Source organism: Ancylomarina euxina, assembly GCF_003863355.1.
Taxonomy (GTDB): domain Bacteria; phylum Bacteroidota; class Bacteroidia; order Bacteroidales; family Marinifilaceae; genus Ancylomarina; species Ancylomarina euxinus.
The window spans coordinates 230,686-288,356 of record NZ_QQWG01000001.1 but is presented as its reverse complement, the minus strand read 5'-3'; the positions used below and the strand labels follow the sequence as shown (position 1 = coordinate 288,356).

Here is a 57,671-nt window from a genome sequence, read left to right as displayed (position 1 = left end):
AAGAAAGAAGCATGTACAAATTCTGAAAGCTGAGCTTTAGTCTTTCCAAAGATCATATAATTTTCAAAAATAATCATATAGTTAGAAGGAGCTCCTTTAAACATACGACCAAATATCTTCTCAAATAAAAAATCATCTGGCATTCTAAACACATCAAACTCTGTTGCACCATCAAGTTTTATACTTGTTGAATAGTATGATAAACTGCGTTTTGTTCTTTCAGCATAAGAAGACAGCATACTCACCAACTTTTCTTTGGCAGCACTTGCCGATTTTGTTCGAATAATAGAAAATTGCTTATCTGTCTGATTATCGAGATAAACTAGAGCAATCTCCTTATGAATTATAGAATAGAACAAGGTCTCAAAATCAACTCCAGTCTTATCCTTCAATATTCTTAATCCTGCTAAATAATTCTCTAAGCCATCATTCCCTTCAAGAAATTTACGATATGCATTCTTGTGTTGGATAGGATCATTTAGCCCCATAATAGCCACCAAACCTGAATTGCCTGGCAAAACAGATTCCATCTCCATCTTAACCCCATCTTGTTTCATAAAAACATTCAGATAATTATTTTCTTCTTGATTCGAGTATGTAAACCCATTCAAAAGAACTAGATGGTCCCGAAAACTTAGATCTAACTCAACCCAATTTCCCAGATGGGAATAATGACGTATATGCGATTTAATTTCCTTTGTAAATAGAGAGGCAAATTGTTTTTGACAGTGCTTAAGATTAAAATAAATGTTCGCGTCTACATTTTTGCCTTTCGTTTTGAAAACCTGATTAAAGCCATTCGATTCACTTATGGAACCAGACACGTCGAGTTGTCTTACAGAATTCTCAAGGTAAATCATAGATGAACTGACCAACATCAACCCCTTTGAGAAACAAAAATGCAAAAACTGCTTACTTGAATCCTTTAGAGAAAGTGTATATAAATTAGTTCCATTGTATTTTCTACTAATCGGTTCTTTTTGAGAATTCAACTTATCTTGAATAAAGGATTGAATTCTTTTTTCTTCAAGATAACTGCGAACAGGTAGCACATAAAGATATTCAACTTGGTTCTTTCCCATAATCTGACTCGCAATAGTCAAGGAGCGGTCCAAGTCGAGTTCTGATTCCGAAGAAGACGCATTGATCAGACTCGAAAAATTCTTCAGATTCTTATCGATACCATTAAGGGTATTAAACTCACACAATTCCTTCCACACACCTTGATTCTTTTCAAGTTTGGAAATCAAATCTTCCAAATTATCAAAATGAATCATGATTTCAGAAGAAGCAGGAATAGCCAGAAAGTGATCGCTAGTCGTATATTCTTTCTGTTTTTGCATATAGAAATAGGCCATTGCGAGTATTCCTACAAAAAATATGGCTAATAAGGGAATCAAACTTTTTTTTAACATACAAGCAGTTTTTCTCTAGCAGATTTTGAACAACAGAAACAAAATTAACATTTTATACTTAAACTACATGATACCTTTTAGCTTGCTTTTAGTTAAAAAACAGATGTTTCTAACCTCCTATTTTTAATTTGATGATCTGTTATATCTTTGCAAAAGAATAAAGAAGCATCAATATCGATTTCAGCAGGTCTAAATTAGCCATTTACACCAGATTTGTATTGAGTAGTTTAAGTCAATTGGGCTTGTTATTAAATTAGGTTATAAAGTGAAGATAGGAAATTTAGATTTAGGGTATCAGCCATTATTACTGGCACCCATGGAAGACGTGAGTACCCCCCCTTTTCGTTTGTTGTGTAAGCAATACGGAGCCGATTTAATGTATACCGAATTCGTTTCTTCTGAAGCACTTATTCGTTTAGTAAATCGAACCATGAAAAAAATGACAATCGTGGAAGAAGAACGTCCTCTAGCCATCCAAATTTATGGAAAAGAGGTTAATGCCATGACTGAAGCAGCTAAAATTGCGGAACAAGCGAATCCTGATTTTATAGATATCAACTTCGGTTGTCCTGTTAAAAAGGTCGCAACCAAGGGCTCGGGAGCGGGAATGCTCCTTAATATCCCTTTAATGATGGAAATTACAGAAGCTGTTGTAAAAGCGGTAAATGTGCCTGTGACAGTAAAAACCCGACTGGGTTGGGATGAAGACTCAAAAATCATTGTTAACCTGGCCGAGCAATTACAAGATACTGGGATCCAAGCATTAACTATTCATGGCCGGACACGCTGCCAAATGTACACGGGGGAAGCCGATTGGGATTTAATAGGCAAGGTGAAAAATAACCCGCGTATGAACATTCCTATAATTGGGAATGGAGATATCACAAATCCGATAAAAGCCAAAGAAGCCTTTGATAAATATGGGGTAGATGCCATAATGATTGGAAGAGGTGCCATTGGGAAACCCTGGATATTCCGCGATATAAAGCACTACCTAAAAACAGGTGAGCTATTACCTCCAGCAACTGTATCTCAGCAGGTCGAAATGCTAAAACAACAGATAAATGGTGCTATAGACTGGATTGATGAAAAAAGAGGAATTTTACACATGCGTCGTCATATGGCAGGGATGTTTAAAGGACTAACCCATTTTAAGCAAACCCGTATACAGATGCTTCGTTCAGGAAACTATGAAGAACTGATGCTAATACTTGATAGCATTTCTGATCAATGGGGAGATAGCATTTCTGAAGATTAGATATATTCCAGATCTGACGGAATGAAAAAAAGCTGGTTTAGTCAAAAGACTTACCAGCTTTTTTTATATCACGTAATCATTAAACTCTACTTCATCAACTTTGGTAATTCATTCACAAAGTAAGCAGGATTAGTAATCTTATATTCTTCACTACGCTTAGTCCAGGTCATTGTTGCCTTTGTTATGATACTCGATTGTAATAAAGCTATCTGCTCCGGGCTTAACTCCAATTGAGATTTATAGGTTGAGAAACCGTACTTTTCATACTCCTTAGGTTCAAATTCTTCTGTATAAATCAGATCTACGACCTTTCCTCCCATCAATTCCAGGCTAATTTTACTCCCTTCTTTAATATATCCAAAATATGCAAAGGCCTCAGCTGTCATAACTTTCCAATCAATTAACAAGCTCACTTTTCCAGATTGAGAAACCAAACTTAAATCAGCATTGATAATATTTTTAAGCTTGAAATATTTCAAAAGTTTCGCGCTTGGTCCATTGATAAAATTAAGTTTTTGAGTTTCAGTATCTTTTAGTTCAATCTTTGTATCAATTACTTTTGCCTCTTCTACGACTTCTTTTATGGCTGATTGATCTTTAGCACCAGGTTTGTCATCCACATATTTCCAAGTGCCATTATCAAATAAAACAACTACTCTACCTGAGTTTGTTTTCGCAATTTGTTGTGCTTCTAAAGACATACTAACACCAACAAAGAATAAAATAAATAGAAAGATTCGAGTCATAGTGTTTAAATTTTAGTTCTGATTATGTTTCTCAGGCATAACCATTTTAATAAACGCTAAGGTACAGTTTTTTTGCGCTGAAAATTTTCATAATTTGAGAAGATTAAGCAATAAAATGCATTAACCTACATTTAAAAACTTACGGGTAAGGTATCGAACAGGTAAACGAGAAGCCAAATAACCAATAATAACGACGGTTACAAAAACGATTAGCACATCAATAAATACGATTTTTACTGGATATTGAGAAAAAATGAAACTATCAGGTCCACCTATCTTAATAAAGCCATATTTAGCTTGCAACAAGCAAACTACAATCCCAATTATGGTACCAATTAAAGCTCCCAATAAGGAAATTAACCAACCTTCGATTAAAAAGATTCGTTGAATCAGTTTTTTATTTGCACCAATACTTCTAAGTGTCTCAATATCATTTTGCTTATCGATAATAAGCATACTCAACGATCCTATAATATTGAACGAAGCGATAACAAGAATAAAGGCCAAAATAAAAAAGATTGCCGTCTTCTCGGTTTCCATCATTTTAAAAAGAACATCGTGTTGTTGAAAACGATTTTTTACCACGTAATCATCACCTAAGAGACTTTGAATGTAGGCTTGTACCTCATCTGATTCTTCAATATTCTTGAGCTTAATTTCAACAGCACTAACAGCTTCTTCTCTATCGAATAAACGACGAGCGAAAGCCATTGGTACCAGCACATAATTCGAGTCAAAATCTTCCTGAATGGTAAAGACACCCTTAGGGTAAAGAATGTCAGCATTAAAGGCATCCATAGGATTATGCCCGATTTTTGCCGTACGACGAGGAACATAAAATTTAATGGGATCAATAAAATTCAGACCTATACCCAAATTGCCAGCTACAACATATCCAAGTACAGCATATTCATTATTCTTCTCTTTTAAAATAAATTTTCCATCTGACATCATGGTATCAATACCCGTCATCAATGCAAAATCTTCGCTCACCCCTTTTACAATGGCTGGACGCTGACGATTACCATATTGCAAAAGAGCATTATCCTCTAAGGCTTCAGCATAAAACAAAACCTTATCCATCTTTTTTATTTGAGCAAACTCCGATGAATTGGGAATAAAAGTCTTTCCAGCTACAGGTATAATTTTAAGATCAGGATCAAAACTCCCAAACAGATCCCCAATCAACATATTGAGGCCATTAAAAGCAGATAATACAATAATTAAAGCCATGGTACCCAAACTCACACCAATCACTGATATCATAGAAATGATATTGATTACATTCTGTTTCTTTTTAGAAACAAGGTAGCGCTTGGCTATGTAGAAAGGTAAATTCAAATACTCAGCTTAAAGTTTGATAATCTCAAAATCTGGGAACAATCGCTTTATTTTTTCAAAAGTGAATCAATATTTGCAATATAATCAAGCGAATCATCAACGAAGAAAGTTAATGCAGGCACAACTCTCAACTGTTTTCCTACACGATTCCCTAGTAAACGACGCATGTTTTTAGTTTGAATCTTCACTTCTTTCAAAACAGCTTCGGCCTGATCTGAGGGGAAAATACTTAAATAAACTCTTGCTAATCCTAAATCAGGACTAATTCTTACGCGGGTAACTGAAATCATCTTTCCCTGAAAAAGATTACGTGATTCCATTTGAAAAATCTCGCTTAAATCTTTTTGCAACAATCTTGATATCTTACTCTGTCTGGTTGATTCCATTATATATGATTTTCTTTGTTTCTAATTTATCTTGGCAAAGATAGGGATTAATCTATAATAGATAGTATTCCTTTAATATTGAACGATTTTATTTAAATAAATTTCAGTAAGACCCCTAAAAACTAAATCTAGTCTAACATGAATATCTTTGTTTTTGGACAAAAAGTCAACTTTTTAACAAAATAAATTTCTTATATTTAAACTTATAATTTACCTGTTATCCTCTAACGATAAGTTTATATATGGCTCTTATTAATTCCATTGTTTCCTGGTTCAACACCAAACGACTTTCTGAAATTGATTTCACGAAAGAGCATCCTATTGATACACAACATGAAGTTTTAACTAAACTTTTAAGTCACGCCAAAAATACAGAGTGGGGACAGAAATACGATTTCCAATCGATTAACACATTAAGTGATTTCAAGAAACGTCTTCCTGTCCAAACTTATGAAGATATTGAGCCCTACGTTGATAGATTGCGCAAAGGAGAACAAAATATATTGTGGCCTAGCGAAATAAAATGGTTTGCTAAATCATCAGGCACAACCAATTCTAAGAGTAAGTTTATCCCTGTGAGTAAAGAAGCCATGGAAGACTGTCATTTTAGAGGTGGGAAAGATATCCTGACACTTTATACATCACTTTTCCCTGATACAGGGTTACTTAAAGGCAAAGGTCTCACTTTAGGAGGATCTCATCAAATTAATAACCTTAGCAATGAATCTTACTATGGTGATTTATCTGCAATTTTAATCCAAAACCTACCCTTCTGGGCTGATTTTATACGCACACCAGATTCATCTATCGTCCTTCTGGAAGAATGGGAAGAGAAACTCGATAAAATGACTCAGGCGACTCTAAATGAAAATGTCACCAGTCTATCAGGCGTTCCATCCTGGTATTTAGTTCTGCTTAAACATGTATTAAAAGTGAGTGGAAAACAAAACATTCACGAAATTTGGCCGAATCTAGAATTATTCGTTCATGGTGGTGTTTGTTTCGATCCATATCGTAATCAGTTTAACTCACTCCTATTGCCAGAAAAGATGAATTATATGGAAACTTATAATGCATCAGAGGGATTCTTCGGTATTCAAAACGATCTTAATGATAAATCCATGTTACTGATGCTCGATTATGGTATTTACTATGAATTTATTCCTCTAGAGAATGTTAATGATGAGAATCCGAGAGTTTTAAGTCTTGAGGAGGTTGAATTATATACAAACTATGCCATTATCATCACAACAAATGCGGGTTTATGGCGCTATCAAATTGGCGATACCGTCCAATTCACATCCCTTAAGCCTTATAAATTTAAAATATCAGGAAGAACGAAGCTTTTTATAAATGCTTTTGGCGAAGAAATTATTATTGACAATGCTGAAAAAGCGATGCAAATGGCTTGTAATAAAACCAATGCCATTCTAAAAGACTATATGGCCGCACCCATTTTTATGGATGATAACAGAAAAGGTGCACACCAGTGGTTAATCGAATTTGAAAAGGCCCCAGCAAGCATCGACGAATTCAATTACCTTCTTGACAATGCATTAATGAGTCAAAACTCCGACTATGAAGCTAAGCGTTATAAGAACATAACTCTAGATAAACCTATCATCACAATAGCTCGACCAGGATTATTCTACGATTGGTTAAAGAAAAAAGGTAAATTAGGTGGCCAAAATAAAGTCCCTCGTTTAGCCAATAATCGAGATTTGATTGATGAAGTTTTAAGCATGAATCAAATTTAAAATTCATCCGATGAAGTTTATAATTATCATATTGAGTTTAGTTAGCTCACTTAATATTTGTGCTCAAAAAAATCATAGACTTTTAGAAGTTGATCATCTTGGCTCTATCTATACAATTGATGGAAATGAGCTAAAGAAATTCTCATCAGAAAAGGTACTTATTTCGAATTATTCAGATGCCCTATTAGGGGATATTACGTCTATAGATGTGTCCAATCCTCTCCGTCTTCTTCTATTTTATAAGGAATTCAACCAGCTTTTATATCTAGATCAGACATTGACTCCAATTTCAGATCCTATTGATTTATACACTTACTCTGATAACGAAACACAACTTTGCTGTGAAGCATCTTCTGGTGGCTTTTGGATATTCAATAAAGATGACAATCAAGCTTTTCGAATTTCAAAGCAGGGTGAAATCTTAAATAAAAGCAGTCTTTTGTCACCATATATAAAGGATATTTCTCCTTCAAAAATGAGTGATTTTCATGATAAACTGTATTTCCTAATCCCTTCGAAAGGACTCTTAATTTTAAATAAATTTGGTCAATTTTTTCAGCAAATCCCATTAATCGGGATAAGCGATTTTTGCTTTACGAATCAGGACCTACTTTATCTCAAAAATAAGACCTGGTTTGCATATAAGCCACAGGCCAAAACTGATTCCATAGTTTTTGAAATGCAGAGTCCGAATAGTAGACAGAGTAAAATACAAGCCAACAGAGTTTATATCTTTTATGGAGATCAAATCTCTATAAAAAAGCTAAAGCATTGATATCAAGACCATCCAGATTCAAGCCAAAAACAACAAGTTGCATTCCTGAAAATTATTCTTAATTTTAGTTGATTTTTTTAAGAATAAAAATAAACATAATAATGCATATTGCTGTTGCAGGAAATATTGGGGCTGGCAAAACAACTTTAGCCGGTTTACTTTCGAAACATTACGGTTGGGAAGCTCACTTTGAGGATGTTGATGAAAACCCATATCTAAACGATTTTTACGAAGATATGCAGCGTTGGTCATTTCCTCTGCAGATTCACTTTCTAAATTCTCGTTTCAATCAGGTTTTAGCTCTCCGTCAATCTGGGAAGAAAATTATTCAGGATAGAACTATCTACGAAGATGCTCATATTTTTGCACCTAGCTTACATGGCATGAACTTAATGCCAGGGAGAGATTTTAAGAATTACATTGCTCTTTTTGAGGTGATGAGTGACCTAATTCAAGCTCCCGATTTATTGATTTATCTACGAGCTTCTATCCCTACCCTGGTAGGTCATATTCAAGCCAGAGGCCGTGATTATGAGGAGACTATTCGTCTAGATTATCTGAAAAACCTAAACGAGCGCTACGAAGCTTGGATTGAAGGTTATGACAAAGGAAAATTATTGATTATTGATGTTGATAATATAGATTTCTTAGGAAATCCCAAGGATTTATCTGAAGTTATCACAAATATCGATGCCAATCTACATGGGCTTTTCACGGAAAATTTAGTTTAAAACATTCTTTTGCATCTAAATCATGCAAAATCCATCCCGATCCAATCGGGTTTACAATCAGAAAATAATATCGCTATGCATATCGCTATTGCAGGAAATATAGGCTCAGGAAAAACAACACTTACCGAACTACTTGCCAAACAATATGGCTGGGAAGCTCACTTCGAAGATGTTGATGAAAACCCATACTTAAATGACTTTTACGATGATATGCAACGTTGGTCATTCAATCTTCAAATTTATTTCCTGAAAAGTCGATTTTCTCAGATCATGGATATTCGAAAATCGGGTAAAAATATCATTCAGGATAGAACCATCTATGAAGATGCTCAAATTTTTGCGCCCAACCTATTCGATATGGGCTTAATGACTGAACGTGATTTTAATAACTACTGCAAGCTCTTCAAGCTAATGAGTTCGATGATTCAAGCTCCAGATTTATTAATCTATTTACGCTCTTCAGTTCCAACGCTTGTCAATAATATTCAAAAAAGAGGTAGAGAATATGAAGAGACTATTCGCTTGGATTATCTAAAAAACTTAAATAATCGTTACGAAAATTGGATTAAGAGCTATAACAGAGGGAAATTATTGATAGTTGATGCAGATAATATAGATTTCCTTAAGAATCCCAATGACCTTAACTCGATAATAGACCAAGTTGAAGCACAAATTCATGGCCTATTTTAAAAAATAGAAACATTCACAAATAATAAAAGCTCCAAGATCTCTCATTAGAAGTTCTTGGAGCTTTTATATTATACTAAGTCAAGCCTGATTAAAAACCATTTAAATCTTCGAATACTGAAAGTGATTTCAACTTAGAAAACCCATGACTATGCAAAGCATAAAAATTCAAGATGGCTCTAAGCAATATTTTCAGATCCTCTGTGGATATATTAATATCATTGATATAACTTAGTTGTGTTTGTAAAAGCAAATGCAACAAGTCACTTATATGGCAATTCAAACAATGGGCATGTCTACTTTCCAAACCTACAAAAACAGCATTGTCCAAATCGAAAAACAGATTCTCTTCAGACCAATTATCGTGTGGATAAAAACCTAAGAATCGTGTTAAGTTTAATAAAAAATTAAGATGATAGGCTTTAGGTATATCATCGACTTGAATCAGATAGGAAATATGATCACTTAAAAAGCTAAATAACTGAACGTCTCCTTCCTCCTCTTTTAAAACTTTAGAAAGGACTTCTGCTAAAAATAAAACAAGATGATTTTTATGTGTTTCGAAATTCAGATGAGGACTTGACTCTGAAAACTGAACCTCCTTGATCATTTGTAGATTCTTCCCGTCTCGATGAGACACATTCATATCTAAAAGAAAAAGGGATTGAAAGAGATTCGACTTGGTTCTCGACTTCTTCGATCTTCCCCCCTTGATCATATAACTTTGCCTACCGAATTTTTCAGTATATGCATGAACAATAAAACTCGTCTCACCATACTTTACCGAACCTAAAATAATCGCTTTAGTTTTATGAATCATATTGTGAAAATTAATCTCAAACAATAAAAAGCAAAAGAAAATGAAATTTCAGTCAGACGATAATATTTGAATCAACACTCCACATAAGATCGAATAAACATCTAAATTACAACAAACTACAATAATTAGCAACAACCACACTGTAATCTCATCTTTCTAATAAAAAACAGTCTTTAAAAGGAATCTACTTAAGTAAAAATTCAACTAATTTACGCACTGCATTTCCCCTATGACTAATCTTATTTTTTTCAGATAAAGACATTTCCGCAAAAGAGATATCATAGGAGTTAGGCTGAAATATTGGATCGTAACCAAAGCCATCTTTGCCTTTTTCTTCGTACAAAATATCTCCGCTTACGATACCCTCAAACTGAGTTTCTTCTCCATCAATAATCAAGGCAATAACAGTTCTAAATCGAGCTGATCTTTCACTCTTCCCATCAAGGTTTTGCAAAACTTTTTTCATATTATCTTCTGACGAACGTGAACTTCCTGCATAACGCGCCGAATAAACACCTGGCTCATTATTCAATGCCGTAACTTCCAATCCTGTATCATCAGCAAAACAATTCAAGCCAAATTTCTCATAAATATAATGAGCCTTTTGACTTGCATTTTCTTCTAATGTCTCATGGTCTTCTGGAATTTCATCTTGACAATTAATGTCGGCTAGGCTTAACACTTGGAATTCATTTCCAAGCATATTTTGAATCTCAGAAAGTTTATGGTGATTGTTGGTTGCAAATACGAGTTTCATCAGTAAGTGTTTTTAATATTTATAAGCTTTAAATCTCATTTCAAAGATAATGGCATTATAAATATAATCATCAAAAGTTCTTGCTTTTAAAAGGACTTAGCAAAACCAACTCCTACTTGCTTACCATTATAATAGGGAAGTATTGTAACAGAATTATTAGTTTTTTTGTTCTTAAATATTTTTTGACTCAGCCATGGGTTGATACAATAAGCAAGTTTAGTGCTTAAGATTCCAACTCCTGCACCAGCCATAATATCGGTAAACCAATGCTTATTATTACGAATTCGAAACAAGCCCGAACTGGTGGCTACAGCATACCCTGCAATTCCATACCATGAACTTACATCTTTATATTCCTGCCTCAAATATTCTGCTGTCATAAATGCTGTTGCTGTGTGACCCGATGGAAAAGAATTCTTAGAACTCCCATCAGGGCGTTCAATTTTAAATGAGTACTTCATCCCATTCACAGCAATTCCCATAATCAGATAAGCCGAAGCTAATATCACAGTTCTATCGCTTAAATTGTGTTTCCCTTTAACTCCAAATGCATTTAGACCATAAACTGCAACTGCTGGTGCATATTGACCATAATTATCAATAGTTAGAGAATGATTAAAATATTTAGTGGTTTTTCTTTTAATATGAAAATTAAAATCTTGCAATATTTCACTTTCATTGCCAACAATGCCGTAACCAATCAAAATTGAAGGAACAACAATGTGTTTAAATTTTAGCTGAAACCTATGATCATCACTTATCGAATCATTAGAATATGATAACGCAAATGTCTTGAAGGATAAAAACAAGAAGAGTAAAATGATGATTTTAGTAAATTTCATTACATGGATATTGAAAAATGACAATAAATAAACTTGGTTTTGATTATTCCACTATTATGAGATAGCAACAAAAATAAATCCCAATTCTAAAGAATAGGGATTCACAAGCATCATATTTTCATTATTTATTTAAAAGGAATATATTTCCACATAGTACGTGTTGGTGTTATACACATTACTGGAATTTTTTCATTATTGGCTATTAAATAATGGCTCTTGGGAGTGGTAAAGAAACTTCTATAGTCTAATTCTTTTTTAGTTAAATTCAGGATCAAATCGACTCCCCGTTTACGTGAAAAACTAACGATAGAATTATTGAAATCGAAAACACTAAAGCATTCACTCTCGAAACTAATCTTTTCCTTATTCAGGAAATTCTTTGCAAAGGCAACATTCCTGAAAATTTTCTTATTCTGTCCAAATTCTTCAAATTCTGGGTAAACCAAGTAAACTTTAAGCTCAATAAATCGAGCCAAGAATGCAATCCATCTTAATAATAATTTACTCTCTTTTCTTTGGTCAATTGGACAAATAAGTGAAAAAGTGCTTCTTGTTCGCTTTGGTCTCTGAACCACAACGGATGGAATGACCGCTCCTGACAGAACATTTAGAATCGGTGTTCCAATATATTTCTGGATACCTTTAAAACCATCTATCCCAACAAAAATCATAGCTGCTTGATTCTCGTCAGCAGCCTCTTTTAGACCTGAATGAAAACTTCCCACTTTTACAATAGTCCGCACCCGCTTGCCCTTTCTGGCTAAAATATCAGCTGCAATTTTATCGAGTTTGACTTTAGTTTCATATACTAGAGATTCTCTCTTGACAATATATATTAAACAAACATCAAGCTTACTTTTAGATGAATAAAACAAAGCATGATCCAAAGCATACTCAGAAACACCATTAAAATCCCATGGCACAAATATTGTCTTCCCGTTTTCTATCATCTCTTGTATTTTGATAATTTCACTTGAATATTGTCTTACTTAACCATTCTTTTGTAAGAAGTACGTGTTCAAAACAGCCTTAATTTTAACAAAACTTGTTAAAATATTGGACCTTTTTCCAGAACTGACACAAAAGTTGATCAGCATAAATCTAACAAAACAAAAGTGAATATCAAAAATATCATTTAATCTTATTGATTAAATAAACCGCAGTAATTCTCTCACAAATAAAGTATATAGATATGTAACTAAAACAAGAGGATTATGATATTCATATCATAATCCTCTGCTATTTAAAAGCAATCTTATTTATAAGCTCCATATATCCATAAGTCTTTACGAGGATTTACACACAATACTGGAATCTTCTCCTTATTTGCAATTAAGTATTGAATTTTTGAAGCAGAAAACAAATATTGAACCTTGGGTTGACGATTGGTTATGGTTAAAATCAAATCGGCATGTTTTTTCTTTGCATATTGGACAATGGCATTATTGAACCGTTTAGAACTCAACTTCACCTCTTCATATTTCACCCTACAATCACCCAAATAATGTTTAGAGAAATTCACATTCGCTTTAGTCCTGAGAATTCTTGTTTGAGTTTTATATTCAGGATAAACCAATGATATTTTAGCTCCCAAAACTTGAGCAAGATATGCAACCCAATACAAAACCTCTTTACTCTCTTTCCTTGAGTCGATAGGACACACTACAGAGAATTGGGTATGCTTTTCACGAGGAGCTTGTACAATCACAAAAGGAATAGCAGAATCCATTATTATCCTTAACACATGACTGCCTATGTAATTTTGGATCCCCTGAACGCCATGCGTCCCTATAAAAATAACTGCAGCTGAAATTTCTTTGGCAGCAGAGCTCAACCCTTCGGACACATTTCCATGACGAACCATCATTTCGATATGCTTCCCTCTGCTTTGATAAACTTGATCAACGACCTTTTGCAATTCAACTGACACTATATCTGTATCAGATTTTCGTTTGATGATATGCACCAAACAAATCTTCATATTGGTTTGATATGAGTAAAACAAAGCATGATCTAAAGCAAGCTTTGAATATTCCGAAAAATCCCAACCAACAACTATCGCTTTCCCTCTCTCTTTCATCTCCGTAGGATTTAATGTCTCATTACTTTTAAAACCTAAATAAAGATGCCAAACAAAAGCCCTCTTCAAACTTCTTTAAAACTTATAAATCAATCTGTTCAAAAACCCTCATTCCCACTCCTTAAGCTCTGATATATAATTTACTAAGACTATCTCAATTCCCAAGTAACATTTTGACGACGGATTTATGATTTAGTTCAAATTCTTCTATCAAACCATGACAAATTATCTATTGATTACACATTTGCTCTACACTGATCAACTGGTCACCTCTCTTCGATCCAAAAGAAGCAGAAAAGAACCATGAACTATAATTTTGATGAATCTTCAATTCTATTATTCAAAACTCATTAGCAGGCCAATAATTAAGCTTTTGAAAAAAATCTTTCTAATTTTGTCTTTCAAGCTAAAAAAAACAGAATCCATGCCTAAAAAATTCCTCATCATTCGCTTTTCTTCCATTGGCGATATCATTCAATGTATGACTGTTGTTGATGGTATCAAAAACCATTATCCAGACGCTGAAATCCATTGGATTGCCAGAAAAGACATGTCATCCTTTCTAGCTATGGACAATCGCATCACTAAAATTTGGGGGTTCGATAGAAAAGCTGGTTTTAAGGGGCTTTGGAAACAAGCCAAAGAATTGAAGAAAGAGAAATTCGACTATACATTCGATGCTCATAGCAATATTCGCTCTATCGTTTTAAAAACTGTCTTGGTTCCAAGATGGAAGCGTTGGTTTGGTATTGGTCCAAACTACACCCTTCGTAGTAAAGACAGAATCAAACGTATTCTTTTGTTCAAATTTAGAATCGATAAATACCCAATGCCATTCAGAGGAATGCTTTCTTTCAGAAAGCCTCTTCAAAAATGGGGGATTACAGATTTTTCCATCAACAAAACAGATTGGTATTTTCCAGAAGATCTCAAAAAGAAAATTGACTCAAACATTCTTAATTTCAAGAATGAAGATGATTTAAAACTAATCACCCTTGTCCCTTCTGCGGCTTGGCCGATGAAACGCTGGCCAGTTGGGCATTGGCAAAAACTTATCTTAAACCTACCTGAGTACAAATTTATGATATTGGCAGGGCCAGATGATTTATTCTGTAAAGAGATTGAAGATACAGCTCCTAATCGAATTTTGAACCTAATGGGTAAAACCAATCTTTTGGAATCCTGTTATTTAGTCCAAAAATCACAGTTGGTTATTTCTGGGGATACTGGTTTTCTTCATGCAGCTGATAAGTTTGGTATAAAAGCCCTATCCTTAATGGGACCTACAGCCTTTGGTTTTACAAGTGGTGAACAGATTAAAACATTAGAAGTTGATCTAAAGTGTCGCCCCTGTACGAAAGATGGATCAGGAAAATGCTCTCAAAATGTGTATCAAAAGTGCATGGTAGATATTTCTCCAGAATGGGTAGCCAAAGAAGCTTTAGAAATGATTTAAATACAAGTTCAGAGAAAGAGACGTTAAGCAATTGACGTCTTTTTTATTTATACCTATGAAATAACAAGACATAAAAAAAGCTCCGAATAAAAATTCGAAGCTTAAATATTGGTTGTCCCGTAAGGACTCGAACCTTAAATGCCTGGACCAAAACCAGGTGTGTTACCATTACACCACGGGACAATTCCACTGCTCAATTTCCTTAGAGCACTGCAAATGTAAACATTTTTTTCATTGTGCAAATAAAAAAAATATTTTTTTCGAAGCTTAAGGATCTAGGTGCCTAAAAATGACTATTTTCAAGCCTTAAATATTTTTACAAACAAATCATACTGTCAGCTAAACTCGGCAAATGGGAAACAATTCCATGGAAAATATGCCATCTTTGTTTGTCTTAATTCAAAAAACAATAAAAAGAACTCATCGTTCCAATAAATTTTTAATAAAATATGTCCAGAAACAATAAACTATCGAATACAGATTATAGTCGATATAACATTATTCTAGGCTGGTTGGCTTTTGCTATTGCAGCCATTACCTACGCTTTAACCATGGAACCTTCTGCCAGTTTATGGGATTGTGGTGAATTTATTACAACAGCATATGGCTTAGAAGTTGGGCACCCTCCTGGAGCTCCTCTTTTTATGATCTTAGCGCGTTTCTTTTCATTATTCGCTCCCGATCCTTCATACGTGGCTCTCATGGTCAACCTGATGTCTGCTCTTGCTTCGGCATTCACCATCATGTTTTTGTTCTGGACCATCACCCATCTTGCCAAAAAGCTTTTTATAAAAGATGGGGAGATTAGTTTAGCTAATGGACTTGCCGTTTTTGGAGCTGGTATGGTTGGTGCACTCGCTTATACTTTTTCTGATACTTTTTGGTTTTCTGCTGTCGAAGGCGAAGTTTATGCGCTATCCTCACTGTTTACTGCAGTCGTTTTCTGGGCTATTCTAAAATGGGAAAATGTTGCTGATCAGAAATATGCCAATCGATGGATTATCCTGATTGCCTATCTGATGGGACTTTCAATTGGGGTACACCTTCTAAACCTTTTAGCTATTCCGGCAATCATATTTGTTTACTATTTCAAAAAATATGAAACAACCAGAAATGGTGTTCTTGCAGCTTTGGGAATCTCTTTAGTCATTTTAGGTGCTATCATGTATGGGATCATTCCTGGAGTCATAAAAATGGCTTCATGGTTCGAGTTAGCCTTCGTCAATGGAATAGGAGCTCCTTTCAATACAGGTGTTCTAATTTATGGCATTGCCATGATCGCTCTTGTTGTATGGACCATTAACTATTCAATTAAGCACAATAAAGTCATATTAAATACCATTGTCACTTCATTTGTTGTGATCATGATTGGGTATTCTTCATTTGCCATGATCGTTATCCGTTCTTCGGCTAACCCTCCAATGGATGAGAATAACCCAGACAATGTTTTTGCCCTATTATCTTATTTGAATCGTGAGCAATATGGCGATAGGCCACTTGTGTTTGGAGAATACTATAATGCCCCAGTCAACGATGTGAAATACACAACTCCTGTCTATATTCAGAAGGGTGATAAATATGTGATTGCTTCTCGCAAGCCTGCTTACGAATTTGATTCTCGATTTAAAACGATTTTCCCTCGTATGTATAGCTCGAATGCCGGCCATATAAGTGATTACGAATATTGGGGAGGTATCTCAAAAAACAATCCGATCACAGTTGATAATGGGAATGGTCCTGAAACCATATACAAACCAAGTTTCGGGAATAACCTTAGCTTCTTTTTCCGCTATCAGTTCAATCACATGTATTGGCGTTATTTCATGTGGAATTTTGCTGGCCGTCAAAACGATATTCAAAATCATGGTGGAATTCGACATGGTAACTGGATATCAGGTATTCAATTTTTAGATGAAATGCGACTGGGGAATCAGGATAAATTATATTCAGAACTGAAAAATAAAAAATCTAGAAATACCTTATTCTTTCTTCCTTTCATTTTAGGTTTAATTGGTATTTTCTTTCAACTAAATGCCGGCAAAGAAGGCAAAAAGGATTTCTGGGTTGTTATGCTACTCTTCCTACTGACCGGATTAGCTATTGTGGTTTATCTAAATCAATCCCCACATCAGCCGCGTGAGCGTGACTACGCTTATGCTGGATCGTTCTATGCCTTTGCCATTTGGATTGGTTTTGGTGTATTGGGTCTTTATAACTTCCTGCAAAAGAAAATGCCAGCACTGGCATCTGCAGGTATGGTTACTCTTATTTGTCTTGTTGCAGTTCCGGGCCTTATGGCTCAACAAAACTGGGACGATCACGACAGAGGTGGACGTTATGCTACCTTAGCATACGCCGAGAACTATTTAAACTCGTGCGCTCCTAATGCAATTCTATTCACTTATGGGGATAACGACACCTTCCCTCTTTGGTATGCACAAGAAGTTGAAGGCATCCGTCGTGACATTCGTATTGTCAACATCAGCTTATTAGCTGGAGATTGGTACATCAATCAAATGCGGAGAAAGGCTTATGATTCTGATCCTGTCCCTATGAGTCTAAGTGCTGAAAAGGTAGAACCAGGTGTTCGAGATCAAATTCCTGTAATGGATCGTTTGGAAAAAGCTGAAGAACTCGCTAAACTAATAGAGTTTGTTGGTAGTGACAATAAGCGTACTCGCCTTGAAACTCAATCGGGTAAAATGATGGATTATTTCCCAGGGAAAAATATCTATTTACCTGTTGATACAGATAAGGTACTTAAAAATGGTACCGTTCAAAAAGAAGATGCTGACCTTATAGTTGATCGATTAGAATGGACATTGAAAACCAACTACCTCTATAAAAATAGCATGATGATTCTTGATATCATCGCATCGAATGAATGGGAACGGCCTATCTACTTCTCAATTGGAATGGGACCTGAAAACTATTTAGGTCTTGAAAAATATTTCCAGTTGGAAGGAGCAACATATCGTTTGGTTCCAATAGAAGCTGAAAATTCTTATGGAGAGTATGGTCGTATCAACACAGATCTTCTTTACGATAACATGATGAATAAGTTTGAATATGGTCGTATCAAAGAACCAGATGTGTATATGGATCAATTCCACATCATCACATGCGGTATCATGTCATTCCGTTCGAATCATGTGCGTTTAGCAGCTCAGTTAAATGATGAAAACAAACCCGAAAAAGCAGCTAAGGTTTTGGATAGATGCATGGAAGAACTCCCAATCGAAAAACTTCCTATCGACTATTCATTGGTTGGTTTTATTCAAGAATATTACCGTGCAGGTGCTACTGAGAAAGCGAATGAATTGCTTCTGCAGATTGCCGAAAACTCATATGAAAAGATGGAATACTTCCTTTCTCTTGAACCGGTATACTTCGCTAGTATTGAAACTGAACAACAAAGAGAAATCAGAATTGTTCAAATGCTACTAGGACTTGCAGAATCAGGTGGTCAGGATGATATCAAAGATAAAATCCAACGAGACTTTGAAAGTTTATTTGAGACTTTCACTCGAAATGGAGGAAAGAACAAATAGGATAAAGGCTGCGAATTTCGCAGCCTTTTCTTTTTTTAATTGAAATATTTCAAACCACAGATTACACTAATTTCACAGATGAAATTGACTATTCTATAAAAACTCAACTCTGCCTTTAAGCACTCATAATTATCTAAACTCTTTGTTCTTTTCATGCAATATCCTAATTCAATCGAAGAGTTCATATAATTTCTTATTTTTATTCAACAAACGAATCATGTAACCTATTGTAATCACATGAAAAAAAATAAACGAATTCTATTAGCCATTGCCATCCTTGGCTTAAGTTATTTTATCTACGATATAAGTGTTAAGCTTCCAGTTGTAACTGGCTATTCTGCAAAAGATGTTTGCTCTGGTATTTTCATTGCAAACAGAAGCTTAGAATCCTTACAAAATAATGATATCAACTACTCATTTATGAGTAAAACCAGTATCAAAGTTGATGAAAATGAGAAATCGGTCACAGCTAGCATATTCGGTTTATTCCCACGCAAAGCGATTTATAGGGATGCATTGGGCTGCTGTATAACGAAAGGTTACAATGCGGATGAATTAAAACAGCAGGCTTTTAAAAGGCCACATATCGACAATATCCCTTTAGATACTCAGATTGACAGCATCAAGGATGAAATCGCTTTTGATCTTTTGAATTTTGCTCTCGATTCCGTTTTCAAACATGAAGAAAGAACCCGGGGTGTTGTGGTACTTTACAAGAATAAGCTGATTGCTGAGCGATATGGTGATGGTTTTAATCAGTCAACACCGCTTTTGGGTTGGTCCATGAACAAAAGCATTATCAATGCGCTTGTGGGGATTCTGAAAAAACAAAATCGACTTGATCTTGAAGACAAGAACCTGTTTAATGAGTGGGAAAAGGATGATAGAAAAAACATTAGTCTAAACAATTTGATGCATATGAGCAGCGGATTGGATTGGAACGAAGGCTATGGAGGCTTGTCTGATGTCACGAAGATGCTATACAAAGCAGGTACTGCTTCAGGTTATGCCATGGCTAAACAATTCTCTGTGAAACCAGATTCCACTTGGATTTATTCATCAGGCACAACAAATATCATCAGTCAATACCTTCGTAACAAAATTAATAATGATGAAGAATATCACCATTTCCCTTACGAGGAATTGTTCAAGAAAATTGGCGCACCTTCATTTTATTTCGAGACTGATGCCGAAGGAACATTTGTAGGCTCATCTTTTGGTTATGCCACTACTCGAGACTGGGCTAAGTTTGGTTTACTCTACTTAAATGATGGAATACAAAACGGAGAACGTATTTTTCCAGAAGGTTGGGTAGAATATTCACACACACCTGCTAAGGCTTCAAATGGCAAGTATGGCGCTCAATTCTGGCTGAATCCCGATTCTGAAATCGATGAATACAATTGTGTCGGTCATCATGGTCAACTGATATCTATTATTCCATCGAAAGATCTGGTTATTGTCCGCCTTGGCTTATCCATCGACAAGCGATTCGACACCAATAAGTTTATTCAGAACGTTGTGAGTTCGATAAAAGAATAAACTGAACTACTAAATAATTAGGTCGTGATATCACGGCCTTTTTTTATACATCCACTTTGACTTATTCTAAAAAATAGATCTGAAGACTTCTCCAACAGTCTGTAAAGTAAATTGTATTAATGGGTAAAAAGCAAAAAAGAATAAGGAGATGGATAAAATAATATCGATTCGAATCCATTTTCTTTTACTTATAAATGCTTGACTATCTACCCTGAGTGATATTAATCGATAAAGAAATTGAAAACAGAAGAATGCAAAGATATTAAGGGCATATGGGTTAAACTGATTAGCCAGGCTAACTTGTCCTCTTACAAGAGCTGAAAAAGCTCTGGACAATCCCAAGGAGGGACTTGCATTGCATGTTATATCCGTATAGATAGAAGGGATTATATGCCTGCCATTCTCAGGTAAAAAAAGACAGGAGTAAATGAACACCAGTCCAATTACTCCTGCAAATATGATATTGATGATTCTATAGGAATCAATTTCTTTCATCTGACTTATTCTTTCTCAATATGAATCTTAATTTTCATTGAATCGGTCTGAATATGGATTGTTTCGTCAATTTTAATACTATCCAATTGCATCTCCAATTTATTCAATTCATCTTGTAAATCAGTGTTACAAGAATTTGTCCCGCGAACAACTTCTTCAATCACATCCTCAACCATACCTTCAATTTGATCTTCGTCAAGAGAGGCAATGCCCACAAAGACGAACAACCAAAGGCAGGCAATTAAGGTTCCAAAAGCAGAAATCACCAAGGCTGCAATATTAATTCCTCTGGCCCCATTACCCTTATTGGCTTGAACAAGGCCAACTATTGATAGGACAATCGCAATAACACCAGGCCCAATTGCAATAACACCCACGCAAGGAATAAAAGCCAACAACAAACTTAAGATACCTAGAACTAAACCAGCTACACCTAAGCCATGACCTGCATTTGTTTTAATCTTTTCCATATCAACTCTTTTTGTTCTAATTTGTTAGAATCCTGATAAAGATAATAAGTTTTTCCTGTGTCTAAAACTCAGAAGTGAAATACAAAATAAAAAAGACCCTCAATTTCTTGAGAGTCCTTTCACCGTTTCGCTAATTTATTTGAAAATTTAATATAAATCAATTTGATATGGGATTCTAGCTTGTACACCACCCATATTCATAATATCTTTTGTCTTTTCGTAATACTGATAATTAACACCCAGCTCACTCTTGAGAATTTGCATCTTCACATTACCTGTAAAGTCATCAATCAAGGCTTGGAATGGGTCTTTTTCTTTAGGTAAAGAAGTTAATCGGTACTCATCGATACCAGCCTTTTCTTTTGCAATTGCAATAGCTGTCTCAAGACCACCTAAAACATCAACCAAGCCAGATTTTTGTGCATCAATAGCATTCCAAACACGGCCTTGTGCAACTTCATGAATCTCTTCTACAGTCTTATGACGTCCAGTAGCAACTCGGCTTAGGAAAGTATCGTAACCATCGTTAAGAAACTCCTGAAGAATCTGACGTTCTTGCTCATTGAACTTACGAGATGAAAATGGCATAAATGGAATCGGGTAACCTCCTCCAAAAGATGAAAACTTATGTGTACCAATAGGATCTGTAGTTAAACCTAGCTTATTCTTAATCAAATCCTCACCTGAGAAGAATAAACCGTAAATACCAATAGAACCCGTTATTGTATTTGGATCAGCCACGATTGTATCAGCAGCACATGCGATATAATAGCCTCCCGAAGCAGCAACATTACCCATAGAGGCAATAACTGGCTTTGTTTGTCTAGCTAGGTCAACCTCTCTCCAGATAATGTCTGAAATTAAAGCACTACCTCCTGGTGAATTGATACGTAAAACAATCGCTTTAACTGTCGTATCTTTTCTAGCCTCACGAATAGTTTGAGCTAATTCTGGACCAATTGCTGTTGATGATTGTTCAAAACCAATAGCTCCGGTTGCATAAACAACCGCGATCTTATCTTTTGAATATTTTTTATTTACGTTTGGAGCCTTAGTATACTTGTCAATACCAATCGTGTTTAATTTTTTGCTCGATTTTATTCCTACAAGATCTTTTAGCTTAGCTTCCATTTCATCTTCGTAAATAATACCATCAATAAGCTTATAATCCAATGCATGCTGAGGCTTGCGCACAGCCAGTTCATTGGTTAATTTATTGAACGCTTCAACAGTAATATCACGCTCCTGAGCAATACCCACTGCCATTTGATTCCACATGGCTGAAGTGTAAGCTAAATTCTGCTCGCGTGAAGCCTCACTCATCTTCTCAAGGAAATAAGGTTCTGTTGCCGATTTGTATTTACCAACACGAACAACCTGAGCTTCAACACCAATTTTCTTTAGGAAATTCTTATAAAAAGTCATTTCACCACCCATACCTGTAAACCAGATATTACCAAGTGGATTAATAAAGATACTATCAGACACAGAAGCTAAATAGTACGCTTTTTGAGAAAATCCCATATTATTATAAGCCACTATAAACTTACCTGAAGTTTTAAACTCTTTCAGTTTAGTGCGGATCTCCTGAGCTACGGCATAACCTCCAAAACTTGAAGAAATATCACTAACATTCAGATAAATACCTTTGATTTTATCATCCGCTTTAGCTTTCTCAATACACTCGAGAATATTATCTAACCCCAATTTTGGTTGAGGCTTCATTTTCATGAAATCAAAACCATCCATAGGGTTATCTGAGCCTCTATCCATAATCTCTTTATTCAAAGTGATTTCAAGAACAGAATTATTCTTTACAGTAACAGGCTTATCACCACTAGCAACTATCGCTCCTATTATTCCCATACCAATAAATAGCAGTAGAATACTGCCGATGATAAAGGCTAAGAGAGAGGCAAAAGTGATTTTAAAAAAATTCTTCATAAACGTTTAATTTGAAAATTAGTTTTCTTTTGGTCGGTTAGTTTAAATTTAAGATTCGAAATCAATAGAAAGTATTAATCTGATTCTCATAACAAATATATCTATTTTGTAAATGAAGACGATTAATAAGACTTATTTTTCGATGTATATTTTGCTGAGTAAGATTTCTTTAGTTTTTTTGCCGTTCAAACAGATAATTTATGACTAGAATCTATTTTTTATTAGGTGGTAATATTGGAAATCGTGAAGAATTATTGTCTGAAGCAGTCAGAAAGATGACAAATCAGATCGGTGAATTCGTTCATGCTTCGTCTCTTTACGAAACTGAACCTTGGGGTTTCACCCACGAACAGAATTTTCTAAACCAGGTTATTGCTTTCGATTCAAATTTATCTGCCCTAGAGATACTAAATAGAACCCAAGCTATAGAGAAGGAATTAGGTCGCGTTCGCAAAACCACACAGTACTGCGAACGAACCATTGATATTGACATCTTGTTCTATGGTGATGAATTAATAGAAAATGACAGACTATCTGTTCCTCATCCTAGAATTCATGAACGATCATTTGCGCTTTTCCCTCTAGAAGAACTCATACCTGATTTTATACACCCTGTATTAAAAAAGAGCATCAAAACGCTTAAAAAAGAATGCACAGATGAACTAAAAGTCAAAAAATTCAATTAATTATAAGTGGCTCTGGCGTAATCTAAAGCATGGTTGAATGAATCGAATATATGATCTTCACCAATCTTAGAGATCAAATTGTACTTTTCCATATCCATTAATACAGATTCGTTTACGCCTGAGAGAATAATCTTAACATTGGAATTCTGAAGTGAATTGATCACAGCCTTAAAGTTGTGAAAGCCCGTTGCATCTATAAAAGGAACATGTCGCATTCGAATCACTATGGTTTTACTCTTTAAGCCAATTTGCTGAATCAACTGAGCATACTGCTTAGCGGATGCAAAAAAGAAAGGACCACTAATCTCGTAAACCGATATATCCTTAGGCAAATCGCTATAATCTTCAATTAAATCTACATTCACATCTTTTTGAATCTGTTCGCCTTTGTCGGCCATTCTCTTCATAAAAAGAACTGCTGACAGCACCACACCAACTTCAATAGCAATCGTTAAATCAACCAAAACAGTCAAGAAGAATGTTGTTAGAAGAACAAGAATATCAAAACCCGAACTTTTTAGAATAGATCGGAAAACACGCCACTCACTCATGTTGTAAGAAACAACAATCAATACACCAGCCAGACAGGACATCGGGATCAGTTTTGCCCACTTCCCAAAGAAAAGCATAATCAGTAGTAAGGTCAACGCGTGGACAATACCCGCGATAGGACTTCTGCCACCATTTTTAATATTCGTGGCTGTACGTGCAATAGCTCCAGTCGCTGGAATTCCACCAAAGAAAGGTGTTACTATATTCGCAATTCCCTGTGCTATCAATTCGGTATTCGAACGATGATTACCTCCTATCATACCATCAGCAACAACCGCAGATAATAAAGACTCTATAGCTCCAAGCAAAGCAATTGTAATGGCAGGAGCAATATATTGACTTAAGTTTGCCCACTCGATAGCTGGAAAACTGATACTAATCGTAGTTGGAATCTCCCCAAAGAATGACTCAATGGTTGTAACAGGAAGGTCGAATAATTGTACGGCTACTGTTATTGCGATAATCGCAATAAATGAACCAGGTATCTTACTCGTTATTTTCTTTGAATAAACACTAATTAAAATGGTAGCTACAGTTAAAATTAAAGCTGTTGTATTTAAAGTATGAATCTGTGTAAAATATAATTCCCATTTTGCCAGAAAATCAGAGGGGACTTTATCGATATCCAATCCAAAAGCATCTTTAATCTGAGTTGAAAAGATTACCAAAGCGATACCACTTGTGAAACCAACAATCAAGGGATGTGGAAAATATTTAAGCAGCGTTCCCAATTTTAGGCAACCAAATATCACCAAAAGGACACCTGCCATAATGGTTGAAATAATCAAGCCTCCAACGCCATGAGTTTCAACAATACCATAAACAATAACAATAAATGCACCTGTAGGTCCACCAATCTGTACACGACTTCCTCCCAAAAATGAAATGAGTAAACCTGCTACAATTGCCGTTATCAAACCCTTATCTGGCGACACACCCGAAGCAACAGCAAAAGCAATGGCAAGTGGAAGTGCCACAATACCAACAACAATACCAGCCATGACATCATTCGAAATTTGCTTTTTATCAATTCCAGCTTTTAAAAGGCTAAACAGTTTGGGGTTAAATAATTTTGACATGGTGTGTTTATTTGATTTTAAGGCAGCAAAATTAGTCATATTCAAAGCACATTATTCTCGAAATGATATGTTCTTTAGACTATATTCGGTCAGAATCTGGGTACAAAAAAAGCTCCGAATAAAAATTCGAAGCTTAAATATTGGTTGTCCCGTAAGGACTCGAACCTTAAATGCCTGGACCAAAACCAGGTGTGTTACCATTACACCACGGGACAATCACTTTGTCGGTCATTTCTGACTAAGACGCTGCAAATATATGAGATTTTTCTTTTTCAACAAAGCCTCACGCAGGAAAAAAAACGTTTTTTTTCAGCATTGTTTTGTATCTTACTGAGTGTAAAATATTTTGAGTCAAACAAAAAAAAATAATTGCTTGATATGGATAGCCTAAGTGGAAAATGGCTCTATGAAGAAGATTACAGCTATGGGAAAGCCAAAGGTGAACTCTTTCTCAAGCAGATAGGGAAACGGCTTATTGGCAAGATCATCTTTCTAGAAAATATTGATTCATCTAATTCTGTGATGGTTCAAGAGTTTGTCGAAGGTGAAATTAATGGTAGTCAAGTTATTTTACAAGCGACGGAATACGATATTATCCATTCAGATCAAAGCATTTTTTATGAACTCGACTGCTGGAAAGGTGTGTTATTAAACGAATTTACTATCGAGGGAGAAAGTCTAGACAATCAAGGCATTTACGGGAGTTTTATTTTTCAGAAAGTCCAATAAATCTGTCTTTTAAAATCTAGCTACTTCCCTGCGGGACGCTAATTCAAACTAAATTAATAAGAATAGAGCAGGTAACTCATTTCTAAAAAGCTAATCCACAAAAAAATACTATTTTTGTTGAATAATTAAGACCGATATCTTTCAGGATTATAACTGACAAGTCAAATCGTCTATCAATAAGCAAGATCAGTGAGAAGTGCGATTCAGCCTTTTCAAAAAACATAACAAACTGTGAAAGAAGGATTAGTCATAAAATCAACAGGTAGTTGGTATACCGTTAAAACCGATGATGGAGAAGTTCACGACTGTAGAATCAAAGGTCGTTTTCGTATGGATGGAATCCGCACAACCAATCCAATCTCGGTAGGTGATATGGTTGAATTTAATCAGGATAAAGATTCAAATGTCATTGTAAAAATCCACGACAGAAAAAATTATATTATCCGTAAATCAACTAATCTTTCAAAAAGTAGTCAGATTATTGCAGCTAATATCGATCACGCTTTCTTAATTGTGACTGTTAACTACCCACTTACTACAAGTACTTTTATCGATCGTTTTTTGGCAGCTGCTGAAGCCTACAATATTCCTGTAAACCTAGTTTTTAACAAGGTTGATCGTTATAGAGAAAAAGACCTTGTGCAATTACAAGAACTTAAAAACATCTACCAGAACATTGGTTATAAGTGTTTCGAAGTTTCAGCCAAAACTGGCTTAAACATGGATGTGCTTAAAGAAGAGATGAAAGGTAAAATCAACCTTCTTTCAGGGCACTCGGGTGTTGGAAAATCAACATTAATCAATCTTATCCAGCCAGGTTTAGACCTTAAAACGGGTGAAATCTCAGAATCACATTCTTCAGGTAGACACACGACAACTTTTTCAGAGATGTTCGAGCTTGATTTCAGTGGCTACATTATTGATACACCAGGAATTCGAGGATTCGGCACATTTGATATGAAAAAAGAAGAGATGTTTCACTTCTTTCCTGAAATTTTCAGAACTTCTAAACATTGTCAATTTCACAATTGCACGCATATGCACGAACCTAAATGTGCTGTTAAGAAAGCTGTTGAGAATGGGGAAATTGCAGAATCTCGCTACGATAGCTATTGGGGCATGATGTCTGAAGACGAAGAATTAAAATACCGATAGGCTTAAGCATAGGAATATTTAACAAAAGTTAAATTCTAAAACTGGGCTTCACGCCTCTTTGAGTTTAGGCTAAATCCTTATATCTTGAACCTTTATTTCTTTAACCCAACACTTAAAAAATATGCGTTCACACGAAATCGATTATAAAATTTATGGTAACGACATTCAATTGGTTGAGATTGAATTAGACCCAAACGAAACTGTAATTGCTGAAGCTGGAGCCATGACTTATATGGAAGAAGGTATTCAGTTTGAAGCTAAAATGGGAGATGGATCGGAACCTGAAGCTGGCTTGTTTGGCAAGTTATTATCGGCAGGTTCACGTATGATTACAGGTGAATCACTTTTCCTGACTCACTTTACTCATAGAGGTTATGGAAAAGCAAAAGTTGCCTTTTCAGCACCATACCCAGGTACTATTATGCCAATTGATTTAAAGCAATCTGGAGGAACATTAATTGTTCAGAAAGACGGTTTCCTTTGTGCAGCTCTTGGAACCAAGGTTAGTATTGCTTTCAATAAAAAATTAGGAGCGACTTTCTTTGGTGGTGAAGGATTTATCCTACAAAAACTTCAAGGCGATGGGAAAGCCTTTGTGCATGCAGGAGGTACAGTAATTGAGAAACAATTAAATAACCAAACCTTAAGAGTTGATACAGGTTGTGTCGTCGCTTTTGAAGAAGGCATTGAATTTTCAATTGAAAAAGCTGGAGGTTTAAAATCGATGGTTTTCGGTGGTGAAGGTCTATTTTTAGCAACTCTACGTGGGACAGGTAAGGTTTATCTGCAATCTATGCCAATTAGAAAACTGATTCAAGCTATCTCTCCTATGGGCAGTAACACCAGAAAAGGTAGCAGTTCAATATTAGGCGAATTCCTTGAAGGCTAAGACTTCGATTCACAAATAGATTAAGCACACCCACATATACTTATTTATAATCCCGCTCCTCAACAACTGAGGACGGGACAATTTTTATCTAAAAACATGGTCATTAAATTATCAGCACAAGACTTTCTTGAAAAAGGAAAAACAATTCCAATGATAGACGTAAGAACGCCTGCTGAATTTGAACAAGGGCACATTCCTGGTGCTGTTAACATTCCAATTTTCACTAACGAAGAACGTGCTCAGGTCGGAACGAAATACAAGCGTTCAAGTAAAGATGCTGCGGTTCTTTTAGGTTTAGAATTGGTTGGACCAAAATTATCTGTGTTTGTTAAAAGAGCAAAAAAAATAGCCGTTAATGGTGAAGTCTTAATACATTGTTGGCGAGGTGGAATGCGATCTGGTAGTATGGCTTGGCTATTCGAAACAGCAGGTCTTAAACCCAGCCTACTTGTTGGTGGCTATAAAGCTTATCGCCATTACATACGTGAATCTTTTTCCTGGCCTACAAATTTGGTGGTCATTGGTGGTTATACAGGTAGCGGTAAAACAGAAGTTTTACACAAACTAAGCGATCTGGGCGAACAAGTTCTCGATCTTGAGGGAATTGCAAATCACAAGGGTTCTGCATTTGGAGCCCTAGGACAGGACGATCAACCAACAACGGAGCATTTTGAGAATTTATTAGGTCAAGCCTGGTTGGAATTCGATCATTCTAAGCCAATCTGGACCGAAGACGAGAGTCATGCAGTTGGATCTGTATGGATTAACGACCCGCTTTTTGCTCAAATGAGAAAGGCTCCGCTTTTAGCCATCATTGTTCCAAAATCGGAGCGTATCAAACGTCTGGTAAAGGAATACGCTTGTTTCGACATTGATTTACTTAAACAGATGTGCAAGAAGATAGAAAAACGCTTGGGAGGCTTAAAGGTTAAAAAAGCCTTCGATAGTTTAGAACTGGGTGATTATGCTACAGTTGCCGATATCACACTAGATTACTACGATAAAGCATATGGACACGGTCTTGATACAAGAACCACACAAGAGGTTTACAGAATAGAGATTGAAAAGGATGAGCCGGAACAAAACGCCAGATACCTTATCGAATATCTACAAAAGCTTAAATAGATAAGTCAAGGACATAAAGAGAGACTGATACAATAATAAAACACAAATGCTGTTTTCATTGTATCAGTCTTTTTTTTTGATGCTAATAAAGAACAGTACAATAAATAATTAGCATCTTTAAATGAAATTTATTTCGAAATCGAAAAAGACCCTCAGCAAGAAAACAACTAATAGATGAATATCTTTTTAAAAAAACGCCAATGGAAGATTGGCTTTCTACTCTTTGCAGGATTCATCGTGCTGGGCTCCATATTTTACACCAGTAGCTTGGTTAAAGAATTGGCTAAGGAAGAAGAGAAAAAGGTGAAATTGTGGGCAGAAGCATTGGCTAGCATCGATTCCGATTTAAATCATGATAGCCGATTATTATTAAAGATCCTCGAACAAAATGAAACCATTCCAATTATTCTTACCAACGAGGAAAATGAGATCATTGATCATCGTAATCTTAAGTTTTCCAGAAAAGATAGTATTGCAGAGCTGCGTAGTGAATTAGAGAAAATGAAGAGTAGTGGTTTGAGCTTCGAAATAGAGCTTTATGGTGTAAAAACTATCCTTTATTACGACGATTCCAGCCTTTTAAAACAACTAGCACTCTACCCATTTATTCAACTGGGTTTAATTGCTTTTTTGGTTCTTCTTGCCTATCTCGTATTCACTATAAGTAAAAAGGCCGAACAAGATCAGGTATGGGTCGGTATGTCGAAGGAAACAGCTCATCAACTAGGCACTCCAATAAGCTCACTTCTTGCCTGGATGGAATTGCTTAAAGATTCAGATATTGACAAAAGCTTAACTCAGGAAATGGGCAAAGATGTAGAACGACTGGAAGTAATTGCTGAGAGATTCTCTAAAATCGGTTCTAGACCTGTGCTGGTTTCCAACGATATCAAACAGATATTAGAAGAAAGTATCAACTACCTTAAAAAAAGATCATCCAATAAAATTGAGTTTTCCGTTAATATTGGAGAATCTATAGATTGCAAAACGAGATTAAATAAGGAACTCTTTTCATGGGTTATTGAAAACACAACTAAGAATGCCATCGATGCCATGAGCGGTGCAGGCCGATTGAGTTTTGACCTAAGAAAATTACAAAATAATTTATGCTTAGATATCTGCGATACAGGCAAAGGCATACACAAGAAGCAATATCGTGCCATATTCGAACCAGGCTATACCACCAAGAAGCGCGGATGGGGTTTAGGTCTTTCACTTGCTAAGCGAATCATCGAAGAATATCATGGTGGAAAAATATTTGTTCATCGCTCTGAACTGGGCAAAGGCAGCTGCATTCGAATACTATTGCCTACAAATTAGCGCTTTTGCTTATTAAAACTGCTTAAAAAATTTTTGAATCGGTAATTTCTACCTATTTTTGCACCCCATTTGAGAGAGAAGAAACCTCTATCTAGGAGTTCAAATTTCAATCAAATGACTATAATAAATCCATTAAACTGAACATTAAGCCATTTCGGCTAAATCTCTTTAGTCAAAAATCCATACTTTTTGAGAAAAAAGATGTTCGAGTTTGAGGATAGCTATTAGAAATTATATACTTTTGCAAAGTTTTATTTGAGCATTTTGGATTATTTAGCAAAATACACGATTCCTTTCAAAGGATTAAAAGACGACAGTCATGAATTCGAATTCACGGTTGACGAAAAATTCTTTGAGCATTTTCAATTCGATAATGACTTCCAAGGTAGTATTTCTGTAAAAGCAACGCTTTTAAAGAAAACCCTTGTGATGACACTCGATATAGAGATTGCAGGAGAAATTGACGTGGCTTGCGATCGTTGTTTAGATCGTTTCCCATTTCAAGTAAAAGGAGAGTCTTCTCTTTTTATTAAATTTGGTGAAAAACACGAAGAGTTGGCTGATGACGTAGTTGTTGTGCCAGAATCTGAAAATGAAATTGAAATTGCTCAATACATTTACGAGTTAATCTTGTTGAGTTTCCCTATCAACTTTATCCATCCGGATGACGAAGATGGTTTCAGCACTTGCAACGAAGAAATGATGCAAAAACTAGAAGACCACTCGGAAAAAGAAGAAATTGATCCGAGATGGAATGAATTAAAAAAATTGATTGATAATAAATAGTTTAATAGGTTGAAAAATGGCACATCCAAAACACAGAACATCGAAGCAGAGAAGAAATAAGAGAAGAACTCATATTAAAGCTACTCCTGCTACTTTAGCATCTTGCTCAAACTGTGGAGCAACTACTAAATATCACACTGTTTGCCCTGAGTGCGGATACTATAGAGGTAAATTAGCGATTGAAAAAGAAGTTACAGCATAACCTAATTCTTTCGGATAAGGTTTAACGCAATAGTAAATTTGCTCCTTAGAATACTCTTTGGAGCAATTTTTCTTATTAGTATTTTTGTGGTTAATTCTTTTATCCCCTATGATTGTGGGCTTTGCAATTGATAGTCATTTTGATTATAATTGTAGGCTATTTTGATCAAAAGAATAATAAGTAAGCATAGTAATGACAAAGATAAACGCAGTAATTACGGGAGTTGGGGCTTATCTTCCTGACTATATTCTTACCAATGAAGAACTGAGCACCATGGTTGATACAACCGATGAGTGGATCATGACCCGAATTGGTATTAAAGAAAGAAGAATTCTTAAAGGCGAAGGAAAAGGGACCTCCGATTTGGGAGCTAAAGCAATTGAAGAATTGCTTAAGAAAACCAATACCTCTCCAGAAGAAGTTGATTTGGTGATTTGCGCTACAGTAACACCGGATATGCAATTCCCTGCTACAGCAAACATTATTAGCGATAAATTAGGCATAAACAATGCTTTTAGTTTCGATTTGAATGCGGGTTGTTCAGGTTTCCTTTTTGCTTTAGCTACTGGTTCTAAATACATCCAATCGGGAATGTATAAGAAAGTAGTCATTGTTGGAGCGGAAAAGATGTCTTCAATTGTAGATTATACCGATCGTCAGACCTGCGCTATTTTTGGCGACGGTGCAGCAGCGGTTCTTCTTGAACCTACTACTGAGAACATCGGTTTAATTGATGAGATGTTGCATACTCAAGGTTTTGGACGCAAGCACTTGCACCAAAAAGCCGGAGGGTCATGCAAACCTGCAAGTCACGAAACGGTTGATAACCGTGAGCACTTCATCTACCAGGAAGGTAACCACGTTTTCAAACACGCGGTGTCTAACATGGCGGATGTATCTGTTGAAATGATGGAAAAACACAACATGTCTGCAGAAGATTTGGCATGGTTGGTTCCTCATCAGGCAAACAATCGCATTATCGAAGCCACTGCCAAGCGCATGGGCTTAGCTAAAGAGAAAGTGATGATCAATATTGAAAAATATGGCAACACGACTTCAGCGACAATTCCATTGTGTTTATGGGAATGGGAAAACCAACTAAAAAAAGGCGATAACATTATCCTATCAGGATTTGGTGCCGGTTTTACTTGGGGTTCAATCTTCCTTAAATGGGGATACGATCCTAAATAAACCCAATCTATACCATATACAAAAAGGACTTCCAATTAGGAAGTCCTTTTTTTATTACCATAAATATAGGGTGATCTAAGCGACAAGAACACTCTATTAACAGTTACTAAATATGGCAAATATCTAGTATCTTGAAATTAAGAAACCGCTTCTTCAGCAACAACTTCTTCTTTAACTTCTTCAACTACGGGTACAACTTTGGTTTTAACAGCAACTGCAGCCTTTGGTTTGCGAACAAGTTTTATAATATGTGTAAACATGTAATCCTCACTCTTCTGTTTATTATCCTTCATCACAAGCTTTCCCGTTTTCGAGATATCAGATAAAAACTTCCAAAGCTTATCAAACTCAATATGATTATTCGAAACCAATTCTTTCTTCTCTCTTATTTTCTCTTCCTGACGCAAATTTAAATCATAAGCTTTCTTAGTCATTTGGGCAAGCTCGTTTCCAAGCGCCTCTTTATATCCTCTGGCTTTTAAAGCTTCAAGATTATTAGCGATATTTTGCTCAACTACTTTTACCTTGGCACAGTAACCTTCAACATTTCTTTTTTTAATTTCTTTTTTGGCTTGTTTCACGCCAATGTCAGCAGCTTTTATATTTAAAGCCTTATTTGCCCGTTGCGCATAAGCAGTAATCAAATCGAGTTTGGGTATAACACCGTCAATACATTCGTACAGATCTGCTGTGGTTTTCTTGATTTCGGCCGTTAGCATAGGTGCCTGAGTCAGATCATTCACCTTTTTAATCTGATTACTTACCTCATTTAGGAATTCATCGTTGTACTCAGCTGAAAAATCTTCGAAGGCACTACGATCTCTTGTAAACATTTGCAATAGAATCTCTCCCACTATAGGAAGCTCTTCCTGTCTAAACTTAAAAAAAGTACTCATCTTTTAATGATTAGTTTGATTTATACTATGATGATTAAAATAATTCCAATCTAAATCCTAGTCTCAATCTCCCCCTACCAACAGGTCACTTTATATTCCTTCTCCTTAAGAAGCTACTATATCTCAATAATTTTGAGTTTTTGTGCATTCCCTTAAAGGTTTTCCACATTCCCCTGATCGTTTCTTGCATTCCCCTAAAGGTTTTCCTTATTCCCCTGATCGTTTCTTGCATTCCCCTAAAGGTTTTCCTCATTCCCCCGATCGTTTCTTACACTCCCTTGTTCTATTATTGCTTGCCCTTTCACAATTTCAACTTTCCCCTGAACAACTTTTTCCTGTCTAAGCTTAAGTTTTCCTTTTTTCTTTTAAAAATAAAGAAACGAAGAGTTAAGAACTCCTCGATTCTTCACAAGCAACCAACTTATTTAACTAAAATCACATCCTAATTTAATTAAATATTATTAAATACGTCAATTTTTATGCTGGAATTTCTCACTATTCGATTTCGAAGACCCTCATTTCTATACGATTGAACAACAACGACAGGCTATCCATTAAAAACTACACCTGAAAAAAAGATTTTTCAAATTGTAAAATAAATGATAGATAACGATATTGTAATTATAAGGAAAGTTGGAATGAATGGGTCAGAATTGATCATCCTATATTGAATCTAAAACAAAACTTCCGCAGATAGGATAATGATCGGAATAACGCTTGCGTATACGTTCGTATTTGGTACAGCGTATACCATTTGAATAAAGAAGGTAGTCGATACGAAATGAAGGGAAATCACCAGAGTAGGTTGTACTTATACCTTGGCCTTTCTCAACAAAAGCATCATTCATATCCTTTGATAATTGATGATAAGTATACGAATTAGGCGTATCGTTAAAATCACCACAAACAAATGTAGGATTTGGCGATTGCTTAATGTGCTCCTTAATCTGAAGAGCTTGTTCAGCTCTTCGGGCAAAGGCAAGGCTCAAACGTAATGAAATATCCTTAATCTCATTCAAGTCTTCTTCGTTGCCCTGGTATTCATCTTTCGTGATAAACTTATAGTTCTTACCTACAAAACGATTTGATTCCAGATGAAGGTTATAAACTCGAAACAGTTTATCATTGAACGAAATATCAACAAAAATTGCTTTACACAAATGCTCGTTTCCAAAGGATAAACTTGCTTTTTTAGCAATTGGGTGTTTCGAAAAAATAGCAACACCACCCTTAATATTGCTATAATGCACATACTTCATCCCCAATTCCTTCTTAAGATTGGTCAGAGATAAAAAACCATTAGAGGTACTTCGGTATTCTTGCAAGCAGATCACATCTGGCTCTTGAGAGTTAATCAACTTGACAATATTATGAGGCGTATTAGGGTCTTTAGTCCACTTATATCGATCGAATGAACGTACGTTATACGATAAGATATTTAATTGCTCAGAATCAGCCAAAATAGTCTTATCACCTCCACTTAGCTGAAAGAAGTCACTTAAATTACCATAACCAATAAGAATGATGATAAGAGGCAGAAGAAAACTCCACTTACGACGAAACATCCAATACAGAACAAAAAGAAGGTTAATAACCAGAAGATAAGGAAACGCCAAACCGAAAAAGGCAGGAAAACCAATTGTTCCTGGATTTATATAAGCTGCAGAATAAGATATCAGAAGCGCTCCTGAGAAAATCAGGCTAAAAACGACCAGTCCTTTGTGCAGTATTTTCTTCAATTAAATCTGTTATTAGTTCACTGTTTTTTAGTTGAAAGTACTTAGAGTGCCTTGTAAGTACCCATAAATACTTTGTAACTTTAAGTACTTATTCATCTTTACTCGACTTAAAGAGGATTTCCTTCTCTTCTTTAGATAAACTATCGTAACCCGATTTAGATATTTTTTCAAGAATCTCATTCAGATCTTCCTGTCTTTGCTTCTTTTGTTTATTGTAGGTTTTATCGTCCGTTGTGCGAGCTTTTTTATGAGTCACCTTCATCTTCTTGTTAGACTTAAACCAAGAAAAAACGGTATCCATCATCTGATTAAAACCCGAAGATATATCCTTCCCTTTACGTAATTGACTAATAAACAACCAACCGTAAAAAGCACCACCTAAGTGAGCCAAATGTCCACCTGCATTACCTTGTGGTAATTGAATAATATCAATTAAAATAAAGACAAGAGCAATATATTTGAGCTTAACTGGCCCAATGAATACTAAATTTACAATATAATTTGGGGAATAACTAACAGTAGCAAACACAACAGCCATAACCGATGCAGATGCTCCCAGAGCAACAGCAAAAGGTAAACTTTCTTGAAATACAGGGAAAATATTAAAAGCCAGAACAAAAATCGAAGCCCCTGTTAAACCTCCTAATAAATAGATACTCAGCAATTTCTTCTGATCGAGAAAATTCAGGAAAATTTGCCCAAACCAATACAAATAAAGCATATTGAATAGGATATGAAAAAATCCTTCATGCAGAAACATATAAGTAAATACAGTCCAAGGACGATATATCAGTTCTGAAGTGTCAGCAGGTAGAATTAACCAATTCAACACAAAATTCCCTTCGGTAGGAGCTAAACCAAAAAGAAAAACAACAACAGCAGCTATTTTCACCAGTAAAAACACAGCCAAGTTGATATAAATTAACTTGCTAAGATTACTCCCCTCTTTGAAAGAATTCTTAATGCCTGCCCAAATACTTTGATGAGAATAGGATTGATATGGATTGTTGAAATTCATTATTTTTTCGGATATCAAATGAGTCACTAAAAAGCCAATAGAAAATGTCACTAACTTTTTAAATGAACGTGTATTGTTGATTTATCGTATCGCTATCTACTAATAAAAACGATTGGAATGTTTGTTCCAGTATTTTATCAGGATAAAACCAAAGAGCATACCGCCGAGGTGAGCAAAGTGAGCTACACCATCGGATGAATACATAAACCCTGAATAAAGTTCAATGGCTCCATACCCCATTACAAAATATTTTGCTTTGATTGGGATGGGTAGAAATAGTAACATCAATTCGGTATTGGGGAAAAGCATACCAAAAGCCAGAAGAATACCAAATACGGCTCCCGAAGCTCCAACTGTTGTTACATTAATACTTTCAGTAATTGCTCGACGAGCAATCTCAATACCCTGATTGGCATAAGCTATACTATCCGGATTATCAGCCCACTTATCAGCAAATTCATAAACCCAAGACGGTGGTCGTCCCAAACTATCTTTAATAATAGCTGAAAATAATTCTGGAGTTGGTGTGTTCGAGAACGCTGTAAAAGCCTTCATTACTGAAGCATAATCTAACCATAAAACAAAGGTATGCAAGGCTGCTGCACCAAGTCCGGTTAGCATATAGTACAACAAAAATCGCTTAGGTCCCCAAACAGATTCCAATACACGACCGAACATGAATAGAGCAAACATATTAAAAAACAAGTGAGTAATGTTGGCATGCATAAACATATGCGTGACAAACTGAAACGGCATAAAATACTCCGATGCAAAAAAGTGTAAACCTAATATTTTGCTTAAATCAACGCCAGTTTGTTGCAAAACCCAAGTCCCTAAAAGCATCAGCGCATTTATTATCAGGAGGTTTTTAACGACTGGAGGCAGATTTAATAATGACGATTTAAAATTACTCATATCAATATTTTTAGATAGTGCTTAAATTTCCAGTTTTCAATATCGATTTCATCTCAATATAAAAACTTATTTCTACTGCAGGTCTTTAGTCTTACAAGAGCCATACCAAGAAACAAAATAATGGAATTAAAGTCAAGTTGTCAGTGTTTACCTGAAACGTTTGTCAAGTTCTTGTGTTTCCAGAACCGAAACGATGGTTTTTCCATCAGGTGTATAGTTAGGTGTTTCGCAAGCAAAAAGCTGATCTATAATAGCACTCATCTCAGCAGAACTAAGCGATTTCCCATAATTCACCGCTGATGCCTTTGCTAAAGCTTTTGCTAAATTCTCACGCACTTTCACCTTAACATCCAATTGATTTACCTTATAGTTCTCCAAAAGATTCTCAAGTAATTCCTTAGGGTCACCATTTTGAATATCAGCTGGCGTTCCGTTGATCACAAATGTTTTCTTTCCAAACTCTCTGATATCAAAACCCAGGGCTTTAACATCCTCAATAATCACCTGTAAAAGCGTATAATCAGAAGCATTAAACTCAATGGTTTGAGGAAAAAGGGTTTGTTGTGCGATCCCTTGATTATTCTCAACTGAATTTCTAAACTTCTCAAATAAAATACGTTCGTGTGCTTTTCGCTGATCAATTATCATTAAACCAGAACGAACAGGTGTTAGAATATATTTATTCTTTAACTGGAAAAAACTCTGTGAATTAGCACTGCTCTCCCTTTGGAAAATCTGCTGCTGTATTTGATTCTGAGGGGCTTCCTTAGGCTGAAAATAATCTGGAATAGGAGGTCGTTTCACCTCTTTTTGTCCGCCAATTGGATAGTCAGGAATCAAATCGGGTTCTCTATCCTGATAGAGTTTATCCCAATCTTTTGGAACTTCTTTCTTCGGACTCGAACTTTGTGAAGGACTCGACTTTGGCTTAAATTCCTGATAAAATTGATTATGCTCTATTGAATTTACCTCTTGTTCGAAAGGGTTGTACGTTTTTTCTCCGGCAAAGGGGTTATAAGTGGTTTCAGCCTCGAATGGATTGAATTCATGATTGACCTTAATCATAGGCATCCCAATCTCACTTGAATCCTGATTGGCAACCGGAATTTCTAAACTGTTATCTTCATCAAAATCGATAGAAGGTACAATATTAAATTTCCCTAGTGCCTCGCGAATCGAAGCTTGAATAATCTGAAAGATTGCCTGTTCATCCTCAAACTTAATTTCTGTTTTGGTTGGATGAATATTAATATCAATAATCTTAGGATCAACTTCAAAAAAGATAAAATATGGGGGTACCGTATCGGGGGGTAATATTTTATCGTATGCCAGTAATACAGCCTTATGAAAATAAGGATGACGCATATAGCGATTGTTCACAAAGAAGAACTGCTCATCAGATTTTCTCTTAGCATTCTTAGGCTTTCCAATAAAACCAGTCAGCTTAACGATACTTGTATTGGTATCGATGCTTATTAATCTGGTATTGATACTACGACCAAAAACATTACTAATTCTTTGGCGTCTATTACTAGGTGTTAAGTTGTAAATCTCAACATCGTTATGAATCAATTGAAACTCGATATCAGGGTTCGATAAGGTGATTCGTTGGAATTCAGTAATAATATTTCGAAGCTCTGTAGAATTTGCTTTAAGAAATTTGCGGCGTGCAGGCACATTAAAGAAAAGATTCTTAACGATAAAATTACTTCCCGACGGGCAAGCGACAGAATCTTGAGAAATTAGTTCAGAACCATCAATCACAAGATGTGTCCCTAACTCGTCTTCTGTTCGTTTCGTTTTAAGCTCAACATTTGCAATAGCTGCAATTGAAGCCAAAGCCTCGCCACGGAAACCCATGGTCCGAATAGCAAATAGATCTTTAGCTGCTTTAATCTTGGATGTGGCATGGCGCTCGAAAGATAATCGAGCATCAGTAGCTGACATACCGCAACCATTATCAATAATTTGGATTAAGGTTTTACCTGCATCCTTTAAGTTTATTTTTATGGAAGTACTTCCCGCATCAATTGCATTTTCGACCAATTCCTTTACGACTGAAGCTGGACGTTGAACCACCTCTCCCGCAGCAATTTGGTTCGCAACTGAATCTGGAAGTATTTGTATAATATCGGACATATAGAATTAAATGTGAGATAAATATTCCTTGTTTCCCCTTATCAAAAGGGAAATAAAACAAAACGAAGCTTCAAAAATAAAGTTTCGTTTCAATTAGCTCGCTACATTTTAAGTATTGAGAGATCCCAACCAAAGATATAGCCAAAAGCTATTATGAGCAAAATCACTAAAATTATGAAGAGACGAATATTCGACTTTTTATTTGAATGTCTTACATCAGCATTCTTATGACGCAGAGAACGTCTCATTTGTCCCTTAATGTTCGGAATATACTGACCGTTATCATCTGTCATTCCCAACTCGGCCTTGATACGATTCTCTCTCTCCTCGCGCTCTTCTTTAGCTGGATCCCAATAGCGAGGTTCAATATTAAACCTTTTATGCTCTGGCTTTTTAAAAAAACCTGGTAATGCCATAATTCCTTGTGTTAATGCTTTTTATATTTTCTTCGATTGTAAGGCAAATATAGCTATAAATACTGAATTTCAGTCTAGAAATACAATTCAGACATGAAGGTATTTATGATATATTAACAAAGTTCTTGTTGCTCAATTCTTTATTTATTTGCGTCTAAAAATCAAGCCGCTTTTTTCAATCTAGCAGACTTTATAAGAGTTTTGCCCCACAGAATCTACAATACTGGTCATCTAAATTATGCCCCTCGGATAAACAGTTTCCACAAACCTTTCCGGATGGTAATGCCTTATTGGGTTTAGATAATTCTGCTGTAACAATTCCTGTAGGCACAGCAATAATTGCATACCCAGCTATCATGACAAAAGAAGCAATGAGCTGACCCAAAGCCGTGCTAGGAGAAATGTCACCATAACCAACTGTTGTGAGGGTAACAATAGCCCAATAAATACCACGTGGGATACTTGTAAAACCATTTTCAGCTCCCTCAATCAAGTACATCAAGGTTCCGATAATCACAACCATAGTAAGCACAGCAAAAAGGAAAACGGAAATTTTTATTCGGCTTTGTTTCAATGCTTTTATAATGATTGCTCCTTCGTTCATATAACGATTAAGCTTAAGAATTCTAAATACTCTTAATAATCGTAGTGCTCTGATAACCATGAAACCATGGGTTCCCACAAAGAAGAGACCCAAATAGCTAGGTAGGATGGATAAGAAATCGATAATTCCATAAAAGCTAAAAATATAGACCTTGGGTTTAGATACAATCCATATTCTCAAACAATACTCCAAACTAAAAATAAGGGTAATGCCCCATTCCAGAAATTTCAATAGAGAGTGATACTTATTCTCGATAGATGGTACACTCTCGAGCATCACCAAAAGAATACTCAAAACAATAACCACAAGTAGTATCAAATCGAAGAGTTTACCCGCTTTGGTGTCAGACTCAAATATAATTTCGTAAAGTTTTGATTTGATTGTCATACTATTGAATGAGTTTATCTGGAAGAAATTTGAAATTGACCCGAAGTTAATTAATTCCAATGATCTTAGCTAAGTCATTAGCTAAAATGCAGTTTACAAAATATGATTTTTCCTTTCATTATTGTTAGTTGCCAATTGTTATTGTAGTTTTGAGAAAAATTGAACCTTATGATTCTTGAAGATATAAAAACTAGCTTTAATGATGCTCACCAAGTACTGGAAGCATTTATTAACAAAGAAGAGAATTTTATTGCCATTGAAAAAGCCGGGGCAGCCATGTCTGATGCTATTAAAAATGGTGGGAAAGTTATTTCTTGTGGAAACGGAGGATCCATGTGTGATGCCATGCATTTCGCAGAAGAACTAACAGGACGATTTAGAAACGATCGTAGAGCGATGCCTGCTGTTGCAATTTCGGATCCAAGTCATATAACCTGCGTGGGTAACGATTATGGATTCGATTACATTTTCTCTCGCTACGTTGAAGGCATGGGACAAAAGGGCGATGTCTTTTTAGGTATCAGTACTTCTGGAAACTCTAAGAACATTATTAATGCGATTAATTCTGCTAAGGAAAAAGGGATGACCATTGTAGGTCTGACTGGAAAAACTGGAGGCGAAATGGCTGAACTTTGTGATGTGGAGATTAGAGTGCCCTGGACGGGTTATTCTGACCGAGTTCAGGAAATTCACATTAAAGTGATTCATTGCCTGATTCAATATATCGAATCGCAATTTTAAAAAGCAAGTCTATAAAATACAAAAGATCCAAACTGTTAAAGCTTGGATCTTTTTTTGAATCAATATTCTTTTCTAGTTATTTCGAATCTCTTTTACACGATCTGCAAAACAAGCATCTTCCTCGATCAACATCAGTCGGGTTACGCCACTGCCGCATTTGGCACATTTTCCTTTCATTAATACCTCATCAGCATCCGTTAAAACCGTAATATGATCGACAACGCCCTGTGGGCAGATATTACGGCAATTTGGGCAAAATACGGTGTGCTTTAATAAATAGTTAAAAGCCTCTTTTTGTTCTCTATTCAATAAATTATCGAATTGCGCACTCGCTAATTCAATTTCCTCGTCTTGTGGCATTTTTTTTGTTTTTATCTTAAATTACTGACTCTGGTTAATAGTTATAAGGGTTCATTTCTCACCATATAATAACTTATATTCTCGTTCTTTAGCCTGCTGCCACCAAGCCTCTGGTCTCACTGTCCAATTCCTATTACAAGTGACTTTCACCACCTTTTTTTCTTCAATCCACTTCATCAGGTAGAAGCGTAAATCCTTTGTTGTTGAGTTGATCAATCGCTTGGTGAGCTCTTCTTTCGAAAGCCCTGCTCCTTCTGTCAAATGACCTCCACCTCCGTTTCCACGGTATGAGTTTAATGCCACTTTATAAGTTTTACCCAAATTAAAAGGCTGACCATTACTCATTTTGATAATGCGAATTCTATTCCCTTTTTCTTTTTTCAAGTCCAGTTCGTAATCTATACCTTCAGCCGAATCGTAATTAAAAAACATGGTGCTTAATCGATTCCCTTTTTCCGAAGATTCGATAAACAACATCGGATCCGTCTTCTTTTGCATTTGTCGAAACCACTTGTCATAACTATATTCTAAAAAATCTTTAATCTCCTGACCACTTAAATTCATAGTGTAGAGTAAGTTCTCGAATCGATAAAGTTTAAACAAATCTCGAACTTCAAGCATTCCCGAATCGATACTCGCATTGAAAGATAAAGGGGCAGTAAATGAAATCTCAGCATCAGCCAAATCAAGTTGGATATTATGAATCAAGTCCACAAATGGAGAATCACCAAACATAGACTCAGACGTTTCAATACTCTTTGTAAATTGGCCAACTGGTCTAGAAACGTAGTTTTTTACCTCAGTAAATGATGAATGGAATCGCTCTTCAAAATCTTTAGAGACTGGCAGAGCTTTAACATCTACCAATTGAGGCTCAAACTTCTTAGTGTAAGTCTTCTTATCTGCATTCAAACGAAAACGAACAGCAACATCTGCTATAAATTGCGCCTTTGATTTTGGGTTTACAATCAATACTTTCTGATTATCGATATTCTCAACCCATTTAATCGTCTCTTGATGATCGTGCCCACAAACAAGCATATCAAAGCCAGATACATTTTTGGCCACTTGCAAGGCTGCATTTTCCTTTACTTCTGATTTATTATCTCCAAGCTCACCCATTCCCGAATGCAACAAACCAATAACCATATCTGGCTGCTCCTTTTCTTTGATTATTGCCATCCACTTTTTCGCAGAATCTTCCAATTCCTCAAAATGCATCCCCGACCAAATTTTCTCTGGTAACCACTTAGGAATAGCTGGAGTTACAAAACCAATAATTACTATTTTAATCCCATCCTTCTCAATTGTTGTATAAGGCTGGAAGTAAGGTGTTCCATCACTCTTTTTAATCGCATTAGCAGCCATCCAAGGAAAAGAAAATTCTTTTGCCAAACGATCGTAAACCTCATGACCTGGTTCTATATCGTGATTCCCAACAGCTCCCGCATTGTAACCCATAAAATTCATAACCTCAGCGCAAATATGCTCTTGCTCGGTCTTTTCAAAATTGGAGTAATACACCATAGGATCTCCCTGCAGAATATCACCATTATCCAACAACAGTACATGTTGATTGGTTTTACCACGCTCTTGGAATATATGAGAATAGGCTTGGGCAAGCGAGCTGCCAGCCTGTCTATCATTTACCAAATCGTATGGAAAAATAGCGCCATGCACATCGGTCGTAGCTAGTATCTTAAAAGTTACTTCATCTTTCCGTTCTGCTTCACAAGCAAATAGAAAAGGTATGATTATCAGGAGGTAAAATGCTAATTTCTTCATATCAAATTGTATTGAATCTCCAAAAATAGAAAAAGGTTTCGGAATACCGAAACCTTTACTCAAACACTAACCATTATCACTTAGTTAAAAAGCTCTATGCATTCTTGCTTTCCCGTTTTCATTGATTTTATGAGGTCTCGATAAGAATAGAACTAACTCATCCTTATCTAATATATTACGAATCTCTTTCTGACTTTTAACTCTTTCTTTAGCCAACTGATTTTGTATAGATGAAATACGATCTAAATTCGAAAAGATTTCGTTTTTATTAGGCTTTTCATCGGTAAACAAATGTTTTTGCTTTAAGCGAAGTTCTTGCATTTCTTCTCTTAAATTCTGGGTCGCTTTTTTATGCTCTAGCTTTAATTTTTTCATCTGCTCTTTTTGCGTTTCAGACAAACCTAAAGCACAGAAAGAATTCACACCCCTCTGATTTCTTCCTTCATCAAAGCATCTTTTATCTCCTTTTTGCATTTGACCTCTTCTACCTTTCATCTGCGGAGTTCGCATATTAGAACAATCAGATCGCATATTTCTATGTATTTGCTGATCCTCATCCAATAATCCAGAAGTCGCTAATCGCATATTAACTCTTTCTTGCATCAATTGCTTTTCTAAAGCCGTCATTTTATCGATATTCTCAAAAACCTTCTTTTCATTTAAATTCTCAGCAGACATTAAAGTTCTTTGATGAGCTTTAAGCTCATTCAATTCATTCTTTACATCAAGGCTTGCTTTAGCAAATTCAACTTTAGCGGCTTTCAATTCTTCCTTCTGATCATCTGTCAATTGAATCATTGTTTTCTGCATTCTTTCGGCTCTTTTTCTTTGTTGTGCCTGAGCTATTCCACTGAAAAACATTAAAGTCATTACGATACATACTGTTATTTTAGTTTTCATATCTTCATTTTTATTAACAGAGGTTCTTCCTTTATAATAGAAGATCAACTGATGTTAAATATTGAATTAATTTATTCTGATTTAAATGAGATTTCATTAATTTGGATCCACTCTCATTTTAAAATCGCTTTCGGGATTTAGACGTACTCCTTTTCGAAAGGTTTAATTTCAAATCAAAAAAAAAGATCCACCCAATGGGTAGATCTTTAAGATATATGAAATTTAAATTTGAATTACTCTTTCATATCAATCACATAATCAATTGTTTTATCCAATTTACTAATAATAGGATAAAAACCTTCATCATCAATTAAATCACGAGCAATATAAGCTTTTACTTGTGTCTCAATTATCTCTAAAGAGCTATTTAGACCTTTCTTATCCGGTTTTACACCGGCATCCTGACAATATTTCGTCAGCTCCTTAATCAGTGGTTTATTCTTTAAGTAAGCCAATATTTCATCAACCTTGGTGAAAGCTTTCATCTCAGCTCGATGCCTATCAACATATTCGAAGGCAAATCGATAAATTAAGCCTTTACGACTTAACTCTCTAAAATAGCTTGAATAGCCTGTTGTATCTACTGGAATAAAAATATCCGGCATAATACCTCCACCACCATACACAATGTTTCCTCCCGGGGTTGTGTATTTTAAAGAATCTGCAAAGTGAATGGAATCTTTCTTTTGGAATTCACCATGTATATATCTCAAATTAATATCGTCATTATAAGCTTCTTTTCCATTAGAATATGATTTTTGAATACAACGACCTGTTGGTGTATAATAACGAGCAACAGTCAGTCGCATAGCAGAACCATCAGGCAACATTCGCTGCTCCTGAACCAAACCTTTACCAAATGATCGGCGACCAATAATCTTACCTCTATCATTATCCTGAATGGCTCCAGCAAAAATCTCACTTGCCGAAGCTGAAAATTCATCAATTAAAATGACAATCGGAAGATCTTGACAATCTCCTCGCCCAGTAGATACATAGTCTGTTTTAGCTTGCGATTTGCCTTCAGTATAAACAATCATCTTACCTTCAGGCAAAAACTCATTAATCATATTTGTAGCCGCAGACATATAGCCCCCAGTATTTCCTCTAAGGTCAACCACTAATTTTTTAACGTCTTCCCCCTTCAATTTTTCTAATCCTTTAGAAAACTCATGAAAAGTTGTAGCTCCAAAACGACTGACTTTGATATAGCCTAACTCATCATTAATCATATAAGCCACATCGACACTAGCAACTGGAATAGAACCACGAATGATATCAAATTCGATCAAATCTTTAACGCCACGACGAGCAATACTGACCTTTACACCTGTTCCCTTTGGACCTTTTAACTTACTCATGATAAAATCGTCCTTCATGTCAGCTCCTACTATTGAAAGACTATCCACTTTCACGATTCTGTCTCCGGCAAGAATTCCACCATGTTCAGAAGGACCTCCCTCTACAACTCTAACAACTGCAACTGTATCCCGATAACGGATGAACTGAACACCAATTCCGCCAAAATTTCCCTTTAAATCTTCGTTGAACCCCTGCAAATCTTTAGCAGAGATATAAACTGTATGAGGATCAAGGTTTTTAAGAATAGCTGGAATAGCTTGTTCAACCAGTCGTTCGGCTGAAACAGTATCCACATAATCCTCAACAATCATATCTAAAACAGCATCTAATTTATGACTTGCAGTTAAAGCGGGTGCATTAAAGATCCTCGTTGTTGAATTGGGTTGAAAAAAAGAATTAATAAACATACCCAGGATAATAGCCATAGCTAATAAAATGGGGAGAAACATCTTCGTTTTATTATTCATCCTATATGGTTTTATAAGTTCTTACTATCTATAAATTTCACCTCTATTCCTGCTCTAATCAAAAGATCCTTTCCATCATTACAGTGATAGGCTTCAGAATAAACAACTCGATTGATTCCTGCTTGAATAATAAGTTTTGCACATTCAATGCAAGGAGTTGCCGTTACATACAAGGTTGCACCCTCGCTACTATTACTCGATTTTGCCACTTTTGTAATTGCATTAGCCTCGGCATGCAATACATAGGGCTTCGTTTTATTATCATCATCTTCGCAGATATTTTCAAAACCCGATGGTGTTCCATTATAGCCATCAGAAATAATCATCTTATCTTTCACTATCAAAGCGCCTACCTGACGACGTTTGCAATAAGAATTTTCAGCCCAAACAATAGCCATTCTCAGATATCTACAATCAAGCTTCTCTTGTTTTTCCAAAAGTTCTGTACTTAAAATCTCCTGCATTTTATTGGTTTATTTAGTAGGTATTAAACAAAAATAGAAAAAAATAAAGCTTACTGAATTTATTAGGCCTCAAGTTTCATATTTATTTCAAAATAGAGATAGAGAAAAGCTATTCGGCAGCACTTATTAGAATCTGATCTTTCATTCTATTAATCATTTTAAAATCATAAGTAAAGTGAAAAATTCACTATTAAAAAAAGGCTGGTTTACTGAATTAATTTCAGCTGATTTTAATTATATTAGCCCATTCGATATTCAAAAAAACATACTTTTTTTAGAACGTAAATCGTCCCCTATATTCTTTTAAATGTGACTCGAATAAGACAAACTAGAGCTAAAACAAAGATTGGGGTTAACATAAAAAATCATTAATATATGCCCAAACATATACTCTTATCATACTCGTTTAAACTCTATACATTTCTTTTCTCGCTCACTCTACTAGCAAACACAGTACAAGCAAGTCAGATTACACCTAACAGTTCAATAATTGTTTCGGCAAATGACTCAAAACTGTGCCTTGGCGAATCTACAATAGTAACACTGAGTACCACTGAAATTGGTGTTCAATATCAACTAAAAGATAATTATTCGGATGTTTTTGTATCCAACACCATTCTTGGAAATAATTTAGAAGCGAGTTTCGAACCCATATCTCCGTCAACTAATTCTAGTTACACCGTTGTAGCCACTCATATTGCCACTTCAGAGTCGATCAACTTGAGTCCAAACATCTTAATCGAGGTTCTTTCATTACCAAAATTAGATTTAAATATTAGCCCTAGCCACAGCTCCCTCTGTGTTGGTGAAAATACAAGCCTTACTATCCACAATAGTGAAGTTGATGTTTTATACCAAATTGCAGGTGGTGCCAATACCAGCGAAGCTTCATTCTCTGGTAATGGATCAAGTCTATTGATCGATAATTTTGAGCCTTTCAGAAGTGCTACTTATCATGTAAATGCCCTAAGAAACGAATGTCAAACGACAGTTCCTTTGACACAAGATTTCCATCTTGATGTTCGACTTCCTCCTGAAACACAATTGCATATTTATTCTGACAAAAGGGTTATATGTGAAGGCGAAAATGTCCTTCTTTCTCTTTCACCATCTGATCCCTCAGCTGATTACCAATTACTTGATGGAGAAAGCAAAATTGGAGAACAAGTCACTGGTAACGGAGGATTTATCGACTTTGGGCTTGTTAGTCCAACACTTACCACAACTTACAGTATTGATGCCAAAGGTCATTTTTGTATTGATCCAATAAGAGTCGATTTTACCTTTAAAGTTGATGTTCATCATCCGGCAAATACAAGTAGACAGTTAATTAGTAATAAAACTGAAGTCTGCGAAGGCGAAGCTCTTATAATCAGTGTTGTTGACAGCCAAGAAGAAGTTATTTATCAACTTCATGATGGAACCAATTTTCTAGATACACAAATCATTGGAAATGGAGGAAAAGCTAGTTTCCCAGAAGTCTACCCTGAGAATAACACCAGCTATTTTGCTTACGCCAGAGAAATGGTTTGTCCTGATAAACTTAAATTGAACAATCAGGTTGACTTGAAATTGGTTAAAACAAATGGTTTCCCGATTGAGAACTTTGCTACTCCAGGAGAAATTTGTCTGGGAGAAGCCCTAGATATTGAATTGCCACTTACAGAAAATAACGTCACCTACCATTTATACGATAAGAATATAAGTGTGGAGAGCATCACAAGTGATGGAGGTCCTGTCGTTTTTGAGAACCTAATTGCAGATATTGATTCTAGATATAAAATATTAATTGATAATTGTGTTGATGAAGTTATTGCAGCAGAACCTAAGTTGGAGATACACTCAACACCCTATATAGACATTATCACAACAGATGAAATCAATGGATCTGACGGGAAAGTAAATGTTCTTGTAAATGGAGGAAAAGCACCATATACCTATATTTTCGAAAACTATAAAACATTAATTAGCGATGACCACTATATTGAACTTAGCGATATGAAAGCGGGTGATTATAAATTGGCAGTGGTTGATGCTAATTCATGCAAATCGACATCTCTTGGACATGAATTCAGAATTGATTTTAGTAACTCGAAAGACTATGCCATAAATGGAATTTTAACACCCAATGGTGATGGGAGGAATGATAACTGGACAATTAGCTACAAAACCGAATGGGATGCTCCCGAGGTTAGCATATTTAATATATATGGTCAGGAGGTTTATCATTCTCACAGTTACCAAAACGATTGGCAAGGTACTTTTAATAGTTCTCGACTTCCGAATGGATCCTATTTTTATCTCATAGAATTCCATAGAAATGATATCGCACCCATAAAAGGGATTCTATCAATCCTCGGTAAATAAGACTAAGACAAAAGTTTAAATAAATTGATCTAACCACACGCCCTCATCTATGAGAAAACGCTATACCACACTCACACTCTTCCGATTTTTATCGATTAGCATTGTGTTATTATCTTGTTTCTTATTTAAAGTTCAAGCTCAACAAGTATCTCTTGTAGATCAGTACTATATCAATCCATCTGTTTATAATCCTGCCGCGGTTGGCTATAATAACTTATTTCAGGCTTATCTAATTAGAAACGAAAAATTTAGAGATTTCGATGGTGGGCAGATCTTTCACGCTTTCACTCTTGATGCTGGATTAAAAGAAGGGAAATATGGTGTCGGAATTAACCTTTCCAATAACAATGTCGGCATTTTCAATAATACACAGGCTGATTTTGCTTATTCCTACCGAATTAAAATTGATGATAAGCAATTTCTACGTTTAGGTCTATCAGCAGGCATTTCAGATTTCCGTTTAAATTTAAACAAGACAAATGCAGATATGAACGATGATTTACTCCAAGGAAATCATTATAACAATACAGAGTTTGTAGCAAATATTGGAGCTTATTATACCAATGAGAAACTGACCATTGGCTTAGCTATCCCACAGCTGATTAATCAATCGAACCTAACTAAATACGATGGTGAGGACTTGTACAGACAATCTCGTCATTTCCTTTTATCAGGAAGTTATGAAATTCCTATTACTCACATAAAAGATCTGTCTTTTATACCAAATTTCATGATGCGATTTGTTAGAAATACGCCATTACAATACGACGTAAATGCACTACTTAAACTAAAAGATAAAGGTTGGTTTGCAGTTAATTATAAAAATAAATATGCCATCGGTCTTAATATTGGGGTAAATGCGCTAAAGAACTTTAAAGTGGGTTATTCCTATAATGTAAACACGCAAAATACAGCACATATAGCTGCAAGTAATCATGAGTTCCTAATTGGTTATTCATTCCGTAAATCAACACCCAAAGTAAAGAATAATCAATTAGACGAATTAAACTATTTGAAAGATATTCTTGAAGATAAATACAATAAAATCAATCAACTGGAGAAGGAACTAGAGAAGTATGCCGAGGATAGTCGAATGAATGATCAGGATAGAGATGGCATTGTAGATAGTGAAGATATGTGTCCCAACACACCACCTTTCTATAGAGTTGATGAAAGAGGTTGTTCTCTAGACACCGATGGGGATGGCATTGTAGACAGTGAAGACATGTGCCCGGAAAAGCCAGGTAGTTTCACCAATAATGGTTGTCCTGAACTCAATGAGAAACGTATTGCTCTGGATAAAAAACTAGAAAATTTATTTTTTGAATTTGGGAAAGCGAGTTTAACTGATTTGTCGAAAGAAAAAGCGGATGCTATTATAGTAATCATGAAAGAACATCAGGATTACGTTCTAAAACTGCATGGACATACCGATGATATAGGTTCGGCCAAACTCAACAGAGAACTTGCCTATAAACGTCTCAACACCATACATGATTATCTCATTCAGAATATTATTCCTGAGAGTCGAATTATTATTCTTCCTCATGGTGAAAATTCTCCTTTAGTTGAAAACACAAATGAAAAGAGCCGTGCCTTCAACCGAAGAGTTTACTTGGAAATCTATTCTTATGAGTAAACCTATCAGACGCAGATAAAATATGATTTTGTACGATTAAACAAAATCGTGAAAAATCTGCCTTAATCAGCGGTTGATTTTATTTTAAAATTTCAAGCAAATCAGCTTCGAGACTCACCTTAGGTGTTTCAATAATTCGGCCTAACTCCTTCTCTCCCTTATAAACAATAAGGGTTGGAACCAATGTCACATCAATGGCCTTGATATCTATTCCGGGTGCTTGTTTGTTGGTGTCCATTGCATACAAGTCCAGATCTGACATTGGAAAATTCATTGCCTCCAACAACTTTATCAGACGTGGCACTTGTTGGTGGCTATCGTGGCACCATGTTCCCAAAACAAGGGTCATTTTAAGTCCTGAGAGGCCAGTTCCCATTAGATCCGACAGTATCTCTTCATCAATTTCATAAGCTTTGAATTCAGGCTTAAACCAATTAGCACAAAGTGTGTCATTCAAACCATCAAGCGTCACTCTTCCAAATAAAATAGAACGTTCAATACGATCATCAAGTTTAGTTTGATTGATTTTTTGTGTCATAGCAGTTAAAGAAATTAAGCTTAAAGCCAGAACTATTATTTGTGTCTTCATAATTAATAAATCTTAGTCATTAATCAGGCAGCAAGGTAAGTAATTTCCACAAAAAAAACCTGCCAGAGAACTGACAGGTTTGAACACTCAGATTAATACAGATTATTTAATTTCATCAGCATTAATATATTCTAAATTCGTTATAGATGTTCCTTCATATTTATGTCCTTCATCAATCTCTATATAGCTTTCTGTTATTTTTGTTGGATAATTAAATGAATTGTACTCATATGAATAAGTAATTTTAAAATCACCACCTTCTTCATCTACTCTTACTGGATTATTTTTAGAATACAAACATGGAAGCATCATTCTGATATAATCTATCGATTCTTTAGTATCGTAAGTTAGATGGTTCACCACCTCATCAGGTATAGAATCATCCGTTTTGTCGACATAAGTGTTTGTTGCTGTGACTACATTGTTATTTCCCCTAGTAATTAGAATAACTGCTGATTCCTCCTCACTATTTCTTTCCATTTTATAAGCAAAACCATCACTGTCTAAAGTCAGAACCATAGTATTATCGTCATCAATACTCGTAATCGTAATTTTATCTGAGACGTAGCTTATACGGACATTATTATCAACAACATTATCAAATATTTCATCAACAAACTCATAAGCTTCTGTGTCAACAATAATGTTTTTATATTCAATTAAACGATTTTGATCATCATAATTCAATACTGACTCAAATTTCTTCTTTCCGTCTTCAAAGAAATCAACCTGTTTTAAACGAATCTTATCTTCTACTCTCTCATAAGAATAAACATTTTTATAATCATCACGTGTTACTTCAGAAACATAAACGGGATGATTAGTCTCAATAAGTTTTGTATCTGAATCGTCATTTTTATCACAAGAAACAGAGGTGAATGTTATTGTTAGGGCAGCCAGCCAGAACACTAATGTAGATTTTCTTATCATTTTTTTCTTTTTATAGTTAATTATAAAACAAAACTAAGGAAAAATAACAATTAACAATAAGTATTCGTTATAATTTGTATTAAACTTGATCATATCGGACTAAAAGAAAGGTTATGCTTCAACATAACTCCATAAAAAAACCTGTCAGAAAACTGACAGGTTTTAATATAGTAAATCGAGAGTTTATTACTCCTGATTGTTTTCGATAAGAAGTTCCAACATTTGGATAGCACATCTTGATACTTTGGTACCAGGACCAAATACACCAACAACACCTGCCTCGTATAGGAAATCGTAATCCTGAGCTGGAATAACACCACCCGCAGTAACCATGATATCCTCACGACCCAATTTCTTCAATTCTGCAATTACAGAAGGAACCAAAGTTTTGTGACCTGCAGCCAATGAAGAAACACCAACAATGTGTACATCATTTTCAACAGCTTGCTTCGCAGTTTCCTCAGGAGTTTGGAACAAAGGTCCCATATCCACGTCGAATCCTATATCAGCAAAACCAGTAGCAACAACTTTACCTCCACGGTCGTGACCGTCTTGACCCATTTTCGCAACCATGATACGAGGACGACGTCCTGCTAATTCTGCAAATTTGTCGGCTAACTTTGTTGCTTCAGCAAAGTCAGCATCTTGTTTTGATTCTGATGAATACACGCCTGATACGGTTCTAATTACAGCTTTATATCTTCCACATACTTCTTCGCAAGCGTCAGAAATCTCACCTAATGAAGCTCTTAGTTGAGCCGCTTTAACAGCAAGATCTAACAGGTTACCTTCACCACCGTTTGCACAAGCAGTAATGGCTTTAAGAGCAGCATCAACAGCTTTTTGGTCACGGTTAGCACGTAGTTTTTTCAATCTCTCAATTTGAGCAATACGTACAGCCGTGTTGTCTACTTCAAGAATATCCAATGGATCTTCTTTCTCTAGGCGGTATTTGTTGGTACCTACAATAGTTTGAGTATTAGCATCAATCTTAGCCTGAGTACGAGCTGCAGCCTCTTCGATACGAAGTTTAGGAATACCAGACTCAATAGCTTTAGCCATACCACCTAATTTCTCAACTTCTTCGATATGAGCCCAAGCCTTTTCTACTAGTTCTTGAGTTAATGACTCAACGTAGTATGAACCCGCCCAAGGATCTACCGCTTTACAGATAGTCGTTTCATCCTGAATATAGATCTGAGTATTACGAGCAATACGCGCAGAAAAGTCAGTTGGCAAAGCAATCGCCTCGTCCAATGCATTTGTATGCAATGATTGAGTGTGACCCAATGCAGCAGCCATAGCTTCAATACAAGTACGTCCAACATTGTTGAAAGGATCCTGCTCCGTTAATGACCAACCTGAAGTTTGCGAGTGAGTACGCAATGCCATCGACTTAGGATTCTTAGGATTAAATTGTCCTACAATCTTAGACCAAAGTAAACGACCAGCACGCATCTTAGCAATCTCCATGAAATGATTCATACCGATAGCCCAGAAGAAAGACAAACGAGGTGCGAATGTATCAACATCCATACCAGCAGCTACACCTTTTTTAAGGTACTCTAAACCATCAGCAAGCGTATAAGCCAACTCGATATCAGCGGTAGCACCTGCTTCTTGCATGTGGTAACCTGAGATAGAAATAGAGTTGAACTTAGGCATCTTTTGTGAAGTAAATTCAAAGATGTCTGCAATAATTTTCATTGAGAAATCTGGTGGGTAGATGTAAGTATTACGCACCATGAATTCCTTAAGGATATCATTCTGGATAGTACCAGAAAGTTGATCCAATCGAGCACCTTGCTCTAAACCAGCAACAATGTAGAAAGCCAATACAGGAAGTACTGCACCATTCATTGTCATTGATACTGACATCTCATCTAATGGAATTTGATCGAAAAGGATCTCCATATCTAAGATAGAGTCGATAGCTACACCAGCTTTACCCACATCACCTACCACACGAGCATGATCTGAATCGTATCCACGGTGAGTAGCCAAGTCGAATGCTACCGAAAGACCTTTCTGTCCAGCAGCTAGGTTACGACGATAAAATGCATTTGATTCTTCAGCAGTAGAGAAACCTGCATACTGACGAACTGTCCATGGACGCAAAGGGTACATCGCTGAATAAGGTCCACGTAGGAATGGAGGTAAACCAGAAACATAGTTAAGGTGCTCCATACCTTCTAAATCTTCCTTGTTAAAAGCTGTTTTAACTGGAATTTGCTCAGGTGTCATCCAAGATTTTTCGATGCCGTTTTCCTTTTCCCATTCCTGAGAAGTAGCAGCAGCTCTTGAAGATGACTTGATATTTATATCTTTAAAATTTGGCTTCATTTCTTTTTCTTTTTAACCTGTACTTACGTAACATGTTACGTATTTACTAAATTCCTAACTCGGCTTGGTATGCTTTTAAAGTTTCAAGAACGTTAGATTTCACGTTAACGAAGTTCTCAACACCCTTAGCTTTCAATTCATCAGCACATGCTGGAGCACCTGCTACAACAAGAATTGCTTTTCCTTTAAGTGCTTCGAAAAGCTCAGGAGCGATAGTTGCGTACTCATCATCAGAGCTACAAATCACAACAATCTTAGCATTCTTTTCTGTTACGAATTTCACGCCTTCTTCCACTGATGTAAAACCATTGTGGTCTTCAACATCGAATCCAGCACAAGCGAAGAAGTTACATGCAAACTGTGCACGAGCCTTACGCATATTCAAGTTACCAATAGGGAACATCATCACTTTAGGACGACCATTTTCCTTAGCGTAAATATCAGTCTTATTACGAAGAGCTTCGAAAGCTTGAGCACCACGATATGGCTTCAATGTTTCGCACACTGCATCTGCAGCAGTTTTATCTTCTGGTGTAAGAACTGAATCCGGAATTGTTTCAAGAACTTCACCGAAGTTAGGGAACTGATTGGTTCCTAAGAAATTCTCTCTACGAGTCGCAATAGCTAAATCTCTTTGCTGAGCAGTAGCTTTAATTGTATCCTGAACGAATCCAGCTTTGAAAGCAGCAAGGTAACCACCTTTGTCTTCAACAGCTAAGAACAATTTCCAAGCCTCATCAGCAATCGATTCAGTTAATGACTCAATATAGTATGAACCTGCAGCAGGGTCAGCAATCTTACCCAAGTGCGATTCTTCTTTCAATAATAATTGTTGGTTACGAGCGATTCTCTCTGAAAATTCAGTTGCTTGTTCGTAAGTTGAGTTGAAAGGATTTACTGTGTATGAATCCAATCCCCCCAATACAGCAGACATTGTTTCAGTTTGTGTACGCAACATGTTTACATATGGATCGTAAACTGATTTGTTCCAGTTAGAAGTCTCTCCGTGTACATACATTTTACAAACCGCTTCGTTTGACGCACCAAATGCCTTAACGATGTTAGCCCAAAGCATACGCCCAGCTCTTAGCTTAGCAATTTCCATGAAATACTTAGAGCTCGTTGCAAAGTTGAATCCAATTTTAGGAGCAACCTCGTCAACTGAAAGACCAGCATCAATCATTCTGCCTAGGTACTCAGCACCTGATGCTAAAGAGAAACCTAATTCTTCAACAATTGAAGATCCAGAATTATTGAACAAACTACCTGTTACTGCAATAACTTTGTAGTTAGGAAGAGCTTTTGATGCTTCGATAGCTTCTTTCACATAAGCGAAAGCGCTTTCTTCAGACTGACAATAGTTACCTACTGTGCTAAATCCTGAAATAACATCGATAGCAACACCACCTTTAACTTTATCTAAAGCAATACCCTTTTCAGTAGCAAGTGCTTGTAAGTTTTGAAGTAGTTCCACAGAAGAATGTGATTTTGCGAAGTTAATTTCAACACAATCCATATAGATACCTTCTAACAAAGTAGCTAATTCTTCTTTGTTGATTGATTTCCAGTTAAGAACGAATCCAACTGAATCGATACCTTTGTTTAAGATATCAAGTGCCTTTGCATTGGCAACTTTTACATCTTCAACAATAATATCCTGGCGAACCAACCAATCATTGTTATCCTTTTTATTACCACGAACATATGGGAAGTCTCCAGGATAAGTATTCATGAAGGCTTTATCATCCATATTCTCCAGTCTGTAGAAAGGCTGCACATTGAATCCTTCATTAGTTCTCCAAACTAACTTTTTATCAAAGTCAGCCCCTTTAAGGTCTTTAGTGATTTTGTCAATCCACTCTTGAGTTGATTGAGGAGCAAAGTCACTAAAAAGTTTATTATCTGCCATAACTGTAACTGTTAATGTAACTGTTTTAAAATTAGAGCCTAAAAATAAGGCCTTTTTATCATTTAGGGAATGAAAATTTTGATGTTTTGCATCATACTTTACAATTAAGAATTATAAATGATGAATTATAAAAGAACTTCAAGGGAATAACCTTTTTCTCTTGAAATCAGAGCCGTGAATTACTAACAGTTAGGCAACGATATCTTCTTGTCAAATTCATAATTTTGAATTCACAACTCATAATTAGCAATAATAGGTGCATGATCTGAAGCCTCCATCCAATCTTGAATCGTTACTCCTGAACCAGAAACAAAGTTTTTATTCGTGAATAAATAATCTGTTTTGCGGTTCCAAAAGCCATTTTTATCCGTTGTGTGAGTAAAATATTTCAAATTATCATTGGAATATTCACCCAAACAGATAGCTGATTCATAATTTTCATAATAAGGACTCATCCAATCCATTTCTGCACTGTAATTATCCGCATCGTAATCGGCATTTTCACAAACAGAATCATCAAAATTCTGTGTTTGCTTGGTATTAGGAGGCAAAGCATTAAAATCTCCTGCCAAAATAAATGGCAATCCTTGAGAGTTTAAAGAATCAGCATAATGCTTAATAATTTCAAGCTGCTGTTTCTTCGTATTGTCCTTGGCATAAGCAGATGCATGTGTATTGAGTAAATTCAGTTCCCCGTCTGAATGTTTCAAGTTTGCATGTAAAAGATTACGCTTTAAATAAAAATATCTTACAATAAAATTCTGTTCACTTATTAATGGTAAAGCAATTCTTTTAGCACCAGTAAGCTGCCACTTGCATAGAATCGCATTCCCTGAATCCATTTTACCTATACCATCGCTTGGAATATGCTTTGCTTTCCATTGCGAAGCATAGACACCATGATTCAGGGCCGTATGATCCAATAAAAACTGAA

At 35.8% G+C, this 57,671-nt stretch carries 50 protein-coding genes and 2 tRNA genes (2 of these 52 only partly in view); 20 read left to right on the top strand and 32 right to left on the bottom strand.

The genetic code is table 11. From position 1 onward, the window contains the following. Window positions 1-1,415, bottom strand: the 5' portion of a protein-coding gene (locus DWB61_RS01210) for a DUF3352 domain-containing protein (RefSeq protein ID WP_125029069.1). The gene continues 1,354 nt to the left of window position 1, outside the view; 1,415 of the gene's 2,769 nt are visible here — the first part of the coding sequence; it begins with the start codon at window positions 1,413-1,415; its stop codon lies off the left edge, out of view. Between the two features lie 265 nt (window positions 1,416-1,680). On the opposite strand from DWB61_RS01210, the gene dusB reads away from it, so the two are divergent. Then, window positions 1,681-2,673 (top strand): tRNA dihydrouridine synthase DusB, encoded by a 993-nt coding sequence (dusB, locus tag DWB61_RS01205; RefSeq protein WP_125029068.1) that lies wholly within the window; start codon window positions 1,681-1,683, stop codon window positions 2,671-2,673. An 86-nt stretch (window positions 2,674-2,759) separates the two neighbouring features. Here the strand turns inward: dusB and DWB61_RS01200 are convergent, their stop codons facing one another. The 3 genes from DWB61_RS01200 to rbfA form a co-directional block, all read right to left on the bottom strand. Then, window positions 2,760-3,419: a hypothetical protein gene (locus DWB61_RS01200; protein WP_125029067.1), complete on the bottom strand. Its 660-nt coding sequence runs from the start codon at window positions 3,417-3,419 to the stop codon at window positions 2,760-2,762. A 120-nt stretch (window positions 3,420-3,539) separates the two neighbouring features. After that, window positions 3,540-4,685 (bottom strand): FtsX-like permease family protein, encoded by a 1,146-nt coding sequence (locus DWB61_RS01195; RefSeq protein WP_125029066.1) that lies wholly within the window; start codon window positions 4,683-4,685, stop codon window positions 3,540-3,542. Between the two features lie 122 nt (window positions 4,686-4,807). Continuing rightward, window positions 4,808-5,146 (bottom strand): 30S ribosome-binding factor RbfA, encoded by a 339-nt coding sequence (rbfA, locus tag DWB61_RS01190; protein WP_125029065.1) that lies wholly within the window; start codon window positions 5,144-5,146, stop codon window positions 4,808-4,810. Between the two features lie 242 nt (window positions 5,147-5,388). Between rbfA and DWB61_RS01185 the strand changes: the two genes are divergently transcribed. The 4 genes from DWB61_RS01185 (at window position 5,389) to DWB61_RS01170 (ending at window position 9,099) form a co-directional block, all read left to right on the top strand. Beyond that, window positions 5,389-6,903 carry a GH3 auxin-responsive promoter family protein gene (locus DWB61_RS01185; protein ID WP_125029064.1) on the top strand — a complete coding sequence of 505 codons (1,515 nt, stop codon included), beginning with the start codon at window positions 5,389-5,391 and terminating at the stop codon, window positions 6,901-6,903. Between the two features lie 10 nt (window positions 6,904-6,913). Further along, window positions 6,914-7,678 carry a hypothetical protein gene (locus DWB61_RS01180; RefSeq protein WP_125029063.1) on the top strand — a complete coding sequence of 255 codons (765 nt, stop codon included), beginning with the start codon at window positions 6,914-6,916 and terminating at the stop codon, window positions 7,676-7,678. 101 nt (window positions 7,679-7,779) lie between these two features. Next, a complete protein-coding gene (locus DWB61_RS01175; protein WP_125029062.1) occupies window positions 7,780-8,409 on the top strand; it encodes a deoxynucleoside kinase in 630 nt (209 codons plus the stop codon). 9 nt (window positions 8,410-8,418) lie between these two features. Next, window positions 8,419-9,099, top strand: a complete 681-nt coding sequence (locus DWB61_RS01170) for a deoxynucleoside kinase (RefSeq protein ID WP_225423340.1) — start codon at window positions 8,419-8,421, stop codon at window positions 9,097-9,099. An 88-nt stretch (window positions 9,100-9,187) separates the two neighbouring features. On the opposite strand, the gene recO is transcribed toward DWB61_RS01170, so the two are convergent. The 5 genes from recO to DWB61_RS01145 all read right to left on the bottom strand — a co-directional run bounded on the left by recO (window position 9,188) and on the right by DWB61_RS01145 (window position 13,595). Further along, a complete protein-coding gene (gene recO / locus DWB61_RS01165; protein WP_125029061.1) occupies window positions 9,188-9,916 on the bottom strand; it encodes a DNA repair protein RecO in 729 nt (242 codons plus the stop codon). A 184-nt stretch (window positions 9,917-10,100) separates the two neighbouring features. Beyond that, a complete protein-coding gene (locus DWB61_RS01160; RefSeq protein WP_125029060.1) occupies window positions 10,101-10,673 on the bottom strand; it encodes a non-canonical purine NTP diphosphatase in 573 nt (190 codons plus the stop codon). Between the two features lie 86 nt (window positions 10,674-10,759). Further along, on the bottom strand, window positions 10,760-11,515 hold the full coding sequence (locus DWB61_RS01155) for a phosphatase PAP2 family protein (RefSeq protein ID WP_125029059.1): 756 nt from the start codon (window positions 11,513-11,515) through the stop codon (window positions 10,760-10,762). Between the two features lie 125 nt (window positions 11,516-11,640). Then, on the bottom strand, window positions 11,641-12,465 hold the full coding sequence (locus DWB61_RS01150) for a universal stress protein (protein WP_125029058.1): 825 nt from the start codon (window positions 12,463-12,465) through the stop codon (window positions 11,641-11,643). Between the two features lie 305 nt (window positions 12,466-12,770). Next, the gene (locus DWB61_RS01145; protein WP_125029057.1) at window positions 12,771-13,595 is read right to left on the bottom strand and encodes a universal stress protein; all 825 of its coding nucleotides are present in this window, start codon (window positions 13,593-13,595) and stop codon (window positions 12,771-12,773) included. Between the two features lie 424 nt (window positions 13,596-14,019). Here DWB61_RS01145 and DWB61_RS01140 point away from each other — a divergent pair, with 424 nt between their 5' ends. Then, the gene (locus DWB61_RS01140; protein WP_125029056.1) at window positions 14,020-15,051 is read left to right on the top strand and encodes a glycosyltransferase family 9 protein; all 1,032 of its coding nucleotides are present in this window, start codon (window positions 14,020-14,022) and stop codon (window positions 15,049-15,051) included. A 109-nt stretch (window positions 15,052-15,160) separates the two neighbouring features. On the opposite strand, the gene DWB61_RS01135 is transcribed toward DWB61_RS01140, so the two are convergent. Further along, a tRNA-Gln gene (locus DWB61_RS01135) sits at window positions 15,161-15,234 on the bottom strand. A 266-nt stretch (window positions 15,235-15,500) separates the two neighbouring features. On the opposite strand from DWB61_RS01135, the gene DWB61_RS01130 reads away from it, so the two are divergent. After that, window positions 15,501-18,602 carry a glycosyltransferase family 117 protein gene (locus tag DWB61_RS01130; RefSeq protein WP_125029055.1) on the top strand — a complete coding sequence of 1,034 codons (3,102 nt, stop codon included), beginning with the start codon at window positions 15,501-15,503 and terminating at the stop codon, window positions 18,600-18,602. A gap of 237 nt (window positions 18,603-18,839) precedes the next feature. Continuing rightward, on the top strand, window positions 18,840-20,144 hold the full coding sequence (locus DWB61_RS01125) for a serine hydrolase domain-containing protein (RefSeq protein ID WP_125029054.1): 1,305 nt from the start codon (window positions 18,840-18,842) through the stop codon (window positions 20,142-20,144). 66 nt (window positions 20,145-20,210) lie between these two features. Here the strand turns inward: DWB61_RS01125 and DWB61_RS01120 are convergent, their stop codons facing one another. The 3 genes from DWB61_RS01120 to sppA all read right to left on the bottom strand — a co-directional run bounded on the left by DWB61_RS01120 (window position 20,211) and on the right by sppA (window position 23,053). After that, a complete protein-coding gene (locus DWB61_RS01120; RefSeq protein WP_125029053.1) occupies window positions 20,211-20,639 on the bottom strand; it encodes a hypothetical protein in 429 nt (142 codons plus the stop codon). Window positions 20,640-20,644: 5 nt separating this feature from the next. After that, window positions 20,645-21,109: a hypothetical protein gene (locus tag DWB61_RS01115; RefSeq protein WP_125029052.1), complete on the bottom strand. Its 465-nt coding sequence runs from the start codon at window positions 21,107-21,109 to the stop codon at window positions 20,645-20,647. A 147-nt stretch (window positions 21,110-21,256) separates the two neighbouring features. Then, entirely contained in the window at window positions 21,257-23,053 is a 1,797-nt protein-coding gene (gene sppA, locus DWB61_RS01110; RefSeq protein WP_125029050.1) for a signal peptide peptidase SppA, read from the bottom strand. Window positions 23,054-23,253: 200 nt separating this feature from the next. Here sppA and folK point away from each other — a divergent pair, with 200 nt between their 5' ends. Further along, entirely contained in the window at window positions 23,254-23,739 is a 486-nt protein-coding gene (gene folK, locus DWB61_RS01105) for a 2-amino-4-hydroxy-6-hydroxymethyldihydropteridine diphosphokinase (protein ID WP_125029048.1), read from the top strand. Here folK and DWB61_RS01100 read toward each other — a convergent pair. Together DWB61_RS01100 and DWB61_RS01095 are read right to left on the bottom strand one after the other, a co-directional pair. Next, window positions 23,736-25,370, bottom strand: coding sequence for a SulP family inorganic anion transporter (locus DWB61_RS01100; RefSeq protein WP_125029046.1), 1,635 nt, complete (start codon window positions 25,368-25,370; stop codon window positions 23,736-23,738). The genes folK and DWB61_RS01100 overlap by 4 nt on opposite strands. Before the next feature lie 141 nt (window positions 25,371-25,511). Further along, window positions 25,512-25,585: transfer RNA gene (locus DWB61_RS01095), tRNA-Gln, on the bottom strand. A 163-nt stretch (window positions 25,586-25,748) separates the two neighbouring features. On the opposite strand from DWB61_RS01095, the gene DWB61_RS01090 reads away from it, so the two are divergent. The 8 genes from DWB61_RS01090 to DWB61_RS01055 all read left to right on the top strand — a co-directional run bounded on the left by DWB61_RS01090 (window position 25,749) and on the right by DWB61_RS01055 (window position 32,767). Beyond that, window positions 25,749-26,099 carry a hypothetical protein gene (locus DWB61_RS01090; protein WP_125029044.1) on the top strand — a complete coding sequence of 117 codons (351 nt, stop codon included), beginning with the start codon at window positions 25,749-25,751 and terminating at the stop codon, window positions 26,097-26,099. 231 nt (window positions 26,100-26,330) lie between these two features. After that, window positions 26,331-27,254, top strand: coding sequence for a ribosome small subunit-dependent GTPase A (gene rsgA / locus DWB61_RS01085; protein WP_125029042.1), 924 nt, complete (start codon window positions 26,331-26,333; stop codon window positions 27,252-27,254). A gap of 121 nt (window positions 27,255-27,375) precedes the next feature. Continuing rightward, window positions 27,376-28,143, top strand: a complete 768-nt coding sequence (locus DWB61_RS01080) for a TIGR00266 family protein (RefSeq protein WP_125029041.1) — start codon at window positions 27,376-27,378, stop codon at window positions 28,141-28,143. A 96-nt stretch (window positions 28,144-28,239) separates the two neighbouring features. Continuing rightward, window positions 28,240-29,268 carry a tRNA 2-selenouridine(34) synthase MnmH gene (mnmH, locus tag DWB61_RS01075; protein WP_125029039.1) on the top strand — a complete coding sequence of 343 codons (1,029 nt, stop codon included), beginning with the start codon at window positions 28,240-28,242 and terminating at the stop codon, window positions 29,266-29,268. A gap of 174 nt (window positions 29,269-29,442) precedes the next feature. Continuing rightward, window positions 29,443-30,588: a sensor histidine kinase gene (locus tag DWB61_RS01070; protein WP_125029038.1), complete on the top strand. Its 1,146-nt coding sequence runs from the start codon at window positions 29,443-29,445 to the stop codon at window positions 30,586-30,588. A 264-nt stretch (window positions 30,589-30,852) separates the two neighbouring features. Beyond that, the gene (locus DWB61_RS01065; protein WP_125029036.1) at window positions 30,853-31,374 is read left to right on the top strand and encodes a YceD family protein; all 522 of its coding nucleotides are present in this window, start codon (window positions 30,853-30,855) and stop codon (window positions 31,372-31,374) included. Between the two features lie 16 nt (window positions 31,375-31,390). Next, window positions 31,391-31,576, top strand: a complete 186-nt coding sequence (gene rpmF / locus DWB61_RS01060; protein WP_125029034.1) for a 50S ribosomal protein L32 — start codon at window positions 31,391-31,393, stop codon at window positions 31,574-31,576. Between the two features lie 192 nt (window positions 31,577-31,768). Then, complete coding sequence (locus DWB61_RS01055) at window positions 31,769-32,767, top strand: beta-ketoacyl-ACP synthase III (RefSeq protein ID WP_125029032.1); 999 nt, start codon at window positions 31,769-31,771, stop codon at window positions 32,765-32,767. A 137-nt stretch (window positions 32,768-32,904) separates the two neighbouring features. On the opposite strand, the gene DWB61_RS01050 is transcribed toward DWB61_RS01055, so the two are convergent. The 7 genes from DWB61_RS01050 to DWB61_RS01020 form a co-directional block, all read right to left on the bottom strand. After that, a complete protein-coding gene (locus tag DWB61_RS01050) occupies window positions 32,905-33,663 on the bottom strand; it encodes a hypothetical protein (RefSeq protein WP_125029030.1) in 759 nt (252 codons plus the stop codon). A 662-nt stretch (window positions 33,664-34,325) separates the two neighbouring features. Then, window positions 34,326-35,402, bottom strand: coding sequence for an endonuclease/exonuclease/phosphatase family protein (locus tag DWB61_RS01045; protein WP_125029028.1), 1,077 nt, complete (start codon window positions 35,400-35,402; stop codon window positions 34,326-34,328). Between the two features lie 88 nt (window positions 35,403-35,490). Next, on the bottom strand, window positions 35,491-36,420 hold the full coding sequence (locus tag DWB61_RS01040; protein WP_125029026.1) for a rhomboid family protein: 930 nt from the start codon (window positions 36,418-36,420) through the stop codon (window positions 35,491-35,493). Between the two features lie 99 nt (window positions 36,421-36,519). After that, window positions 36,520-37,335, bottom strand: a complete 816-nt coding sequence (locus DWB61_RS01035) for a rhomboid family intramembrane serine protease (RefSeq protein WP_125029024.1) — start codon at window positions 37,333-37,335, stop codon at window positions 36,520-36,522. A 147-nt stretch (window positions 37,336-37,482) separates the two neighbouring features. Continuing rightward, window positions 37,483-39,474: a DNA mismatch repair endonuclease MutL gene (mutL, locus tag DWB61_RS01030; RefSeq protein WP_125029022.1), complete on the bottom strand. Its 1,992-nt coding sequence runs from the start codon at window positions 39,472-39,474 to the stop codon at window positions 37,483-37,485. Window positions 39,475-39,575: 101 nt separating this feature from the next. Next, window positions 39,576-39,890: a hypothetical protein gene (locus tag DWB61_RS01025; protein WP_125029020.1), complete on the bottom strand. Its 315-nt coding sequence runs from the start codon at window positions 39,888-39,890 to the stop codon at window positions 39,576-39,578. A 190-nt stretch (window positions 39,891-40,080) separates the two neighbouring features. Continuing rightward, window positions 40,081-40,881 carry an ion transporter gene (locus DWB61_RS01020; RefSeq protein WP_125029019.1) on the bottom strand — a complete coding sequence of 267 codons (801 nt, stop codon included), beginning with the start codon at window positions 40,879-40,881 and terminating at the stop codon, window positions 40,081-40,083. 168 nt (window positions 40,882-41,049) lie between these two features. Here DWB61_RS01020 and lpcA point away from each other — a divergent pair, with 168 nt between their 5' ends. Beyond that, window positions 41,050-41,622 (top strand): D-sedoheptulose 7-phosphate isomerase, encoded by a 573-nt coding sequence (gene lpcA / locus DWB61_RS01015; RefSeq protein ID WP_125029017.1) that lies wholly within the window; start codon window positions 41,050-41,052, stop codon window positions 41,620-41,622. Window positions 41,623-41,694: 72 nt separating this feature from the next. Here lpcA and DWB61_RS01010 read toward each other — a convergent pair whose 3' ends face one another. From DWB61_RS01010 to DWB61_RS00990, 5 genes are all read right to left on the bottom strand, one after another. Beyond that, entirely contained in the window at window positions 41,695-41,982 is a 288-nt protein-coding gene (locus DWB61_RS01010) for a hypothetical protein (RefSeq protein ID WP_125029016.1), read from the bottom strand. 51 nt (window positions 41,983-42,033) lie between these two features. Beyond that, window positions 42,034-43,767 carry a bifunctional metallophosphatase/5'-nucleotidase gene (locus DWB61_RS01005; protein WP_125029015.1) on the bottom strand — a complete coding sequence of 578 codons (1,734 nt, stop codon included), beginning with the start codon at window positions 43,765-43,767 and terminating at the stop codon, window positions 42,034-42,036. A gap of 84 nt (window positions 43,768-43,851) precedes the next feature. Then, the gene (locus DWB61_RS01000; protein WP_125029013.1) at window positions 43,852-44,667 is read right to left on the bottom strand and encodes a Spy/CpxP family protein refolding chaperone; all 816 of its coding nucleotides are present in this window, start codon (window positions 44,665-44,667) and stop codon (window positions 43,852-43,854) included. A gap of 233 nt (window positions 44,668-44,900) precedes the next feature. Further along, window positions 44,901-46,496, bottom strand: coding sequence for a S41 family peptidase (locus tag DWB61_RS00995; RefSeq protein WP_125029012.1), 1,596 nt, complete (start codon window positions 46,494-46,496; stop codon window positions 44,901-44,903). An 11-nt stretch (window positions 46,497-46,507) separates the two neighbouring features. After that, window positions 46,508-46,960 (bottom strand): deoxycytidylate deaminase, encoded by a 453-nt coding sequence (locus DWB61_RS00990; protein WP_125029010.1) that lies wholly within the window; start codon window positions 46,958-46,960, stop codon window positions 46,508-46,510. A gap of 375 nt (window positions 46,961-47,335) precedes the next feature. Here DWB61_RS00990 and DWB61_RS00985 point away from each other — a divergent pair, with 375 nt between their 5' ends. Further along, on the top strand, window positions 47,336-49,327 hold the full coding sequence (locus DWB61_RS00985) for a gliding motility-associated C-terminal domain-containing protein (RefSeq protein WP_125029009.1): 1,992 nt from the start codon (window positions 47,336-47,338) through the stop codon (window positions 49,325-49,327). A gap of 49 nt (window positions 49,328-49,376) precedes the next feature. After that, entirely contained in the window at window positions 49,377-50,966 is a 1,590-nt protein-coding gene (locus DWB61_RS00980; protein WP_125029007.1) for a PorP/SprF family type IX secretion system membrane protein, read from the top strand. Between the two features lie 79 nt (window positions 50,967-51,045). Here the strand turns inward: DWB61_RS00980 and DWB61_RS00975 are convergent, their stop codons facing one another. From DWB61_RS00975 to DWB61_RS00955, 5 genes are all read right to left on the bottom strand, one after another. Then, a complete protein-coding gene (locus DWB61_RS00975) occupies window positions 51,046-51,555 on the bottom strand; it encodes a thioredoxin family protein (protein ID WP_125029005.1) in 510 nt (169 codons plus the stop codon). A gap of 102 nt (window positions 51,556-51,657) precedes the next feature. Further along, entirely contained in the window at window positions 51,658-52,485 is an 828-nt protein-coding gene (locus tag DWB61_RS00970; protein WP_125029003.1) for a hypothetical protein, read from the bottom strand. 186 nt (window positions 52,486-52,671) lie between these two features. Then, entirely contained in the window at window positions 52,672-54,828 is a 2,157-nt protein-coding gene (gene scpA / locus DWB61_RS00965; protein WP_125029001.1) for a methylmalonyl-CoA mutase, read from the bottom strand. 46 nt (window positions 54,829-54,874) lie between these two features. Then, complete coding sequence (locus tag DWB61_RS00960) at window positions 54,875-56,737, bottom strand: methylmalonyl-CoA mutase family protein (protein WP_125028999.1); 1,863 nt, start codon at window positions 56,735-56,737, stop codon at window positions 54,875-54,877. Between the two features lie 230 nt (window positions 56,738-56,967). Further along, on the bottom strand, window positions 56,968-57,671 hold the 3' portion of the coding sequence (locus DWB61_RS00955; protein WP_125028997.1) for an endonuclease/exonuclease/phosphatase family protein. 346 nt of this gene lie beyond the right edge of the window; the window shows 704 of its 1,050 coding nt (coding positions 347-1,050); its start codon lies off the right edge, out of view; the stop codon is at window positions 56,968-56,970.

Bases quoted from the DNA above. Each gene is read 5' to 3' on its own strand.
- DWB61_RS01180 (WP_125029063.1), top strand. From the start codon at position 6,914: ATGAAGTTTATAATTATCATATTGAGTTTAGTTAGCTCACTTAATATT.
- DWB61_RS01145 (WP_125029057.1), bottom strand. From the start codon at position 13,595: ATGAAAGAGAGAGGGAAAGCGATAGTTGTTGGTTGGGATTTTTCGGAA.
- DWB61_RS01100 (WP_125029046.1), bottom strand. From the start codon at position 25,370: ATGTCAAAATTATTTAACCCCAAACTGTTTAGCCTTTTAAAAGCTGGA.
- scpA (WP_125029001.1), bottom strand. From the start codon at position 54,828: ATGAAGCCAAATTTTAAAGATATAAATATCAAGTCATCTTCAAGAGCT.
- DWB61_RS00975 (WP_125029005.1), bottom strand. From the start codon at position 51,555: ATGAAGACACAAATAATAGTTCTGGCTTTAAGCTTAATTTCTTTAACT.
- DWB61_RS01130 (WP_125029055.1), top strand. From the start codon at position 15,501: ATGTCCAGAAACAATAAACTATCGAATACAGATTATAGTCGATATAAC.
- DWB61_RS01000 (WP_125029013.1), bottom strand. From the start codon at position 44,667: ATGAAAACTAAAATAACAGTATGTATCGTAATGACTTTAATGTTTTTC.
- DWB61_RS01120 (WP_125029053.1), bottom strand. From the start codon at position 20,639: ATGAAAGAAATTGATTCCTATAGAATCATCAATATCATATTTGCAGGA.
- DWB61_RS01185 (WP_125029064.1), top strand. From the start codon at position 5,389: ATGGCTCTTATTAATTCCATTGTTTCCTGGTTCAACACCAAACGACTT.
- DWB61_RS01025 (WP_125029020.1), bottom strand. From the start codon at position 39,890: ATGGCATTACCAGGTTTTTTTAAAAAGCCAGAGCATAAAAGGTTTAAT.
- DWB61_RS00995 (WP_125029012.1), bottom strand. From the start codon at position 46,496: ATGAATAATAAAACGAAGATGTTTCTCCCCATTTTATTAGCTATGGCT.
- DWB61_RS01195 (WP_125029066.1), bottom strand. From the start codon at position 4,685: ATGATATCAGTGATTGGTGTGAGTTTGGGTACCATGGCTTTAATTATT.
- DWB61_RS01010 (WP_125029016.1), bottom strand. From the start codon at position 41,982: ATGCCACAAGACGAGGAAATTGAATTAGCGAGTGCGCAATTCGATAAT.
- DWB61_RS01150 (WP_125029058.1), bottom strand. From the start codon at position 12,465: ATGATAGAAAACGGGAAGACAATATTTGTGCCATGGGATTTTAATGGT.
- DWB61_RS01125 (WP_125029054.1), top strand. From the start codon at position 18,840: ATGAAAAAAAATAAACGAATTCTATTAGCCATTGCCATCCTTGGCTTA.
- recO (WP_125029061.1), bottom strand. From the start codon at position 9,916: ATGATTCATAAAACTAAAGCGATTATTTTAGGTTCGGTAAAGTATGGT.
- DWB61_RS00980 (WP_125029007.1), top strand. From the start codon at position 49,377: ATGAGAAAACGCTATACCACACTCACACTCTTCCGATTTTTATCGATT.
- lpcA (WP_125029017.1), top strand. From the start codon at position 41,050: ATGATTCTTGAAGATATAAAAACTAGCTTTAATGATGCTCACCAAGTA.
- DWB61_RS01080 (WP_125029041.1), top strand. From the start codon at position 27,376: ATGCGTTCACACGAAATCGATTATAAAATTTATGGTAACGACATTCAA.
- DWB61_RS01140 (WP_125029056.1), top strand. From the start codon at position 14,020: ATGCCTAAAAAATTCCTCATCATTCGCTTTTCTTCCATTGGCGATATC.
- DWB61_RS01050 (WP_125029030.1), bottom strand. From the start codon at position 33,663: ATGAGTACTTTTTTTAAGTTTAGACAGGAAGAGCTTCCTATAGTGGGA.
- DWB61_RS00990 (WP_125029010.1), bottom strand. From the start codon at position 46,960: ATGCAGGAGATTTTAAGTACAGAACTTTTGGAAAAACAAGAGAAGCTT.
- DWB61_RS01115 (WP_125029052.1), bottom strand. From the start codon at position 21,109: ATGGAAAAGATTAAAACAAATGCAGGTCATGGCTTAGGTGTAGCTGGT.
- folK (WP_125029048.1), top strand. From the start codon at position 23,254: ATGACTAGAATCTATTTTTTATTAGGTGGTAATATTGGAAATCGTGAA.
- DWB61_RS01055 (WP_125029032.1), top strand. From the start codon at position 31,769: ATGACAAAGATAAACGCAGTAATTACGGGAGTTGGGGCTTATCTTCCT.
- DWB61_RS01175 (WP_125029062.1), top strand. From the start codon at position 7,780: ATGCATATTGCTGTTGCAGGAAATATTGGGGCTGGCAAAACAACTTTA.
- mnmH (WP_125029039.1), top strand. From the start codon at position 28,240: ATGGTCATTAAATTATCAGCACAAGACTTTCTTGAAAAAGGAAAAACA.
- DWB61_RS01155 (WP_125029059.1), bottom strand. From the start codon at position 11,515: ATGAAATTTACTAAAATCATCATTTTACTCTTCTTGTTTTTATCCTTC.
- rbfA (WP_125029065.1), bottom strand. From the start codon at position 5,146: ATGGAATCAACCAGACAGAGTAAGATATCAAGATTGTTGCAAAAAGAT.
- DWB61_RS01200 (WP_125029067.1), bottom strand. From the start codon at position 3,419: ATGACTCGAATCTTTCTATTTATTTTATTCTTTGTTGGTGTTAGTATG.
- DWB61_RS00960 (WP_125028999.1), bottom strand. From the start codon at position 56,737: ATGGCAGATAATAAACTTTTTAGTGACTTTGCTCCTCAATCAACTCAA.
- DWB61_RS01035 (WP_125029024.1), bottom strand. From the start codon at position 37,335: ATGAGTAATTTTAAATCGTCATTATTAAATCTGCCTCCAGTCGTTAAA.
- DWB61_RS01070 (WP_125029038.1), top strand. From the start codon at position 29,443: ATGAATATCTTTTTAAAAAAACGCCAATGGAAGATTGGCTTTCTACTC.
- rpmF (WP_125029034.1), top strand. From the start codon at position 31,391: ATGGCACATCCAAAACACAGAACATCGAAGCAGAGAAGAAATAAGAGA.
- mutL (WP_125029022.1), bottom strand. From the start codon at position 39,474: ATGTCCGATATTATACAAATACTTCCAGATTCAGTTGCGAACCAAATT.
- DWB61_RS01020 (WP_125029019.1), bottom strand. From the start codon at position 40,881: ATGACAATCAAATCAAAACTTTACGAAATTATATTTGAGTCTGACACC.
- DWB61_RS00970 (WP_125029003.1), bottom strand. From the start codon at position 52,485: ATGATAAGAAAATCTACATTAGTGTTCTGGCTGGCTGCCCTAACAATA.
- sppA (WP_125029050.1), bottom strand. From the start codon at position 23,053: ATGAAGAATTTTTTTAAAATCACTTTTGCCTCTCTCTTAGCCTTTATC.
- DWB61_RS01160 (WP_125029060.1), bottom strand. From the start codon at position 10,673: ATGAAACTCGTATTTGCAACCAACAATCACCATAAACTTTCTGAGATT.
- DWB61_RS00985 (WP_125029009.1), top strand. From the start codon at position 47,336: ATGCCCAAACATATACTCTTATCATACTCGTTTAAACTCTATACATTT.
- DWB61_RS01090 (WP_125029044.1), top strand. From the start codon at position 25,749: ATGGATAGCCTAAGTGGAAAATGGCTCTATGAAGAAGATTACAGCTAT.
- DWB61_RS01005 (WP_125029015.1), bottom strand. From the start codon at position 43,767: ATGAAGAAATTAGCATTTTACCTCCTGATAATCATACCTTTTCTATTT.
- DWB61_RS01040 (WP_125029026.1), bottom strand. From the start codon at position 36,420: ATGAATTTCAACAATCCATATCAATCCTATTCTCATCAAAGTATTTGG.